A 56,842-nucleotide genomic window follows, 5' to 3' on the forward strand; every position below is an offset into this window, starting at 1 on the left:
AAGAAATGGACCATGCCTATACAACACTGGCGACAGGCATTGAATCGCTTTGATATAGAATTTGGGGAGCGCATCAACGCTCACCAATAGTTCCGGGAGAACTTACACAGATTTTTTTACAGGCTCAATAGGATGTAGCGTTAAAACATTTTATGCGTTTGACGAACTTAAAGTCCCGTCTGCTTTTCAAGGAAAATTTACACCAGTACTCATCGAAATTGCCGTTTCTATCGATTAATTTGAATATCCGTTTTCACTGAGTGCTCACAGCTTTCAATAGCCGATAAATTGAGTAAATGAAGATAAATAATTCAACGTCAGCCATTTATACAATCCTCCTTTGAAGTACACCACGGTATTATCCACAACCCCAAGTGAAGTATTTTTATATGACCCGCCGGAAAAATATAAAGTCACGACGGTATGACTGTCATTTTTTGCAAAAAACCTTAGTCGCCATCTGACATCCTCCTCCCATCGCTTGTCGTACTGCTCTATTGAAGTATTTTTCAATGCGATGACCAGATCACGTGTTAGTTTCTTTCGAGTAGGAAGACTCTCGATTTTTAATTTGAGATCATGGGCCATATCAAGCGACTCGGGAGACAATGGGATCGTCATGACTGTTCTAGGGTCCATCCATAATATTTCCAGGCTTCCGATTTCTCCATTTGCAAGTTGTCTGGACAATTGCTCTAATTTTGTTGCAGCCCCAGAAGTTGCCAAGTCTTTGCTTTCTGCCACTGATACCCATTGAAAGCTTAGTGTCAGAACAAATATTGAATTGAATAGTAATCGCTTGATGTGCATTGCAACTCTCAACAGAAATATGTTCAAGCCCAAATCGGCCTATTGGTAAAGCGCTTTGTATTCCCGCGGCGAGCATTGCATTACACGTTTGAAAGCGGTGCTGAATGCGCTTTCAGATTGATAACCTAGTGATGGTGCGATGACGGAAATTGTGTCGTCCGAATTTAAAAGCCTGTCACCTGCAAGCAGCATACGCCAGCGCGTCAGATAATCCATTGGCGACTCGCCCACCAGGTTTTTGAATTTCATTGCAAAGGTAGATCTGGACATAAAAGAACGGCTGGCCAGACTCTGTATAGTCCATTTATGTGCTGGGTTCTCATGCATGGCACTCATAGCGCCACCTATTTGCTTGTCCGCCAGTGCATAAATCCAGCCTGCGCCAATGTCTGTACTTCCTGTTGCGCTTGAAGCCTCTGCCCTTTCAAGCAGAAAAAGTCTCAACGCCTGAACGAGCATGAGAGACGAAAGGTATTGAGCGATCAAAGCCCCGCCGGGCTGCGGTTCTCGCAGCTCTTGCATGATTTGTTCCATTGAACGGCGCAGTGTGTTTTTGTCTGACTCTTTGCGGATATGCACGATAGTTGGTAAAACGCCGAGCAATATGCTTGCGTGTCTGCCAGAAAACTCAAAGAAACCACCTAATCCGTAACAGGCACCACCACCGTTGTAAGTAACCAGCCCACCTTCTTTTACGTCAGAAAATATGGTCTTCGCGTCAGTAGTTGGCAGCGTCGGGTCGCTACTAAGAGTGACTCCGTGCCCACCGGGGAGCAAAAAACAATCGCCTTCTTTGAAAAGTACTGCCTCAGGAATATCGTCCAAAGTGAGCCAGAATTGACCGGAAAGCAAGGTATAGCAACGTATCCCCTGTCGTGGCTCGAAATGAATAGACCAGTTACCGCCCGCGTCCAGCCCGTGAAACATATAGTTGCGGGGTTTGAGAAGTGCCAGGGTATCGGAAAGTGGATCCATCATCTTCAGACGATTGAAAAGATAAAATGGACTATAAAGCATGGATCGTCCCATTGCAAGCACGTATTATCAGCATATCGACGAACTATCTGGAGAAAAAAATGATTAACCGCCCCGCTTGCCTGGTCAGTTACTTTACAGCCTGGAATTCACATGGCATAGACGAGATCCTCCAACATGTCAGCGATGCATTCGGCACCAATACCCGGTATTTTGATCCACACCGTGTTGCCACGGGCGTTGAAGAATTTTCAGCATGCCTTGCCGAGTTCCGCACTCAACGTCCTGACGCAGAGATAGTCTGGACTTCAGGAGTTGACTCCCACCACCATTTGCATCGTTACACCTGGGAAGTGCGCATAGCAAAGCACGCCATCGTTGCGGGCTATGATGTGGTTGAAGTCGATGTGGCAGGGAAAATCGTCGCAGTATTTAGTTTTTTTGGACCACTTCCTGACATTGGCTGAATATAAAAGTGCATACGAAATAGTAGCGGTCTTAATAGGGCCGGTCTTACATCAGGACAGCCCGATAATAAGGAAATACGTAAATGCAAGACCCTCTTTGCATTTGCTGAGATGCTTTAGGGGCGTTCGTGCAACAGGTTAAAAACGGTCGCAATCCCTTGCGACCGTTTTCTCTATAAAATTACCAATATCACTTCATCGTAAAACTCTGCTGCCCGGTATCGACTGCATAGTTTTTCGCGACGTCCCAATAAGTGAAGCTGTATTTCACCAGATCCCCTGCCTTGAGCCCGCTGGCTGCGTAGCTGTTGTTGCCGTTGGATTGTGTCATGCGGAAGTTTTGCTGACCACCAGAGTTGACCGTGTAATGCACGTCTGCCCACGACGACGTGTTGATACCAAACTGCAATGTGCTTGCGTTGATTTGCGTGGCGCTGGCTGAAACCGGAGTTGGAGTCGGTGTGGGCGTAGGAGTTGGCGTAGGCGTTGGCGTTGGCGTAGGCGTTGGCGTAGGCGTCGGAGTTGGCGTAGGCGTCGGCGTAGGTGTTGGCGTTGGTGTAGGAGTCGGCACACCAGTGTCCCAAATAATATCATCGACCGCCCACTGGAAAGTGCTACCCGGCAGACTGCCATCAACACTGAAAATCTGGAACAGATCAGACATCGATTGCAAGGCGATCAGATTGCCTGCGAGTGCAGAAATGGGGATGGTCGCCGTGCCCCAATTGCCATCACGTACCAGACCATAACTCGCCACGCTTGCAGGAAAAGTGACCGACCCTTGATTGGTGTAAGTATCACCAATGCCGACTTTGAAGGCGACGTTAGCGGGTATTTTGATTCTGAATTTCAGCGTGCCATTTCTGTAGTTGCTCATGTCACGCACCTGGCGCGATTGTATGCTGCTTCCAAACCACTGGTTGGCAGCGGTGTAGTTCCAGGCAATGACATTGCTGCCTTCATACGGTGCGGTAGAACCTGCCGACATCGACGCCTGATTCCAGTTCCACACGTCAGAGCTGACGCCAGCAGTCTGTTTGTTATTGACTGCGGTGAGATCGGTGAACACGCCAAATTTACCCACCTCGGGCACGTTGGGGTTGCCCACTTTCACCGTGCCTTTGCCATCGAGCTCATACACCCGTACGTAATCGACATACATGGTGCCAGGCAAAGGTGTGGTCACTTGCGCTGGAGTTGCCGCGTCGGTGAAATTGCCGCCTACCGCGAGGTTAAACAGCAGGTAATATGGTGCCTGCAGCGAAGTTGAATTGACCGGCAAAGGGTTTTGATACATGTCGCGCTCTACACCGTTATCGGTGACGGTAAAGCGCATTTGGGTATCAGTCCAGTACAAGCGGTAGGTGACGAAACGGTTGATCAAAGGTGTCGAGGCGATATACCAGTTCTTGGTTTGCCACGCGGTCGAAGCCGCGCAACTCGGGTTGCCCGGCACGCAAGCCGCGTCCTGATAGGTAATGACATTTGACCCTACATAATTATTGATCGCCGGGTAACCGGCCAGTGCCCTGCCTGCGTTGCTATGCCCCATTTCCATGATATCAATCTCGCCGTTGCGCGGCCAGGTTTGCGGGCTGGTACCCAACATCCAGGCGGCAGGCCACAGCCCTGTGCCAACTTGTGGTGTGCTGATACGCATCTCCACCATGCCATACTGGACTTGTACTTTGCCAGCAGAAGAGATTTTTCCAGACGTGAAGACGTTGCTGCCTATGACCTGGTTTTTTGCCTGAATTGCCAGTGCGCGCGTGCCAGGTTCAAACGGCACGTTTTGTATCGAGACATTGTTAGGGCTGTAGTACTCCAGTTCCTGATTACCGTAGCCGCACAAATTGATCTGGCAGCCATTGCCATCATAGGCAGTCCACAAGCCAGTGTTGAGGCTGGTGCCATTAAATTCTTCTGACCAGATCAGTTTGCCGATCACAGGATTAGTGACACTGGCATAGGCGTGCGAGCCATAAGCCAGCAAGATACTGGCCGCGATGGCGGTGAGTGTGCTGCTGCGTTTTTGTTTGTTGAGACGATAGTCCTGCCGATTCATCATGCCTCCGTTATTTTCAATTTTAAAAACAGGCTTTAGACGGATTGACATGGAAAAACGCTGTCAACAACGTCTGTCTGAGCTATGTATAAAGACCATTGATATCAATTCCCGAACCTGCTTCCATTTAATTCACATTTTTTGGAAACGTTTCCATTCGAGAATTTAAATAGTGATATTATTTTTATTTCTTGTCAATAAAAATTTTATATCTAGGGGTTTTATTACTCAGAAAGCAACATTGCTATCCAGGCGGGGTGCAAGGCGCTTATTGTGTGGCTGGAAATGGGCTACCAACGGTGAGCGATACCGGCAGATCAAAAACAGAAATGGGGTTGTAACCAAATCCGATAGCCACAGATCTGCCCATCACCTGGACGCAACGCGGTACTGAGATGCTTCTGGAGTAGCTGTGTTAATGGGCGAAATCCAGCTTGATGTTTCGCTAGATACACATGGGTGAAGCTGCGATTCACGCAACCACACGTTGAAGCAAAAGGCACGACGGCATTTTGAAACATGCGTGTGATGGCATGGTAAATATTATCGCGGTGTGTTGCGAGTATGTTGTTCGGCTACTTGACTACCGGGGGCTAATGGGTGACCCCATCTTTCAACTGAACACTGAAAAACCCCCAGTCTTTACTTGTTCCTTAAAATCCATGCAAGACTTATTACTACAAAAATCATTGTCAAGTCTATCCACCATGGAGTAGATAAGAATACTAATTTGTAGACCACGCATACTGCACTCAATATGAACACAAGTACTGCGTTCCAAAAGCTTCCTTTATTCATAATAGATTTTGCAACTTAACCACAATTAAAGGAAATGATCCAAGTCTATCCTATTTTTTTTCCGGGCAATTTGGATAAACGTCTTGTCTAAGACTTTTTGCACCCGCATTAACTATAAGTCCTGAAGGAAGCATTGCATAAAATGGTACCTCATCGATCGGACCAAGAGCAAAATATGCTCCTCGAGCAAATATATTAACGCGGATAGCATTAGTCCTATTTGCGTACTCAATCTGGCCATCAATACTACCACCAATAGGTTGCCTACTAAAAGGAGCTGTCGTTGCTGGTAATATCATTTGAATTAAGCCAGGACCAGGGCGTTCTGTTGGTGGCGATGGCGGCGCAATTGGCGGAACATATTTATCTGGAGGTGATGGTGAAGAAATGTTTTCCTTAAAAAAGTTCATAAATTTTGTAGCGCCACTTGGGATTCCTCCATTCTGACCACCTTTTCCATCACCACAAGTTTCACACAATCCAAAAGGATCAACACGGGGGATGGGGTCAGGTCTTACATTACGACAATTCTAAACTAAGAAATGCATGAGTGGTTTTACCCTGCTTCAAATGCCCGCACTGCCCTGCTGACCGTGACGTAGTGGACAGAGAAAAAAGCGGCAATCTCCGCCATGGAATAAGCGCCAGAGCGATAAGCCTGGGCCATGGCCTCATTGCGATCACTGAAGTTTTCCTGGTAGGTATGCAATGGTAAAGATATCGCACGTCGATGTGCGATGGAGACGTCTCTGAGGTCTTCCGGGCGCAATTGATGTTGGTATTTTTCGACAAACTCATCATCCCCCAGCAGCAGTTGGTGCCGGGTCGCCAGCAGGGGTGAAGCCAAGCCTATTCCGTCCAGTACAAACTTGGCATAGGCCACCCTGGCCTGCTTACGTTTACTGCCGAACTGTCCCAATAACCAGTCAGTGTCCAGCCACGGCGGCGCATGCTGATCACACACGCAGTAGTCATAACTACTCCAGTGCCATTGCTCTGGCATTGACACCATCCTGGCACGCACCGGATTGAGCACAATGTAGCGCGCCAGTTCCAATAAATGCGCTTCTTTTTGTACCAGGATAGCCTTGTACCTACCCTGGAACAAATGCCCCACTTGCTTGTGCCGACGATTGAAACGCTGGGTATATAAACCATTGAGTTGACGCATGCCCCGCGACAAATTGCCGTCGATGGTTTCTACCAGCAGGTGGTAGTGATTACTCATCTCGCAGTAAGCATGCACCACCCAGTTAAAGCGATCACATACCTCAGCCAGCACCGTCAACCACTCTTGCCTGTCCTCATCATCCAAAAAGATATCCTCACGCCTGTCCCCGCGAGAAGTGACGTGATACAAAGCACCCGCAAATTCTAATCTTAGTGGCCTGACCATCCTTTAAGCATAGCATGTTTTTTAGAAAATGTATGAATGTAAGACCTGACCCCGGCTTCCCTTTGACCCCGGCTTCCCTTGGGTGAAGCTACGATTCACGCAAGCACACGTTGAAGCAAAAGGCACGACGGCATTCTGAAACAAGCGTGTGATGGCGCAGTAAATATGATCGCGGTGTATTGCGAGTATGTTGTTTGACTACTTGACTACCAGGGGCTAATGGGTGACCCCAATTTTCCCTTGAGCACTGCTTAAGTAGCTAATAGCACCTTCTCGGCATCACAAAGCAAATCAAATGCATATGACAATCTAAAAGAGCCTTCTATAGGCTCCATAGTGTTTACGGACTCCAAAGAATTGAATACGATTTGAATCTTCTGAAAAACGTCTTCAATATATGGGTTCATCATGTCACGTCCCCAATATCGGCAATCCATGTCCTGACTGTCGTCTCCAATTGAATAATAAATTCGTTTGTTAATAAATTCAGAATTAGCATTGGTTAATTTCCGAGGAACAACAATGTTTGTTGAACTTAAAGGAGCATCTATCATTTCAATAATTTGTTGGGATGAAGAGGGTATATCCTGTAATGAAAAAAACAATACTTTAGATGAAAATCCATTTAAAACCGCCTCAAAAGTTCCAAATCCTTTCTTCCATTCACTCCTCCTTAAACAATATTTAGTATTCTCTGACATGCTGCTAGCGCCATATAACCCGTAAAAAATCGCCGAGTTATCTCCAAAGACTGAAATACCAGCCAATAAACCAAAGGCGATTTCCCCAACTTGTGGAAAGCTTGCACTTATCACTGTTGCATCATGCATAAAGCTTTTGGCAACAAATGTCGCATTTGAGGAGGATATAAATTTCTTTTCTTTCGGAGCAAAAAACATTGCCGAACTACCGTTTGCATCCTTTTCCCAATTTATTAATTTCATAGATATCACTCATTTTTTTGAATCAGACAGGGGTCAGTTCTAACATTCCAACATTTTCCAAACCAGTACGCAAAAACGCCGCATGGCTTTGCTTCGGACCGAAGTCTTCAAACTTCTGGCGGCGACATCCGGGATACCGAATCAATCTCTACTGAAGCTTGAAATTTAGAAAGTAACTCTATAGTTTCCCTCGACAATGAAAATCCGCACGGAAATTCATTGTCATGAAATTCGCAAATGATCGTCACGTGAAAATGTGAAAATGCACGGACTTGATTAAGTGCAGGAAGTATCATTTCATACTCTCGCAAAAGGGGCACTATCGAATCTGTTGGAAACGACGTATACGATGCTCTACGGGGAGTGCGCCAATGCCAGGACTTTGGGTCGCCGGAAGATTTTAATTTACTACCCATCTCATATACAATCGCCTCAGAAAGACTCACCTTCATCGAAAAATTTTTTATTATTTCTTCGGACGCAATTAATCCAATATATAGCTGGCTCCTCACTATTCATTCTTTCATAAAGATACTGGCTAATCTGAGTTACGTAGGCTGGCTTTTTCGACCAATTCGATGGCGTCAGTGTCAACAGCAATTGCATGAACTTCCGTCGCCCCATCTTGCCTTTTCCAAGTCAGACTTACCCAAACCAGACCATCTTCATAGACATCAAATACAGGCAAGACTTGACCAAGCATCGACGAAACATCGGCATGCTCATCTCCAGCTAATCGTTTCAGGATAGAAGGGCGAATACGTAATAAACGAACTAAATCATCATTCTCAACAATATTGCCAAATCGATCTGATCCAAGGTATTTTTTCATTTTTTCCAATTTAAATAGGATGGCGAATTGTTATTGAGCGGAGGCCCTTCATTTTCATTACAAACACAATTGCTGTTTGCTAAAGGCGCCTGCGCGAGCTCAACAATATTAACCAGATCATCCCTGCCAGATTAATCACTCCAAAAAAACCAAAGAAGATTAAATGCCTGAATGTCAGTTGCATAGAAAAATCACTTTCAAACAAACGACGAAGAACAATTGGCAATACAGTGACACAAATCCAGGAAAAATGGCTAAGTGCAAATATAGGAAAGCCAATTCGGGGATATAACATCCATAGCAAGGGAGCGCCAAAACTTACCAGGAGAAACCAGGCCTCCGGCAAAGCTGGGGCAAACAAGCCATAACTGAATAATAAAAACATCGCATACGATGAGATGCAATATCCTGCCAAAAATCGAGGCTTGGAAATTATTGATAACATGACGCTTTCGCTAACTGATATCGCAATAATGATGACGGAGAAAAATCGTGAATCAATCAAGCTCAAGGTACATTTTTTGAACATAACTTCTGTTCAACGCCACGATCAATTCTAATTAAATATCCATTAGGTCTAGATATAATTCCGGTTGTCGCAACAATTTCTGGAATCAACACATCTCTTCCACAAAAACTTACGCTATTCTGCTTAAGATGAGATATCCAGCGATTGGATGTATCTTTTTCAAAAAACTGAATATCTTCAGTTTTCCCAGGTTTAATTTCGTAGCATCTTGTTTTCAATTCTGATCTGCATAAATGAATGGATTCATTCAGCGCATTTTCAATAGTGACCAAGTATTCTATCTTTTGCTCGCGAAGACAAGCAACCAGACAAATGCAAAAAAAGAACGCTATTTTAGGGACTCTTTGAAATAGAGATAAGGTTTTTAATATCGTCATGACACGCCTTAGTTCTTTCATCTTGATCAGCGCGTGGGGTACGCTACAACGCACCGCATGAAGGACAGGAAAATACTTGAAGCAGGATCCCCCGCATAGATACCTTCCTGGCCTGCCTCTGTCGAGCGGTGCGTTGCAACGCCCCTACTGGCTGCTAAGGTCTATGCCTTACTTTTTTTGCTTGAAGATGTCTTCAATTTTTGAGCTGGGCTGTCAAATTTGGCCAGTTCCTTTTCCATTTCTCTGGCCTTGTTTGTTTCATCGAGTTTTCTATAAACAGTAATGAGGGCCTTGGTGCAACGGATGAGAGGGTCTTTTTTGTTTCCCTGCAAGGTGGTATTTTTTTCGTAGGCCAGTTCATAGAATTTTCTGGCATCCGGGAAGTTCGCTTTTGCCAGGTAAATTTCTCCTAGATATTCGTAGTAAGCAGGCAGTTCTTCATATCCATAGATTGATTCATCCTTGAGCCTGTTTATCAGCTTGAGATAGTATCCTTCAGCATAATCTGTCTGACCATTGATTTTATAGACATAGGCAAGATTTGCCATTGCGCTTGTCACAGACGGATGTTCAGGTGCAAAAAATTTCTGTGCAATTTCATAGGCAGTCAGATAATTGTCTTCAGCCAGGCCAAATTCTTTTTTGCTCAAATACAGAGGTGCCAGATTGCTGTGTACCTGGAAAATCAGTTTTTGAGAAAATTGTTGGCTTTTACTTGAAGCCAGAATTTGTACGTACAGCTCACGGGCTTTATCGAACTGGGCTTGTGTATGCGAAATTTCTGCCAGAGTCAGCATGGTTGCAATGCGCCTGTGCTCGGTCTCTCGCTGCTCATTCAAGAGCTTCTTCATTTCAAGCGGGTTTCCATCCAGTGCTTTTATTTTTGTTTGCAACTCTTCCTGCCTGCCATTAAAAAACTCCAGTCTTTTTTCTGCAATGCGGATAGCTTCTTTGAGATTGCCGTTTTTGTAGTTCGCGACGATGTCCTGATCATACAAAGACCCGCCGTTGGAAAATCTGATGTCGTTTCCGTTTAGCTGTTTGATTTTTTCGAAGGTCTTCTCGCCCTTGAGAAACTCATTCGTCAGATACTGGCTGGCTGCGAGCAGATATAAATTTTCTGACAAGTAGCCTTTATCATTGACATTATTTTGCTCCAGGATAGCCACACTTTGCTCAAAAAAGCCGGCTGCATTGACATAGTCTTTAATCGTAAAGTATGACTCGCCCATCAGGGCATTGGCTTCCGCTTTTTGGGCCGGGGGCAAGGGTGAGCCCGGGCTGCCGCTATTCAGCAATGGCTTCAGCCTGGATTGTGTCAGGTCATATCTTTTGCTTTCCAGATACAATCTGGCGAGACTGAGCTGGAATTGCATGTCTCGCTGATAAAAGTTCGCATTTTTCTTTGCTATGGCAGATCCCAGCAATAAATAAGACTCTGCATATTCGCACCAGCCTCTTTTTATCAGTGCTTTTGAAGACGTGTCGATTTCTGCAAGTGCGGCTTCTGCCATGTTCCAGTTCGACAGGGCAGCCTGATGCTTGCGTATCGCTTTTTCTGCGGTGCTGAAATCCTGGATAAATGTTTGAAGCGCCAGGGCATGCAAGCGTCTCAATCCCTCGATGGAATCATCAGGTATGGCTGCCAACTCAGACATGTTTCTGTCGGTTGTGGCTTTACTCGCGGTGCCTGTCCGGCGTATCTGTACTTTACAATCTTTGTCTGTCAGTTTGCCCAGTTCTTGGGCCTGGACTGTGCCACATGTCATCGCTGCGGCGAGTAAGAAATACTTTATTTTTTTCATTCTAATCTCCAGACATACTGGAGCAAGTGTTTTTCTTGAAAAGGCTTACCACCTTTGGAATGCGGGCGATAGATGCATTTCATGGTGGCCTGGAGGGTTGCATAATCCAGGTTGCGGAATCCACTGGTCTGTCTGATTTTTCCGTCGATGACGCTACCGTCCTTACCAATGAGCATTTCCAGCCTGACGACGCCTGTTTCTTCATTACGCAAAGAGGCTCTGGGATATTCTGGCTTGCAGATTTCGGCGGTCAGTAATTCACCGCCGACTTCTTCATCCATGAATCCGGGTTGAAAGCCGCTGTTTGCCGGTGTATCGGCATAGCTGGTGCCTGCACAGCACAGCAGAATGCCAATGGCAGGCAAGGTAGATACAAATTTCATGTGTTATCCAATAAAAGTCAGAGAACGATTTTACAATGTGGGGCTTGCGTCAGGACAAAGGAGGCGGAACAATTCTATCCTGACACGGCATGCTGGCGACTGATTGTCAGGTATCAAGGAGCATCCCGCGCAGGCATGGTCTCAAACACCGTCTGATAACGCGGGTCTTCCTTGCCCTTGGCTTTCCAGTAATCATAATATTCTGGATAAGGAATGGGGTGCAGGCGTTGCAGGGTCTGCATGCTGCGGGCGGCTTTTTTAGGCTGGCCATTGAGTGTATAGACTTCGGCCTCGATATTGAGGATGTGAACAAAGCCAAAGCGCGGTGCCCAGGTTTCTATGTAAGTTATCTCTTCTGCCGACATGCCTTCACGTGGTTTGATGCGGGTCAGTTTGAAGTATTCAAAGAATTGTGGAAACAGGGTGAATGCTGGTTTTTGCAGGAATTTTTCTTTCGATTCAAAACCTGAGCTCACGTCGCGTATGGACTTGAAGCCGGTGACCACGCGTTGATAATCAAGAGTGACAGCCGCCAACAATATGCAGCCGATGGCAAACCCGGCCAGCACGATGCCGGGCCTGACCACGGTACCGGCAGCAGGCCAGCGCAATTGATGCACCATGCCCATGAGCACGCCTACAGGTATCAGCACAAAGGCATACCAGAGTGGGAACTCGACCATACTGTGTACGCCGACGGCAAACAGGCTGAGAGTGCAAAACTGCAATGCGGTGCTTTTAGCATGGTTTTCTGCAGCGCTTTTGACTGCGGCTTTGTCAGTGGCTTTGCCATATCTGATGCAGGTCTGGTAAAACCACCAGCACAAGCCGCCCATGATGAGGATGGTGGCTGGCCAGCCCAGTTCGGCGGCCAGGTTCAGTGGCAGGTTATGGGCATGCTCGGCATAGGTGCTGGAGGTAAAGTCTGCCCCAACACTGACCTGGCCTGGGCCAAAGCCAAACCAGCCCACACCCAGCCATGGGTGTTGTGCTGCGAGTTGCCAGGCGGTTTGCCACAGGCCGGTACGTTCAGAGCGGCCACCGACATGGTCGGCCACGGAGCCACCAGAAAACCCTATGGCCTGGCTGATTTGCGGCAGGCAAAAGGTCAGCACGGCATACAGGATGACCAGGGCCAGCATGGCGATGATGACGGGTGTGCCCTTGCGTTTGCTAGCGCCCAGCTTGCCCGCTGTGTAGGCAAAAAACAGTGGCACCAGTATCCAGCCTATGCGCGATTGCGTCAGTACCGCGCCCCATAGCAAGAGCGCAGCGATGGCAATCGAACTAAAACCAGAAAATGTACGTGTGCGGTAAAAATGCCAGAGCCCTGCCAGCGCAAAAAAATACAACAAAGCCAGCTGATTGGGTTGCGCCACATTGGCATAGGGGCGCATGGGAATATGGGGGTCTTTGGCGATGTACATGACGACCGGCGTTGCATCCAGCCCCAGGATCTGGATATGCTGGAACACCAGCGACAGGGATGCTGCCAGCAGGCTGGCGAGGGCAATCGCGGTCACCGCCATGTCCAGCCTGGACTGTTCAAGCGCGAGGCTGCTGCCAAACACCATGGCCAGCGCAAACAGTAGCAGATAAAGGATGGGGAGAGCAACAAAACTGGCTGGCGTTATCATGCCTAGCGCCACCTGCAGAAGGATCAGCAGGATGATCCCGCCAGGCAAGGCAAGCAATGCCGGAAAGCGCAGGCGCACTGCTGTTCTGGATGCAGGTGCAAAGCCGGATGTAGATTCAAATTCAGATTCAGATACTGAAGATGGGCGAATGACAAAAAACGCCATTGCGCTTAACAGACCAAGACAGATGATCAGGTCGTGATAAAAAGTTCTGTACGGATGGATATGATAAGGATGTGCGTAGCTGAAAAAAATCGCTACCGCAAAAATGATCAATGCCAGCTTGCCTTCCTTTGCGGATGCCATTCGGGATACATTTCAAGAATTGGCCTGGCATGGCTCATTGAGTATCAACGAGTCATGCCGGGCCGGGTAAGTACTACATTTTAACTACATTTTGAGAGCAAGTGGCATGATGCCTTTGTAGGCGGCTGTTTTTGCATCAAGCACGGCAGGGAAAACCGATGCCCTTATTTTGATGGGTTGGTATTTGCAGGTTTTTTCATCGCAGTCATTCGATTTTAGCCATGACTGTATGTCTGCCTTTTTGTCTTCATTGTTCTTTTCCAGTATGGTGAAGTCCTCGGCGTTTTTAAGGATTTCATCTTTCATGTCGGCATAAGGAATATGCAATTGCGTCAAATGGCCTTTATTACCGCCAAAAGACAGCATGGCATTGACATTGCTGATATCGGCAGGATCGGTTGGTTCTTTGGTGCCAACCAGTTTAGGGCCCCATATCGGTAAAGTCGTCTTGCCTTTTGCCAGAGAGCCGTCGGTAATTTCGGACGCCTGCACTACCTGGAATTCTTTACCCAGCGCAGCGATGTAGGCCGGGCGTGCTTCCAGCAAGGTGCTGACACCGTACAAAAAGGCAGAAACCTGCACTATGGCGATGACTGCCAAGTCAAACACCAGCCCTTTCTTGCCAGGCTTGAACACCACCAGCGTCAGTGCTGGCCCCAATACTACGTCAATACCAACGATGAGGAAGAAGATTTCATAACCGCCGATTGCCCTCAGCATGGGCGTGGGGTACCACATATACCAGCACATCATGAGCAGGCCAAGACCAACCATGCAGCTCAGGAAAAAATGCGTGCCACTGGCACGATAGCGAGATATAGATGTTTTCATAGTAGTTGACATGAATCGTAAGAAAATCCCGGAGACCGGGTCAGGTTCTGTCACATCAGGGCATCTTGGTCTCTGATTGAGTACCAAAGCATTTCCATGGAGTTGACATCACCGACCGGGTATCGGTCAAAATCAAAGAAAAGCATGCCTATTCTAATAAGTTTTTTCGGCATGATCAAGGCTGGCGCGGCTTACGCGACATGCAAAATCAGGATACGGCGACGCAGTTCAGGATAAATATTTGCATCAAAGTCAATATTATTGCACACTAAGGCGCGCTATCCCGGTCATAACTCTTACCCTGTGGTATGTCGCAAGCATCCATCTTACTTATCATGAATGAAATAGAACCGGTACCTGCCTCCCCTCTGAACAAGCTCCTGTGGATGTTTTATTTCAATGCTTTATGGCTGTTCTTGTTGCTGCCAGCCTGCTTTGTCGCGGCCTATCTTTCCTACGGCCTGGGCATCAAGAATATGCAGAATATGCCTTATCTGGTGGGGCAACTGTTTGCACAAGCCGCTTTAGGCGCAGGTATATTTTACTACCTGCTCTTGCGCAAGCGCGGCAAGACTTACCTGCTCTTCATCTTCCTGTTATTTTTTGCAGTCATGTATGTGGCTGGCGATATAGGTATGGACAAGCAACGGCAGCAAGCCAAAATCGCCATACAGTCGGCCAGGGAAGAAATGCAAAAGCTGACGACCGCCGTTCAGCAGGACAATAACAGCAAAGGTGGCAATCAGTTGTCCAGTGTCATAGAAGCGGGCTCTGCCACACCACCCAGGGCAAGCGGGCAGTATGGAGAAATCGAACGCTTACTGAAAGACATCATGATGGGCGCGGCCACTTTCAGGAATGATTATGTTCGCGAGCTCAAGGCAACTGGCTGGGAAAATATTACCGACATCAAGCGCATCAGGCAGGATAAAGACATGCTTGAAAGTAAACGTATACTTAACGCGGCCAGAGCCGTCGTCAATAAATATGAGGGCAATACTGAGAATCTGTTTGAGACCTACAGGGCCAAGATTAACGCACTCTCACTGGACGACGAGGCCAAGCGAGGCATGCTGAAGGGCTTTAACCGTAGCGCACAAAATTCAAAAAAACAGTTTGCCCAAAATTGGGCGCTAGAAAAGAAAACCATGCAGGAAGTCGAAGGAATGCTCACGGTACTGGCTGACAAAAAGAAATGGAACCTTCAGGGTGAGCAAATAATTTTCTACGATCAGGTCGTTATGGCTCAATTCGATCAACATCAACAGCGCTTGCAAAGCATCAGTAAAGAACAGGATGACATGCAGGAACGCCACATGAAGAAGAGCAGCGACGCTCTCGATAAACTGGACAATACTTTCCAAAAATAAGAAGCTGAAAATACATGAAAGTTTATCTCGACGACGAAAGAATAACCCCGGATGGATGGACGCGCACCTACTGGCCGGAAGATGCTATCGCCTTGCTAAAAACAGGTGAAGTCACTCACCTGAGCCTCGATCATGATCTGGGTGATGACGAACACGGCACAGGCTACGACGTAGTGTTATGGATAGAAGAAGCGGTCATGACGACGGGCTTTATACCGCCGCAGGAGATGTGCGTGCATTCGGCCAATTCTTCTGCCCGGCAAAAAATGGAAGCGGGCATACAGAGTATTTTGAGGCATCTGCAAAAGACCTAGTTGGTAGCAAGCAGCTTGACGGGCAGGACAAAAATCACTTTGGTCCCGAGCATTTTGACCTGCAATTTCCAGATGATCTTGATCTCTGTGCGGCCCAGGTTGCCACTGGCTGGCAGGTCTGCAGGCAGACGGAGCGTGAAATCCAGTACACCTGTGCCGTCGGCGATGTGGCTGTCCTTGAACTTTTTCGACCACAAGATTTTTGTGCTTGCGTTCTCACCGCTACGATCTTCATGGGTACAGACGACCTCCAGTGCCAAAGGGTAAGTCTCAGCAGAGCGGCGCATGCCATGCCCCAGGCCTGCAATGAAATACAAGGTGACTGGCACATCGCTGCAACCCGGATACAAGGGCTGAGTCAATTGCAATAACAAGTCACCCAGGCGCTTACGCAAGTAAACCTGCCCGCATCCATAAACCAGCAGCATGATACCCAGTGCCGGGGAAAGTATCACCAGATACTCTCCTGTGCCGCAGCTACTGGCACACGCTCTGCCTGTTAGCATGGCAAAAGCAGCACTGACAATCAGCAAGACAATGGAGGCAACGACAATCTTATGATCTGCGCTTTCAGCGTGTACATACTCACCGGTTTGGCCCTGCCTACTATGGTTGGCGACCGCTGAAAATGTGCTCACGGGCACCCCAGCGCCGCCGCTGCCTGTGCCTGTTTGAAATAGCGTGCATAGCCGCAGGCATCTTCACCGTACAAGTCTTTCTTGCTGCGGTCTGCACCAGCCAGTAGCAGGAAACTGATCACGTCCAGTCGATTGTATTGGGCAGCAATCATCAGGGGTGTAGAACCACGACCGCCATCGAAAGTCTGGTCCATGGCGACTCCGCGTTCATGCAGGAAGCGCAGGCTTTTCAGGGCGCCTTTGTAGGCGGCGTAATGGGCGGGCGTCCATACCTTGTTACCTGGACGACTCAGGTCAGCACCGGCGTCGGCCAGCATTTGCACGATCTCGATACCGTCATTGTGAATGGCGGCAAACAGGGCGCTGCGTCCTCCATTACCGTCGGCGTCCACTGGAGTCATTAAATCGACTAGCGCGCCTTTTTGCAGCAGATAACGCACTTTGGCAATGTCATTGTCATCCGCCGCCTGCATGAGCAGGCTACGCCCGCTTGCATCCCTGGCGTTGATATCGCCGCCGGCATCGAGCCTGGCTTTCAACTGCGCCAGGGTTTCGGTGGCGACATTGTCGGCTCCGGCGCTGCCCGCTCCTGCCAAGTTCCGCAGGTCATTCAGGTCGAAGATAAAAAATACCGATGCTACGACAGGAATAAAAAAGATCGCAGAAAACCAAGCCCAGCGCCTGGTCTGATTACTGTTGTCAGTTGGTGCTTTAGGCAGGCCATAAATGCGCTGCTCATGACTGCGATATTGCTTGGCGATGAGGTCGCGGGCATTGGCCTTCTCCCCCAGCCCTTGCTGTACGGGCAGCTTGAAAATCAGGTCGGTCCCAAAGATATTAAGCTGCAAGTTCCAGATCACTTCAATGTCTTTATGCTCTTGCTTGCCACTGGCGGGCATGTCTGCAGGCAGGCTGATCGCAAAATCCACGCTTTGCGCACCATGCATGACAACTTGCTCGCCAAGCGTTTGCTCCCATAGTCTCTTGGTAGTAGTGTCTTCACCGCGCCGGTCCTCGTGCTCGCAATGGATTTCTGCCTTTACCATGTAGTGACTGGCACCAGTGGCCATGCGTTGCCCGAGATGTGGATCAAAATGCAGGCGCAAGGGTAAATTCTCTATGCCGGTATGAGGCTGTTTAGCCAGAGTCAGTCGCAGTTTGCCCACACGCCAGCGGGAATAAGCCAGCCAGACCGTACCCACGATCATCAGCACACCTAGCGCGGGGAACAGCAAGACCAGATATTGCCAGTAACCATGGCCCGCCCTGTCCATCATGAAAAGGCCAGCAATTGGAAAACTGATCAAATTCCAGAACAGGGCAAACAAGCCCAGACCACCAGCGCCGGATGGTGCGGGATGTAATTCTTGCCAGTCAGACTTTCCTGTGGCACTGGCGAAGCCTGGCAGCCCTGGCGTGGTCTCCTCATCGTCATCACGCCTGAACCATATCGCCCAGATCGCCCACATGGCACCCAGGCTGACAGCCGGGAACAAGGTGGCGAAAGGGATGAGAAAAATCAGACGTTTGATGTGCAATTGCCTGTCATACGCGGCAAAGGCAGGGTCTTGCGGGTCTATCCAGAGGGTGACGCTTTGATCATTGCTGCGGGCTTGCAGCAGGCTGGCATGGGTACTGCGATTGTAGCCGTTGTAACCATCGCTGCTATCGCCGCCGACACTGATACGTTTGCTGCGATAAGTCTTGCCGTCAAACTGGTATACAAACTCGGCATCAACTGAGTAGCTGGGGCCATCTTCAGAGCGATGCTCATGCAGCTCCAGCTTGTCGATTCTGGCCTGCACCGCCACCATGTTACCGGCACGCCACCAGCCCTGCAACTGCTGGGCCATGGGTAAAACCCCACCGTACCAGCCGCCCAGACCAAACCCAACTACAAAGATCAAGGCAAATAAACTGCCACCTAATTGACTGACTATTTTTTTTGTTTTTATCATGGCTGCAATGTAGCAAACCGTTTTGCGCACTGCAATATCTGCGATGCAACACTGATGGTTACTTGCAACAGCTGGTTTTGCGTTGATAATGTCATATTGCCGTCATATTCAAGAAGTAAAAATCACCCGCTCAAATTAAAAACCAGCAGTAAAGCTGGTTTTTAATGACAAACAAGGCAAGCAATAATTATCCCAGCCAGCCTGCATACTCTATGCCGTTCTGAATCACCCCGATGACCAGTGCCTGATTTTCTGTACTTTCGCAAAAACTGGCAAGCGCCCCGGCTGGTGTAATTGCAACGCTGTTAAGCGCATTGGCCCAATAATCAAAACCTGCCTTGTCAGGTGTACGGTGCAAGACATTGTTATAGAAATTGGTGATCAGGGTCGTGGTGCTGGGGTTGCTACCATACAGTTTCTGAAACTCGGCAGAAGAGAAGAAACCTGCTGCCACCGTTGTCAGGCTGGATCCATGTTCCATATCATTGATCCAGTAACCGAGGCCAGCAAAATCAGGCTTGCGGTCAAATGCTGCCTGGTACAAACGGTAAGCCTGGCCCGCGATGCCCTTGACATCAAAAGTCACATAGTGACGATCATCAAACTTGAGTTGCTCGACATTCAACAGCGTATCGGTACCCAACTGACCGCTAGTATCCTTGACGGTGACCGTGTTGCCGGACTTGGTAATCGCATAGCGCGATGCAGTACCGCTATACAGCGCCAGGTCATTACCAGCACCACCGTCTATCGTATCATTGCCACCCGAGCCCGAGATCAGGTCATTGCCGGCGCCGCCTAACAGACTAACGCCAATGTTGCCATAAGCATGCAGGTATTCGACATTCGCATAATTGACTATCGATGCATTGAAATTGACCCAGACAGTATCAAAACCCTCGCTGGCAACTTCGATGACCTTGTCGAGGCTATTGTCGAGTACATAGTCATCGTCGCCCCTGCCGCCCATCATCAGGTCATTGCCGTCTCGGTTGTCTGCCAGCCAGTCAAAACGGTCATCACCATCACCACCTATCAGCGTGTCGTTACCGCCACCACCTTCAAGACTGTCGTTGCCTGCATCGCCATAGATAACATCATTGCCACCCATGCCACCGAGCAAATCGCTGCCGCCACCGCCCCGGATATTATTAGCCAGATCATTGCCCGCGATAATGTCAGCAGCGGCTGATCCTATGGCATTTTCATACTCGCCATAAAGCCAGCGCAAACTGACGGGGTCACCGCCATTGACGATGGTATTTGACGCATCGTAATAACTCATCGCCACCCCGACCAGGTGCGAGGCACTGACGATCTTCACGCCCATCTCAAAATAAGCGCCCTGGGTGTACATCGATAAATCAACCGTATCAACACCACCCTTGTCAAAATACGTGCGATAACCGTCGGTGCCAGCGACTATCGTATCGTCACCGCTGCCACTGGTACCCTTGCCTTCGCCATAGGCCTGCTGCAAAGCAATCACATCAAGTATCATGGGTGTAAACGCATGCAGGAATGATGAATGGTTCTGGTCATCATAAGACATGATGGAAAAATATTCCTTGTACATGTCCTTCGCACTTTTGATATTAAAACCCAGCGTATCAAAACCCAGATACTGGGTCGCGGCATAATCACTGGTGATCACAGGCACGCCGTTACTGTAAGAGCTATGCGGGTGCGACAGGCCCAAAGAATGCCCCAGTTCATGCATCAGGGTCTGGGTTGCCACCGTGGTCAGGTCCAGAGAATAATCACCACCAAAATTGGACGAAGCCTGATTCAGTTTGATGTCACCAGCCCCACACACATAGCCAAAAATCCTGTCGTCATTGGCACCTGATTTGGCGCTGTAGCTCACATTTTTCAGGTTCTGCCAGTTGATATTGATGTCCGACAAATTCGCCTGCCCTACCACTGCAGGTGTCACCAATGAATAGCCGCCATAAGTGTCATAATCCACCACGCTGGAAAACGACAGATTGGCAAACTGCGAATAGATATCCAGTATCGCACTGATGTTATTGATCTGCTTTTGCGTCCAAGGATAATCACTGCCGCCCTGCATCACATCATTGGTAAAACTGTCCGACACCGAGACACGGATATATCCAGACAAGATGTAATTAACCAGGCCGGGCGCAACCCCGTCAAAATTGAACATGGCCCGGGTAATCGGGGTCTGAGGGAAATAGGGTATGTAAGTCGCCATGGTATTTTTCTATCAGTTCGCAGTTTGAATTTGCCAGATATAAAGGGTGCACATCAACAGTGAATTCCGCTTTGACATTGTAATCTCAGCGGCTGTTTCAACGGCGGAGATACATCACCCCGCCCACACCGTATACACTATCCCATTCTGTATCTGCCCTATGACTTGCGCCTGGTTTTCTGTGCTCTCGCAAAAACTGGCGAGTGCAGCTGCGGGGGTGATCAGGCCCTTGCTGAACTGGTTGGACCAGTAATCAAAACCTGCCTGGTCTGGTGCGCGGTGCAGGACGTTTTGATAGAAGTTGGTGATCAGGGTATTGGTGCTGGGGTTGCTGCCATACAGTTGCTGGAATTCTGCTGACTGGAAAAAACCAGCGGCCACCGTGGTCAGGCTGGAGCCCTTGTCCATGTCTTTGATCCAGTAACCCAAACCGGCCAGATCAGGCTTGCGGCCAAATGCGGCCTGGTAGATGCGGTAGGCCCGGCCAGCGACGCCGTCAGTATCAAAAGCTACGACCGCATCGCTGAATTGCAGGCGCTCTACCTGGTTGATGCTGAGGGTGCCGTCGTTGCCGACATTGTCTTTCAATACCAGGTTGTTGAGCGTGCCTGTGCTGGTGTAGTTGGCGAGCTTACCGGCCAAGACCAGGGTATCAAGCCCGCTGCCGCCAGAGATGCTGTCATTGCCGCCGCCCCCGATGATGGTGTCATTACCGGCACCGCCTGAGATAGTGTCGCTGGCGCTGGTACCGGTCAGGTAATCTGGGCCTGCCGTGCCATTGATGTTGAGGCCGGGGGCAACAAAATTACCGATAGTAGAAAACTGGTAGCTGCTGGTGCCCGCATAATTATAGCCAGCCAGATCCTTGATGCTGCCATCGGGGATGCTGAGACTGTAGGTGGTGTCATAGGACAATGGGCTGTTCGTGTGTATCGTCAGCTTATTGCCAGCCAGCGTCAGGTTGGTGCTGAAGGCCGCATCAAAATCGGCAACAGTTTTGCCTGTGCCGTCCTTGAGCAGGATGTGACCAGAACCACGCGCAATCTCTTCACTGAAGGTGACCACGATATCGCTATTGATGGGTACGGACTTACCAGATTGCGTGGGCGCAAACGAGACGGCAGTTGGGGCCGTAGTATCACTCTGGCCAACTACACGGATGGAGGTATTGATGCCCATTTTCTGTAACTGCGCGGCATTATAGACGTTGACATTGCCTGCCATGTCAGCCACTTCTATGCGTGTGACATTGTAATAGCCATTCGGATTATTGCCCGCGATGGTAAATGTCTGATTGGTCGTGCCATCGACCCAGGGGTCTTTGAAACCACCGAGTACTAGACCGGCATACAGGCTGCCATCGGTTTTTACATCATGGGTCAGTGGCGGATCAGTAATGATGGAAACATAGCGCACGCCCGATTCATAATCCGTGGCAATCGCTTTCATATCTATGATCACATCACCCTTGACCAGGTTGACGACGGATGGAATATTGATGGAATTGAGTACAGGCGGCTTCACGTCGTCCTTGACCACGGCATTGCTAAGACCAATCACATAGTCAGCATTGGTAGTGCCAAGATTGCTGACCTTGACAAAAAAGCCGCCGTGATTATAGCCACCTGAATAGATGAACTTGATACCATCATCGTTATAGGTCTGGGCAATGGCGGGCGTCAGGTTATACAGTATATTGCCTGCACTGTCGGTGATCTCTATCTTGACACCGGCATAGGTAGAATCCCAGGTATTGCCACGGTAATTGTTCAGGGCATCATTCGACACGACGATGGAATAAATACCCGGCCCATCCAGGTCCAGCTCATACCAGTCTGTTGTGTCGGTGGCAGACAATTTACCAAATGAGCGTTTACCATTACCCAGCTTCTAAACAGTGCTGCGGTTAAATGAATCGATGGTGATGGTTCTTTCATCCGCATTCGAATTCAGACCGTAAACATAAGACATAAAACTGACCTTTAAAGATAAAAAATGGTGGCGGCTTCATTCAAGCCATCAAAAAAACAAAGGATGCTATTCAAGCCGGCCACACTATATAAGCGATGCCTTTTTGAATTTGCCCTATGACTTGCGCCTGGTTTTCTGTACTCTCACAAAAACTGGCGAGTGCACCGGCGGGCGTAATCAAGCCCTTGCTCAACTGGTTATTCCAGTAATCGAATCCTGCCTGATCCGGGGCGCGGTGCAACACGTTTTGATAAAAATTGGTAATCAGGGTAGTGGTGCTGGGGTTGCTGCCATACAGTTGCTTGAATTCTGCCGACTGGAAAAAACCTGCAGCCACCGTGGTCAGGCTGGAACCCTTGTCCATGTCCTTGATCCAGTAACCTAGCCCTGCCAGATCAGGCTGACGGCCAAATGCAGCCTGATAGATGCGATATGCCTGCCCGGCGACACCATCAATGTCAAAGGCAAGCGCGACATCGGCAAATTGCAAGCGTTCAACTTGCGTCACATTATCAGTGCCATCATTGCCGACATTGTCTTTAACTATAAAATTGCCCACCGTGCCAGTCAGCGTATAGTTCGCGCCTTTCCCTGAAAGTACCAGGGTATCGAGACCACTACCGCCAGCAATATTGTCATTGCCAGCGCCACCCAAGATGGTATCGTTACCTGCACCGGCTGAAATATTGTCGTTGCCGCTGGTCCCGGTTAAATAATCATTGCCAGCAGTACCATTGATATTGGCGCCAACTGAGACAGGATTGACTATCGTTGAAAAAGAATAGCCGGTGGTGCCTGCATAGCTGTTGCCAGAAAGGTCCTTGATACTGCCACCACTAATGCTGACGCTGTAAGTCGTGCCATAGGCCAGTGCGGTACTCGGGTGTATTATCAGAGTGCTGCCTGAGATACTCAGATTGGAGCTGGACGAAGCATCATAATTCGCGACGATATTGCCCGCCGCATCCTTGAGTACAATACTGCCGATGCCACGTTGTATGGCTTCGCTAAAGCCGAGGATGATGTCACTGTTGATTGGTACAGCCGTGCCGGATTGTGTGGGCATGAACGACAATACCGTTGGTGGCGTGACATCCAGCAAGGTGGTACGTGTACTTAAATTCAGCACATAATCCGCATTGCTAAAACCCAGGTTGCTCACCTTGACATAAAAATCGCCATGGCTGTATGAGCCGGTGTAGCTGAAGTTGATGTTGCCATCCAAACTGGATCTGGCGATGGCAGACTGGGTGCCAGACAACACATTGCCATTGCGGTCAGTGATTTCTATCTTCACACCGATACTGGAGCTGGTCCAGGTATTGAAAAAGTAGTTATTGCTACTATCGGTCGATACAATCAGATTAAAACTGCCAGGTCCATCCAGATCAAGTTCATACCAATCCGTTGTATCAAAAGAAGACAGCTTACCGAAAGAGTTTCTCCCCAACTGCACCCTGAATATCTGGTTCACACCACTTGAATCATAACCATAGGTTTTTTCATCTGTAAAGGAATCAACACCAACGAGATAGGCCATGCCACTGTCTTTCAGAGCTAATAATTGGAAAAGGCATATTTAGCCCAGGTTTTATTGCTTTTGCTTTGCGCAGGAACAGATGTAAGTGAATGTAATATTCTATTTCAAATTTTACATTCAAGGTGAACTGTAGGTGAACTGAAATAGTTTTCACTCATCAATTTGAAAGTACGTTGAAAGTAAGTTGAAATTAATTTGAAAGCGAGCGGAAATTTTTGTGATGCCTGCAACGGAGGGCGGCAGTATCAGTGATGAAGAGGGGGATAAGGAAAGGAAATGCTTGTATGCAGGATGCAAAGTACGGACTGCCAGCGCAGTGGCTGAACAAAAGTCCGGCAATTTTTCTTACAGCTTTGTATTGGTGAAGTCAGTCAGATAAAACGAGGGACAAGTATTCCACAAGTATTCCGTCAGCAAAAGTTGAAATGAGGGCGACGCAATTCAGGCCGCCCCACATTTCAACTGATTTCATCTAATTTCATCTACTGTCATCATATCAACCCACCCACATCGTATATACAATGCCCTGCTGTATCTGGCCCAAAACCTGAGCCTGGTTTTCTGCGCTTTCACAAAAGCTCGCGAGTGCAGCGGCAGGTGTAACCAGACCCTGGTTAATCTGGCTGGACCAGTATTCAAAACCTGCCTGGTCTGGTGCGCGGTGCAGGACGTTTTGATAGAAGTTGTTGATCAGGGTCGTGGTGCTGGGGTTGGCACCATACAGTTGCTGGAATTCTGCTGACTGCACAAAGGCAGCCGCGACAGCATTGAGGCTGGCGCCTTTATCCATGGCCTGTATCCAGTATCCCAGGCCTGCCTGATCAGGTTTGTGGCCAAATGCGGCCTGGTACAGGCGATAAGCCTGGCCAGCTACACCGTTGAGATCAAAGGCCAGTGTCACGTCGGTGAATTGCAGGCGCTCTACCAGGCCGACTGAATCAGTGCCATCATTACCCACATTATCTTTGAGGATGAAGTAGGCAGGCGTGCCAGATACCGTGTAGTTGGCCATTTTGCCGGACAAGACCAGGGTATCTAGTCCGCTGTCGCCAACAATGCTGTCACTGCCGGGGCTGGCGATGATGCGGTCATTTCCCGCACCTGCCGAGATATTGTCGTTGAGATTGCTGCCCGTCAGTACATCATTACCATCAGTGCCGTTGATGGTCAGCCCGACCTGGGCCGGATTGGATGCAGTCCAGAAGGCATACGCACTGGAGGCACTGGAACCCACATAGCTATTGCCAGCCATATCCTTGATACTGCCAGCGGGCAGGCTGATGGTGTAGTTGGTGTCAAATGCCAGCGCCGTACCGGGATGTATGCTCAGGGTATTGCCTGCAATGCTGATGCCGGGGCCAGCAGCATCAATGCTGACAGCAATATTGCCTGCACCATCCTTGAGAACAATCTTGCCCGTGCCCGCCTGTATCGCTTCGCTGAAGGTAAATATCAGGTCACCATTGACCTGCACTACATTGCCTGTGGCTGCCGGGGTAAATGAGAGCACGGTCGGTGGCGCCGTGTCTGCTGTCGCCAGCACGCTGATGGTGGTGTTAACCCCCATGGCCTTGAGTTGTGCCGCTTCATAGGTGGTGCTATTGCCCGCATTGTCTATCACCTGCACGCGCAGTACATGATAATCGCCGGGTTTGTTATTGCTGGCGATGGTATAGGTCTGGCTGGATAGGCCGTCTGACCAGCTGTCATCCTGCCCATCAATCACAAAGGCACTCAGGGTGCCGCCATGTATCTTGACATCATAGGCGATGAAATTATCGAGCTCTATCATGACGCTGGCAACACCCGAACCGACGTCGGTCGCACCAGCCCTTATAAATAACGGCGCATTGCCATTCGCCAGGTTGATGCTGGCCGGGATGATCAGGGAATTCAGAACGGGCGGCGTGGTATCGATAGCTGCCTGGATGATATTCAAACCGGATTTGAGACCGGATGCATGACGTACGCCGAGGGTATCAAAATTATCTACATTAGCCATTTTGCTGACCTTCATTAAAGGCTTCAATTAAAGGGTGGATTCATTTAGAAGTGCAAACGCATCTTGAAATCAGTAACCTGCCTGCGCTCGCCGTGTTTCATGTCTGTTGCAAGCATCACTATTGCATTTAAGTTACGTTTAAATTGTAGTTAAGTTGTAACTGAGTTGTAGCTGAGTTGTACCAAGTTGCGCCGGAGAAAAACTGGCCCATGCAAAAATTGTGGGAGCGAAAAATGACACCCTGTACTCGCGTTTCATGAATCGGCCAATATGGATTTTTATGTACGCAGCATTCTAATACGATATTGCATTATCTTTAATCATTTGTGATTATAGCAATATCTTATTAAGTTCCAGAAACTGTGTTACTCAACACTTTTTGCCCTGGCAAGCAGATGCTGGATGCAAAAATTCATGTTTCAGATACGGCGACCCAGCGCACAAGACGCACAAAAGCATAAAGCCAGTGCTGATCTCACAGCACTGGCTTCATGTTTGATACTCACTTCTTCAACAACAAGATGTCTTACATGCTTGTTACCCGGCTCATCCCAGCCATTCGGTATAGACCACACCGTTCTGTATCTGCCCTATGACCTGTGCCTGGTTTTCTGCACTTTCACAAAAACTGGCGAGCGCGCCTGCGGGTGAAATCATTTCCTTGTTGAGCTGGTTGGACCAGTAATCAAAACCGGCCTGGTCAGGTGCGCGGTGCAGCACATTCTGGTAAAAATTATTGATTAAAGTGCTTATGCTGGGATTACTGCCATACAGTTGCTTAAATTCTGCTGACTGGAAAAACCCTGCAGCTACCGTAGTCAGGCTGGAACCCTTGTCCATATCCTTGATCCAGTATCCCAAGCCAGCCAGATCAGGTTTGCGGCCAAATGCAGCTTGATAAATGCGGTATGCCTGGCCTGCGACCCCGTTCACATCGAAGGCAACTGTCACATCTGCAAACTGTAGTCGTTCTACTTGCCCTGCTGTGTCGGTACCATCTTTTCCGAAATTATCTTTCACGACAAGAGATGTGGCGTTTCCAGAAATCGTATAGTTTGCCATTTTTCCAGTATAGACCAGTGTATCAAGGCCATTACCCCCTGTAATAATGTCGTCTCCACCACCGGCAATGATGATGTCATTACCCGAACCTGCAAGAAAAACATCATTTAAACTACTACCTGTCAGATAGTCATTTCCCTCAGTGCCATTGACGTTCTTGCCTACGGCAGACGGATTCGGTATTGTCCAAAAAGTGAAGTCGCTCGATCCGGCATAGAAATTAGCATTCAGATCCCAAATCGCCCCCTTGGGGATGCTAAGTGTATATTTAGCATCATATGCAAGCGTGACCATGTAAGGAATGACGAGCTTGTTCTGATCCATTATGCTCATATTACGATTGTTGATTGCGTCGAAACTGGCGACAACTTTTCCTGTTTCATCTTTTATCGTGATGATGCCGTAGCCTAAAACGACAGCTTCATTAAAGGTAACAACAAGTTCATCCCTGATGGGCATGGGCTTACCCAGCTGCGTTGGAGAGAACGAGACAACAGTGGGTGGGACATCATCAATTGCGCCATACACTTTGATTTTCGTGTTCACCCGAAATAGTGCTTGAAGAAGCAAAGAGTTATAACTCGTTACGTTCCCGTCATAGTCCGTAATATCGACACGTACTACATTGTAGGTACCATTTTTACTGGTGCGGTCTATCGAAAAAGTTTGCGTCGAAGCTCCATCCTTCCACGAATCGTTTGCACCGGTTAAAGTCAGGGTATTACTGGTGCCACCATTGTTTTTTAAATCGTAGGTGATGGGGGCATCAAGGACAATGGCAAAGCTACGGATTCCTGATATGTCATCTTTGGCATAGGTAGTAATTTTTAGCTGACCATCATTTTTTGACAAATCCAGCGTATCTGGAATCTCTATCGATTGCAGAGTTGGTCCCATGATGTCGGTTGTCTTACCAAACTTGTTCAGAAACAGCATGTAGTCAGCTTCTGGATTACCTTGATTTGTGACCTTGACAAAGTAGTCTGTGTAGTTGGCCTGACCGGTATAGTGAAAATTGATGGTGGTTTCAAAAATCTCGGTATTAACAGCAGACGAAGCACCGGAGACAGGATTACCGTTACGGTCCGTGATTTCTATTTTTACTCCGCTATTGGACTTAGCCCAGGGGCGTCCCAAACTGTTAACGCTATCGGTAGACAAGTTCAGTATATAGTCAGCTGGGCCATCGAGCTCCAGGGCATACCAATCAACCAAGTCCGATGAAGACAATTTACCAAATGACTTCTTGCTTAGTTTTACTTTAAAAGTTGTATTGGGTTCGCTAGAATCATAGCCATAAGTTTTTTCATCAGTATGAGATTCGTTCCCAATAATGTATGCCATGAAACACGCTTTCAAATAGAGTAAAAATTTTGCTGATGGCCTGGATCAGATGCTAAATTCCATATCGGCACCAGTCTCCATCCTGATAGTGGATTGAAGTTTTCCTGATACCTGCGAACATAGGCAAAAAAGGACGAGAATTGTAACAATTTTTCAATTGTCCCAGTAATTTTTCTAGTGCCTCGCCTATCCTCACAAGCAAGAGGGACAAATATCACACTAACAAGGCTTGCGTCCTGGACAGGTTGACCTCGCCAAAGCTTTGCGTCAGGGCAAAAAAAAGGGCGGCATAGCAGCCGCCCCATTTCATTGTTCACTACACATGGCCTCCGCTTGATCCATCGAGCGGAGACTCCAGGCTAATCAATCAACTAACCCAGCCATTCGGTATAGACCACACCGTTCTGTATCTGCCCTATGACCTGTGCCTGGTTTTCTGCGCTTTCACAAAAACTGGCGAGCGCGCCTGCGGGTGAAATCATGCCCTTGTTGAGCTGGTTGGACCAGTAATCAAAACCGGCCTGGTCGGGCGCGCGGTGCAGCACATTCTGGTAAAAATTATTGATCAGTGTCGTCGTGCTGGGGAAGCTGCCATACAGCTTCTGGAACTCTGCCGACTGAAAAAATCCTGCGGCGACTTGCGTCAGGCTGACGCCGTGATCCATCCTGTCTATCCAGTAACCAAGACCAGCAAGGTCAGGCTTGCGGCCAAATGCTGCCTGGTAGAGACGATACGCTTGCCCGGCTGCGCCGTTGATATCAAAGGCCAGTGCAGAATCAGTAAAGATCAGGCGCTCTACTTGTGCGACCGAATCCGTGCCATCCTTGCCTACCGTATCTTTGACGGTAAAGCTGGTGGTCGTGCCATTGATCGCATAGTCACCGAGCTTGCCCGCCAACACCAAAAAGTCGAGGCCGGCGCCACCGTCTATCACATCATTGCCGGCACTGCTGATGATGGTGTCATTGCCAGCGCCTGCGGTAATATTATCGTCACCCACCGTGCCTTGCAAATAATCATTGCCGCTGGTGCCATAGATATTCTTGCCGGGCACAGAAAGGTTCAGGCCCAGTATATAGTCGGTAGCTGCATACGACAGATTGCTGACGCGCACAAAAAAGTCACCGTGTGAATATCCACCCGTGTAATTGAAGACGATGCTGCCATCTGTCGTCAGGCTGGCATAGCTGGTGTCAAGACCAGCCAGCGGGTTACCTGCGCTGTCGGTAATCTTGACTTCAATACCGCTATAGGTTTCGCGCCATTCATTGGTCGCACTATAGTTATTGACGACATCGGTAGAGACCACCAGCGTATAAGTACCGGGGCCATCGAGGTTGAGCTGATACCAGTCTGTGAGGTCAGTGGCCGACAATTTGCCGAACGACACTTTGCCCAGGTTGACCTGGAAATTGGCGCTCAGAGAACTGGAATCATAACCTTTGGTTCTCTCATCATATAGACCATCATCGCCATAAATATAGGCCATATTTCACTCCTTACTCTTTCATGACATACGCAAAAACGCGCTTGAGTCTTGCAGCTTTAACGCAATAGCGGCATCATTGGATGACAAGAATGTCAAAAAAGTTTAAGCATGAAAAAATCAAGTATGGAAACCTGCTCATGAAGAACCCTACAGAAATCACCGTCGCCACTTTCAATAAACTGGCGCAGCGCTACCAGGACAAGTATATGAACCTGGAAGATTATGACGATACCTATGCGCTGTTTTGCAAGAATTTGGTTTCCAGCAATGCGCGTGTACTGGAACTGGCTTGCGGGCCAGGCAATGTGACGCGTGCCCTGCTGGCGCGCCTGCCTGATTTGCAAATCTTAGCCACCGATCTGGCACCACAAATGGTAGAACTGGCGCGTATCAATAATCCTACGGCGCAATTCGCCGTCATGGATTGCCGTAATGTAGCTGGACAGGGTAAAAATTTTGATGCGCTGGTCTGCGCCTTTGGCCTGCCCTATTTGTCACGGGCTGAAGCTGCCAGTCTTATCGCTGATGCCGTCAGCATACTCAATCCTGGTGGCTTGCTCTATCTCAGCGCCATGGAGGCAGAAGAGTCACGCTCAGGCTGGCAGACTTCCAGCACAGGTGACCAGGTCTATATCCACTATCATGATGAGCAACATTTGCACACGGCATTGGGCCTGCATGGCTTTGACATCATCGATATCAAACGCAAACCCGGGCCTGCACAAAGCAACATGGCGAGCACGGATTTATTTATCCTGGCCCGCCTGAAAACTGCCTGATCATTGTATTGTGTTAGCCCGCCAATTGGCGGGCTAACACAACTGCAACTTATTTCAAGAACGCTTTGACCTCTGCCTGAAACTGCTCAGGCTGGTCCCACATGATGAAGTGCGCACTGGCAGTGATGCGCTTGAGCTGCACGTCTTTGATGCTGGCATAAGCCATCTTGTAAAAACCATCCATCTGCTCTGGCGTCACCGGCGCACCACTTGGTACGACGTACAAGACCGAGGTCGGCACGGCAATGTTTTTCAGCTCAGGTGTCAGGTCAGTCGTGATCAACTCATGATAAGCGCGGGCAGAAACATCCTGGTCGCTCTTGAGTGCATCATCCAGCCCTGCAGGACGCATGGCCGTGTTACTGATCATGCTGTTGATGGTTGCCGTGGTTCTTTGCGCACGCGCTTCTGGTGCAGCTCCACGCATCTTGGCCAGCATATCGTCTGCCATGGGTTTGATGCTTTGCGGTGTCGTTCCCGGTGGGCCAAACATTACGCCCAGAAACGGGAACATATCAACGATCATCAGCTTGCTGATGGATTGCGGATGCCGCGCCGCCAACATCATGCCTATCGTGCCACCCATGGAATGCCCGATCAACACAGGCTTTTGCAAACCATGCGGCACTAGCTGGGCAATGTAGCGGGCGATTTCTTCCGCCACTGGTGCCGCCACTGCGCCCTCGGTATTGCCACCCGCAGGCACACCGGCAAAGCCCGATACCTGCACCAGATGATACCGGTAGCCAGGCACTGCCTTGACCATCTCCGCCCACACCTTGGGGGAAGAACTCAGGCCAGGCACGAGGATCACATCGCTACCCTCGCCTTCTACTCTGACACTGATACGGTCTGAGCTAAAAGCTGCAGCCCAGGCAGCGACAGGGCTCAATGCAGCACAACTGAGTGCCAGGATGGTTTTAAGCAAGTGACGACGGAGTTTCATATAAAATCCTTCTGTTAATATTCTGCTAGCATACTACACTCTGATGTAACTTCCGCAAGAGTTCAACCATGCAAGAAAATACCCTGCAAGATGCCATCACCACTCAGCTCAATCTCTGGCTGGCGAAGACCAACAACGCTGACTGGGAAGAGCTCGTCGCCACCCATGCACCGCAACTACCTCACTTGCTGGCAGCGCGCTTTGACTATGACGTGCGCCAGGGCGGCTTTGCGCAGTTTCTCTACAATATGAACGGGCACTTACTGGCGCAGATTGAAGACATGCTGATTGCCGCCAATGCCCACGTCGCCCATGATTTTTACGTACAGGCCATCAGCCTGTGTCTGAAAAACAAAGCGGAATACCAGCGCTTTTTAGCCAGCAACTATACCGATGCCAATGCGCTCAAAGACGAGCTGCATCTGCTCAGCATCGCTTATCTTGGCAAGAAAGTGGATTTCCAGACCGAGGCGCATGCTTTTCTGGTGAGTGGTTTGCCCGCTTAAGTTCTGATAATGATTGCCCCTAACCCGCATACCCAGTGATAAAACAAGCATAAAAATGCTTGAGCAAAGGCTGATCCTGGCACTTCATCATGCCGCCAATTTTATCCAGCCGCGCCTGTTCTGGCACATGCGCAGGGTCTGCTATATACAGGATGCCGTGATGCTCGGAAAACGGCACATGCAAGGCATAGGGAAAATACACATACACCGGCTTGCCATCGTCGGCGTAACAGTCATCTGTTTTCTTGCAATTCCCTGGCAAATTACTACTGAGTTCAGCAACTTCCTTTTCATAATGCCCTTGAAAAATCCAGGCATCAACATGCTCTGCCAAAGAAGTTGTGGGCACATAAAACCAGGCAGCCCAGCATACTGTGAGCAGCGTAATCAATGCCCATGACCAACCGGCCAGCGGGCCATCGAAAGAATGCCGGAAAAACTTCAAGGCGCGGTAACTGGCATACAGCCCCAGACCAAACATCAGCATCAATACCAGAAGAAAAATAGCCAGATGCATTTGTACGTACAGTGCCGAGAAACCCAATACGGCAGCGGCAAAAATGAACGGGGATTTTGGTAAAGGTCTTTTTTCAGTAAGCAGTGTCATCAAGGGTAATCCTTGTAGATACGATATCGACGGGCAATTAACCCTGCACCATCATCTTCGCAAACCTGGCACGCAACTCGTCATAAGAAACATCTTCTTTGCGACTTGCCAGCAACCAGACATGGCCAAATGGATCGATCAGGGTACCGCGCCTGTCGCCGTCAAACTGATCAGCAACAGGCATCGCAGCCTTCGCCCCCAGCTCCACGGCGCGGCCGAATACAGCATCTACATCATCAACATACAAGTGTATGGATACCGACGACCCACCCAGCGACTGCGGGCCGCGATAGCCCATATCCGGGAACTCGTCTGCCAGCATCAACAGCGCATCTCCTATGCTGATTTCTGCATGCATGATCTTGCCATTGCCATCGTCCAGGCGTACCAGTTCATTGGCTGCAAATGCCGCCGCATAAAATTCAAGCGCAGCAGCAGCGCCCTTTATGATGAGATAAGGTGTGGCGCCACGATAAGCAGGCGGTATAGCAATATTTGACATGAGGATGTACCCATCTAAGGTGTAAGGTAAGAGAAGACTGCCTTCAACAACAAATCAGTTCATCATGATATGCCGTGAACAGCAGGCATGCAGAGACTATTGCCGCCTCAGAAGCCGAAATGTCAGCATCTTGGGTATTTTCATTTTATCAATCATTTGCATAACTGGGTAAATTAAGGGGTAGATTAAGGGCTAAACTCACTGTACGCATGACGATCAGTTGCCCCGCACCTGAAACCTGCATGAGGATGCCGGTACGCCACTTGATCACCACGACATGACGGGGTTAATATTGTGAGGCTTGACACTGACTATCAGCGCTCACCAAACGGAAATCAATATGCGATGGTTTTCAAAGACCGATCTCGGCATTACCTTCGCCAAGGATTGCCATGTACTCCTGTATGGCGTGTTCTTCGATTTCAACAAGGCCACGCTCAAGTCTGAGTCCGACAGTCTGCTGGGCAAAGTCGCAGCCATGCTCAAGACCGATACCAGCATCAAGGCCGATGTAGAAGGTCATACCGACAGTGTCGGTGGCGACGACTACAACCTCAAACTCTCCGACGCCCGCGCCGCGAGTGTGCGTAACTGGCTGGTGCAGCATGGTATCGATGCTGCGCATTTGACTTCCAAAGGCTATGGCAAGTCACGTCCTTTTGCAGACAACAACACAGACTCAGGCCGTGCACGTAAGCTGGCGAAATTGAGCTGCAAACCTTGACAAGTCACGATCAATATTTTCACAAAAAAATTTACACATGACCAAGCTGCTGAGTGAAACCAGAAATCTCAACATCCGATGCGACTTGCCTGCAGAAATTTGGGACAGGGTTCCAGATGTTTATGCACTCATGGAAGGATGGCTGGGCTTTGGAGATGGCATCAATGGAGAGAATGGTATACCGTACTGGTTTGGATTTGATGAAGAAGAAGCGCACATTTCAGCTTTAGTAGAGCCTGGCGGTTTGCAGTTTTTTGTCACGAATATGGATGAAGAAAAATGGAATTGGTGGCTTTCCAATTTAAAGTTGCAAGCAACAAAAATACTTGGATTCAGGGTTGGCGAAATCGAATTGGGTGAAGTCAATTCTGAGATTGAATGGATAGTCGCGTAGGTACGATTAGCGCAGCGTAATCGTACGCATGTCAATCCTGACAACTACAGAAATGCACCTGATTGCAAAGCCTTCATCTACTGGGAAACGATGCGTTTAAAATATGTTTTTGCGAGAAAAAACAAACCCAAAAAACCTGAATCCGTGGCTGACATGCGTACGATTACGCTTTCGCTAATCGTACCTACGAGCTAACGGGCAATTTTGTTTGCTTTAAAAATGAATGACACTTTCCTGAGTCAGAAAACAATGACAATTGACCTTCCCGACGATGCAGTTTGTGAAGATTGTGGCGGTACTGTCGAAGTGCGGCGTGAAGGAAGCATACAGGGTGTATTTTGCACGCGCTGTGACTGGGCAGTTGTGACTACGTATCTGCCAGAAATTCTTCGTGATGAAACTTTGTATGAAATCAGTGTTACTTCGGGCGATTACACTAACAAAGAACACATCAGGGCAATTGCAAAATTGAATGGTGTAAATTTTCTTGATGCCCGACAATTATTGCAGACACAATCCAATTTCAAATTATACAAAGGAGCTGCATCCCGTGTTGAAGAAATCAGGGTCGCATTTGAGCTGGTTGGCATTCAATATGAAATCAGGCCGCCATTTCCTTGGTAGTGATTTATTTTTCTCTCAGACTGTTTGCAAAGAGAGCTTATTGGATATGGTGTAGGAGCGGATTCAGCCCAGGTAGGTACGACTAGCGCAGCGTAATCGTACGCATGCCAATCCTGACAACAACAGAAATACACCTGATTGCAAAGCCTTCATCTACTGGGAAACGATGCGTTTAAAATATGTTTTTGCGAGAAAAAACAAACCCAAAAAACCTGAATCCGTAGCTGACATGCGTACGATTACGCTTTGCTAATCGTACCTACACACCCTTCTCTGCTTGCAGACATTAGCATCGCGCAGCCCTTTTGCGTCAATGTCACCAGCCCGTTCACACCACCGTCGCAACTGATCAATCCTTCTGCACAGGCATCTTCCCATATACATAATCTTGGACAAGTACTGTGCCAGGCCTCAATGACTTCAGTATAACTGCGAGGCCGCTGCTGTATCCATTCCAGCATTTGGAGAGTAAGGCTGGTGTGAGCGTCGGGCATGATATTTCCCCCCCTGAGTTCAGATCAGATCAAATGCAACATCCCTGCACCTGCCCCGGCAGCGATCAGGATGACCGGGTTCAGTTTGCTGCGCAGGACGATGATGGCTGTCAGTGCGGTAATCAAGTCGGTGCGCCAGCTTGCGGTGTCGAGTTGTGTGAACAGGCAGGCGGTGGCCAGCAGGAAACCGATCGAGATAGGGGCAAAGGTGTCGCGTACGGCGGCGGTCAGGCGCTGGTTGTAGTTGGAGGTATCCAGGCTGATGACGGATAAGGTCAATATTGTCGAAGGGATGATCACCGCCAGCGTAGTCAGTATCGCGCCTGTCCAGCCAGCGATGAGCCAGCCTACCAGAGAGATAAACAAGAGATTGGGGCCGGGCGCTGCCTGGGCAATGGCATAGGCAGAGGCGAACTGGGCGCTGGTGACCCAGTGTTTTTCAGTGACAACAAAATGGCTGATGTCGGGTGCCATCATCACTAGCCCGCCGCCAACTGCCATCATCGACAGGATGGACAGATGCAGGCACAGGTCTAGCATGGGGGATTCGTCATTCATTTTTGTCTTTCAGAAAATAAGCTGCCACGCTGCCTGGCAAGGCCAGCAATACGAAAACAATAATCAGGCGAAACTTGAGCAGAGCCAGCCCGGCAAAGGCCAGCACCATCAATACCACCTGCAAACTGATCCTGCTGTTGAACAGCCTGTTTTTGTCTGGCCCTGCACTCTGAGCATTTTTTCCAAACAAGGACATTGCCATCTTGATCGCTGTTGACAACACCAGACCCGCCGCCACGGCTGTCATACCTGTCAATGCATCCTGCACCACGGCCAGTTTGCCAAAGCGCTGGTAGGCAACGCCGAGCGCGATCACCAGCAAAAAAGGGGCGATGATCAGGCCAGCCATGGCGGCCAGCGCACCTGGGATACCGGCATAGCGCTTGCCTATCATCAAGGCGACATTGCATATCGTGGGGCCGGGCAAGACCTGGCTCAAGGCCAGGTAGCGGGCGAATTCTTCTGCGGTGAGCCAGCGGTATTGCTCGACCAATGCCCGGTAGGCAAAGGGCATGACGCCGCCAAAACCTGTCATCGCTATTTTTGAAAACACCAGGAACAGGCGCCAGGAAGTGATGCTGGCAGTGTCATTAACGGCCAGGCCTGGCAATGGCAGATTTAACATGGGGCACTCATCAGAAACGGTAAGAAATATTTACTGCAAGAACATCTTCTTACCTGGGCAATTAAAAGTACAATGAATTTATTTAGACGATTGATTCATTTTTCTTATGAAAATCGATATTCTCGGTGTACAGGCTTTTGTGGCCATTGCTGACCATGGCAGTTTTAACAAGGCGGCTGATGTGCTGTTTGTCACGCAGACGGCGGTAACGCAGCGGCTGCGCAATCTGGAGATTTTTTTGGGCGTGACCTTGCTCGAAAGAACCACCCGCTCCATCGCCCTGACCAGGACCGGGCAAGACTTTTTGCCGCAAGCAAGAAGGTTATTGCAAGAACTGTCCGCCGCCCTGACCGAGATACGCGAAACCGGCAAGGCCCTGCGCGGTGATGTGTCGATTGCCTGCATACCAACAGCGGGGGTGCGCTACCTGCCGCAAGTCATCCGTGAATATTCAGCGCTTTTCCCTGACAACCGTATCAAGATACTCGACCATGCATCAGTCGGTGTGGCAGAGGCCGTGTTGCGGCGCGAGGCTGAATTTGGTATCAACCTGGCTGGACCTAACCATCCTGAACTGAGCACCACGCCTTTGCTGGAAGACCGCTTCGTGCTGGTCTGCCGTGATGATCATGCACTGGCCAGACGCAAAAGCCTGTCGTGGGCACAATTGCAGCCCTACCCGCTGATTTTTGCCGGACAGGCCAGCGGCAACCGCGCCCTGCTTGATGGTTACCTGGGCGCAGAGAATATGCATGGTGGCCGGAGTGCGCAAGATGGGCAGGCCGGTTTAAGCCTGCAGATACATTATGAGGTACAGCGCAACTCCACCGCACTGGGCCTGGTCGATGCGGGTATTGCTGCCGCCATCGTGCCCAATCTCGCCATGCAAAAAGCCAACTACCCGCGCCTGCGCGTGATCAGGCTGCAAGACCCTGTGATTTCGCGAACCCTGGTGCTGGTGGCCCGCAAGGCCGCCCGCTTGTCACCGGCGGCGCAGTTGTTATATGACATGATCAGGGATAGTCGGATGGTTAAATAAGGGAGCGAGGGAGCGTGGCATGGTCACAGGCATGCTGGGTGCATCGTCAGGTTGATTTTTTCAAGACAGCTTCAGTTTCATCCCGGTATCCCATCATGCATAGTCCCGCCAGAAAAAATGGCAGCAACCACCAGACTGAAGCGTGGGCCAGATCTGCCCAGCGACTACCATATGACCACCATGTCTCGTCAGCGATATACACAGAATTAACCTTGCTTGACCAGGATGGATAATAGACAGGGGAACCGCCACGAAAAAACTCAAAAACATAAGCATCTACAGGTGGCTTGCCAAATTCGCTGATCAATTCTTCGGAAAACGGCGCTGTCTTATATGAAAAACCTATGCCTTGCAGGTCTGGCCTGACACGTGCCCAGTCATCAAAGTCTTGAGCAGTCGGCATGCGCGCATGCTGCTCCCGAAAGCGCTGTACGTACTCTTTGGCAACGGCAATTTCAGTTTCATAACGTCCATTCAAGGCCTTGTGTTGTTCACTAGGCACCAGGGCAAGATACAAGCTGAAAAACAATCCTGGCAACCCCGCCAGCACAAATACCACTGCCATCAAAAAATTAAGCGCACGCATGAATCAATTACTCGCAATCATACAATTTTACTGTAAAAACCAGACTGTATCATGCAGACAGTATTTATTCCGGCTGCACTTTCCTGATATCAGTAATAAGCAAAAACACAAAGCCCGTCTCAAACGGCACGCGGTAAATACCCTTGGTCTTGAGCAGGTAATTGGCCACGGTCGCCATTTCCCATCCATCTGACAATTGCGCAACCCAGCTGCGTTGCATCAGCTTGCTGAACTGGTGTTTTGCACCCAGGCTCCTGAGCACATCCATGCGTTTGTACAAGGCCGGGGTAATCGTCGAATTACCCCAGCTCCATAGCCAGGTTTTGCTGCGATCAGAATAAGAGCCGACAAACTCGATTCTGGCACTGAGCTTCTGCACACCCCCATCTGAGAATGTCAGTTCACCTGTTACCTGATCAAGGTCCCAATGTTCATAGCTGGAAATTTGATAATCGTCATCAAGCGCTTTTTGGGTGGCTACTGAATAGTCTGCACTGGCGCTCAGAACTTGCTCCCAGCCTTGCTGGCGGGCCTGGGCGTTGCCAGTCAACAGCATTAACACAATACTGATCAGCGATATCAGAGAGAGGGCGGGCATGCTCCATGCATTTGCAGATGTTTTGCAGCCACGCCCCATCTTTCGCCCTCACAGTCAACAGAAATTAACTCAGTATCACGCCGCCAATAACCAATAAGCCCAGGCCCAGAATATAAAATTTGAGAAAATGGCTAAACAGGCCATGCCGCTTCGCCAGTAAAAAAACATAACCCGGAATAAACAAGGCCACAAAAGCCTTGCCTGCATTAAACTTGAACAGCATCAAGCTAAGATAAAGCTGGGCAAGAAAAGCGATGGCCATTCCAGATAACAGCGTGCAAACGCCAAGATTATGCATGACTATCCTGATGTTATTTTAATACTTCAATGTATCACGGAAACCATCAAAAACAAATGGCATTCAACATTACGCTGTGATATTCACCCGTGCTATGTGCTTGCGCAAATATGCAGCCTGCTGCTCATTGAATTGAATACCATCAAGCCAGATATTCTTCAATGAGACCAGCGCCTCCAGTTTGGGTATCAGTTCAGCTGCGTCAAAACCTGGCGCATCATCAAAATTGCCCATTGACAGGTACTCCAGGTGTGGCAGTTGTGCGAGTAGATCAAGATCATCAAGCTCGATTTTCGTTGCCCATAAATCCAGCGACCTGAGCTGTGTCATGCGACACAGGTGCACGAGCCCCTTGCCTGTGATTTTTGTATTGCCGAGGTCCAGCGTGTGAATCTGCTTGCTGGCACTCAGACTCGCGGCCATGGCATCATTAAATGCTGTTCTTTCCATATCCAGCGCAAGCAGATGCGGGTGGGCCAGCATCGCAGCAATCAGGCGTGGCGACAGATCTGCACCTTGCATGCCCAGCTCTTTGAGTGCCGGAGCCTGCAGGATGCTTGCTACATCGTTCTCAGACATGCCAAGATTCGCCCGCACAATCTCCAGATCAGGGGCTGTGGCAAAGCTGTCCATCCTGTCCGGCCCCTTGATATTGAGTATGTCCAGCACACGCAAACCCGGGGTGTTGATGACATGGCGCATGGCCTTGCGTGTGACATCGCACCACAACCAGAGCTTTTCTACTGATTCCAATGTTGGCAAAGCCTGCGCCAGTTTGTCGGTCAGCGTGGGCATTTTGGAGAGCTGGAGTTCATGTATCGCCCCTTTGGCACGCAGGTTTTTGATGTCAGCGGGGGTGATCTTGCCGCTTAGCACAGCATCATTTTTTTGATCTTCATTTTTTGTCATTGATGTATTTCATTCTCTTTATTTTCTCTTTATTTATGTCACCATCTTCATGACGATTCCATCCCCAGCAACCTCGCCCCCGCCCCCTCTTCTGACAAGGTATCCAGCGGGTTACGCAACTTGCAGGCCTTGATAGACAGGCAGCCGCAGCCTATGCAATCGCCCAGTTGTTCACGCAATTCCATGAGCTGATGGATGCGTTCATCGAGCTCTGCCTTCCAGCGTTTTGACAACCTGGCCCAGTCGGCCACGGTGGGTGTGCGGCCTTCAGGTAATTCTGCCAGGGCGGCTTGTATGGATGCGAGCGAAATGCCCAGGCGCTGCGCGACCTTGATGACGGCGATGCGGCGCAACACATCGCGTGCGTAACGACGCTGGTTGCCTGTATTGCGCTGGCTGTGTATGAGCCCCCTGGCTTCATAGAAGTGAATGGCTGACACAGCGACACCACTGCGTGCCGCCACCTCACCGACAGCCAGCGGTTTGCCTATATCTTGCGGATTGATTTTTGCCATGCAAATTCTCCTTGACCTCAAGCTAAGTTGAGGTTTTACACTAGTCTTCGCCTGGTTTCAAGCTAACATTTGGAGAAATAAAGATGCCGCCAGAAAATCAAGTTGAACAGAACCACAACGGACAATATCACACCGAACACAATCTTCAACTCGTGCGCCGCCTGTATGAAGACTGCTTCAATACCGGCAATCTTGATCGTGTGCCACAGATGATCGCCACTGATTTTGTCAGCAACCGTGGTGAGCATGGTCAAGTGGAATTTGCCGCCAATATCGCGGGCTTGCGCAAGGCTTTTCCTGATGTGTGCTTTGTCGTTGATGATATCTTTGGCGCAGCAGACCGGGTGGCAGTCAGGTGGAGCTTCAGCGCCACTCACAGTGGGCCTTTTGCAGGATTCCCCGCTACAGGCAAGGCAGTAAGGCAGCAGGGCAATGTGATTTACAGGATCAGGGATGGCAAGATCGCCCAGGCCTGGGTGCAGATAGACAGGCTGGGTTTGATACAGCAATTGGAACTTAATGCATAGCGCCAGAAAGCAAGATAGTTTTACCTTGCGCCTGTGGCATCTGGCTCAGCAAAGCTTTGGCAACCGCAGTTGCCGCAATGGGCCGGTAATTGGCAGGGACCAGAAAACCGATTGCCTTGCTGATCGCCAGGCCCAGCTTTTCTCCGCGCCGCTCTGGCTGCCCCAGCACTGCCCTGTCGCCAACCAGTAGCGAAGGTCGGGCAAAGACCATGCCTTCAAACGCCATTTTTTCCAGCGCGTTTTCGAGCTCACCTTTGACGCGGTTATAGAAGACGCTGGAATTCGCGTCAGCCCCCATCGCACTGACCAGCCCGAGCTTCTTGAAGCCCGCAGCCTGCGCCGCCCTGGCGACAGCCAGATTGGCATCGTAGTCTATGGCACGAAAAGCCTGCTGGCTGCCGGCGACCTTGATGGTCGTACCCAGCGCCAGATACACTTCGTCGGCCTGCGGTAAAACTGGCAGACTGGCGAAATTGACGATATGTGCCCGCAGCTTGGGATGCTGCACCGTCGGTGGCCTGCGGCCAAGGCTGTGTACTTCAGCCACGGTATCATCAGCCAGAAGGCCAGCAAGAATTTCTTTACCCACCATGCCGGTGGCCCCGGCGATGATGACGGTTCGCTTTGCCATGTCTGATACTCCTTGATGAAATGCTCAGTGAATTAATTTCATGTCCAGCTTTTGTCAGCGCTTCGTGGATGCTGCTATCCTGATCATAGCCGAACTTAGCTTGCGCGAGGCATATCAGAACTTAAAACTGCCGGATTTGCATAAGCATGCTACCTCGCATACTGCTTCCCTTGATAGCTGCCTGGTATCGGCATCAATAACCTTACAACGTCCGGCAATGCCCCAATCATCAGAGAAAGGTGTCCAATGGCTGCAAATATCCATCCCACCGCCCATCCCTATTACGAATCGCACCGCGCCGCAATGGAGTCGGCAATGCGCCAGCGCCTTGATCTTGCCGGAACAATGTTGCGTGAACAAGCGCAACTGTCGGACATCGATGCGGTCAGGCAAGAGGTGATGAGCGAGTTCGACATCGTGCTCACCCAGATGCCGTATGTCGGTGGCGCAGCAAGCCGCATGAGCGATTTCTTCATGCGCCTGCTGGGTTTTATGGCCATCAGCCGGGTGTTGCGGCGACATGGCGTGGCGCTGTCTGTTATTGGCGACATCGAGCGCGAAACCTATCAGGCACAATTACTGAGCTTGCCAGAAGCAGAACGCCTCGCGTCAGGCGATCAGTTCATGTCGGCAGAAAACCAGACTTTGCTGCGCGAGCAGGCGGCACAACGCGCAACAGCAAGCCATCAGCAAGAATTCCCACAGGATTTTGTGTATGAGTTTGTCGAGCCAGGCCCGGGCGACAAGTTTGAATTTGGCATCAACTACAAGGCCTGTGGCTTTTGCAAATTCGCCGCCAGCCATGGCGATAAAGAAGTTTTACCAAACATTTGCGGGCTCGATTTCGTCGCCTATGCAGCACGGGGCATACAGCTGGAAAGAACGCAAACCCTGGCGGGTGGGGCTAGTCACTGTGATTTTCGCTTCTCAAAACTGTCGGCTGACTGAGACAGTTACAGCTCACTGGTAGGGTGCGTCTTGACGCACCAACCCGGCAACTTTAGAAAGAGATGTGGTGCGTCAAGACGCACCCTACCTCAGACAGCCACCACAGGTATCAAAGTCCTCAGCCGCAGCGTAATCGCCAACCCCACACTGAGTATGCCACCCAGGAGCATGACCACGCCCGCCCAGCCGTGGCTGGCCCAGACCACGCCTGTGAAAGAGCCGATCAGGCTGGAACCGAGGTAATAAAAACACAGGTAGATCGCAGAGGCGACTGCCTTGTAAGCCTGCGCACGGCGCGCGACCCAGCTGCTGGCGACTGAATGTGAGGCAAAGAAACCAAAGGTGAACAGGGCCACGCCAGGGACCATGATGTACAGAGAATTAGACAAGCTCAGCAGCAAACCCGCCATCATCACCAGCAAGACTATCCACAGCACACCACGGCGGCCTATGCGATCTACCAGCCGCCCTACCCAGACCGAGCTGCCCATGCCCAGCACATACAGCAATGCAATCGTGCCTGCGGTACTCTGGCTAAAGCCAAACGGTGTGCCTTGCAGACGGTAACCTATGTAGTTATACACACTGACAAAACAGCCTGTCAGCATGAAGGCCAGGCAAAACAACATGCACAGGCCACCATCTGACAGGTGCAGGCGCAAGCCCTGGTGCAGGCTGCCCCAGACCCTTGCCGCCGGTTTGAAGTTGCGTGCCAGCGGCAGGCTGCGCCAGAATTCCCACGCGGCATAGATACCGGCCACGCCTATCACTGCCATCGCCGTGCGCCAGCCAAAATGATCACTCAACAGGGCAGACAGCAAGCGCCCTATCATGCCACCCATGGCACTGCCTGCGATATACAGGCCCACCGCCGTGCCCATGGCTGCGGCCTCGATCTCTTCGCCCATATAGGCCACTGCCACTGCGGGCATGCCACCGAGGGCAAAGCCCAGCAAGCCGCGCAAGAGCAACAACTGGCTGAAGTCTTGCGTCAGCGCGCACAATACCGTGGCAATCGCTGCCAGTGCCAGCGCCGCCACCATCATGGGCTTGCGGCCTATACGTTCACTGATGGCACTACTGATGAGCAAAGAGAAGGCCAGCGATAAAGTAGATATCGACAAGACCCAGCTGCTTTGCGCCGGACTCAGCGCAAATTGCAAGGCCAGCGAAGGCATCAGCGGTTGCATGCTATACAACAGTGAAAAGGTAGAAAAACCACCAAAGATCATGGCGCGGGTGATATGCCGGAATGCTGGCGTGCCTGCGACAATGCGGGCTGGCTGATTTATTTGCTGCGGCGGGGTAATGCTGGCGATGGTCATGATGGTGTGGCTGGACGATCAGGGAGTAGCCATCTTATATTTGCGCTTTTATAGCGTCCAATATATATTTAAGGCGTTAGTAATACATTTTTTAGATGATTGCATGACGAATCGTGATAGCTCCTCGTAGGTTGGGCCAGGTGCGTAGGTTGGGCTACGCTTCACCAGCCCAACACTCGGCGCTTGAATAGCGTGTACGTGTGTTGAGGCCCAGTGTTGGGCTGATAACCCGTAGCCCAACCTACGCCCTAAAACGTACACGAATTTGCAAACCCTACGCCTCCCTACAAGAAATCTCTTTCCCCACACCCCCATGGAACTCCGCCACCTCAAATACTTCATCGCCGTCGCCGAAGAACTGCACTTCACCCGTGCGGCAGAGCGTCTGCACATAGGCCAGCCACCTTTAAGCCATGCGATACAAATGCTGGAAGCCGACATTGGTGCGCAGTTGTTTGAGCGCAGCAAGCGCTGGGTGCGTCTGACGGAAGCAGGCAAGCTGTTCTTGCAGGATGCGCGGCATATCCTGGCGCTGGCTGAGCAGGCCAGCGAAAACGCCCGCCGTGCGCAGCGTGGCGAGACGGGTGAGCTGCGCATAGGTTTTACTTTCTCGACACCGTTCACGCCCCTGTTTGCCGCCGTCATCAATAGCTACCGCGAACAATACCCGGATGTGACACTGACATTGCGCGAGATGGCGACCAACAAGCAACTCGAAGCACTCAGCCAGCATCATCTTGACGTGGGTTTCATACGTCCGCCAGAAGGCGGCGAACTGGCGCGCGGAGTATCGTCACCGTTACGCTTTCGCAAGCTGCGCGAAGACCCGCTGGTGGCCGTGCTGCCAAGCACCCATGTGCTGGCGAAAAAGAAAAAAGTACCGATGAAAGACCTGGCACAAGAAGCCTTCATCATGTACCCACCCAGCGCAGGCACCGGCATTTACCCGCACATTTTGCGGCTCTGCCATACCGCAGGCTTTGCCCCGAGAATCGCGCAAGAAGCGAATGACGCCTCCACCATCATCGGCCTGGTGGCGGCTGGCTGCGGCATCTCCATCTTGCCGGGTTCGTTTTACACTATCCATTTTGATGGCATCTGCTACCGGCCTATTGCTGATGCGGGGGCAACCACCTCGCTACTGCTAGCGCAGCGCAAAGGCGAGGTATCGCCATTGGTCGAAGCTTTTGTGAAGCTGGCTGGCGGCTTGGTGTGAGTAGCAAACTGTCGCGTTGAAAATCGTAGCGCCAGCCTATTGCTCAGCAACCGCGCGAGTCGGATGCATCCAGCAAAACACCAGCGTCGCCACCGCCGCACCCAGCAATTGCGCAATGATAAAACCCGGCGCATCGACAGGGCGTATGCCAGCAAAGCTATTACTGGCCGCGCGAGCCAGCGTCACTGCGGGGTTGGCAAATGAGGTTGAAGAAGTGAACCAGTATGCCGCCGTGATATAGGCCGCCACCGCAAATGGTGTCGCCGCCGGGCGGCTGCGGCTGGTGCTGATGATGACCGCGATCAGGCCAAAGCTGGCGACAAACTCACTCCACCACTGTGCCATGCCGGTACGCGCATGTTCAGATGCAAAGAACAGCGGCAGGTCAAACATGCCATGCGCCGCCGCTACTCCGGCAAAGGCACCCAGCACTTGCAGCAGGATATACGGCAGCACATGCCTGGATGGCAGGTTTTTCTGATAAGCCTCAGACAATGTCACGACAGGGTTGAAGTGCGCACCCGAGACGGGGCCAAACATCAATATCAATGCGATCAAACCCGCGCCCGTGGCAATGGCATTGGCCAGCAGCGCAATCGCAACATTGCCGCCCGCCAGCCGCTCTGCCATGATGCCCGATCCCACCACGACAGCCAGCAACAAGGCGGTGCCCAAACCTTCAGCCACCAGACGTCTTGCCATGCTCATGGGGTGATCTCGCCTATCTGGTCCAGCGCGGCCTTGAACTTTTGCCTGTCCTGCGCCAGGGTTTCCAGAGGCAGCGCAAGCATGGCCTCGATGCGGGCACGCAGGATGCGGTAGGCCGTCATGAAGGCAGCGTCGATTTCTTCATCTGTCCCGCTGACATGGGCAGGGTCTGCCACCCCCCAGTGGGTACGCAGGACTGGCCCCAGATAGGCCGGGCAGGTTTCACCCGCAGCACTGGCGCAGACGGTGATGACGATGTCCGGTGTGGCTGGCAGATTGTCCCATGATTTGCTGGCATAGCCCGTGGTCGAAATGCCTTCCCGCGCCAGCAATGCCAGCGAACGCGGGTGTACTTCCCCCGTTGGCTTGCTACCCGCACTCATGGCATGCCAGCCTGCAGGGGCCAGATGATTGAAAGTGGCCTCAGCCAGGATGGAACGGCAGGAATTGCCCGTACACAGAAACAAGACGTTCATAAGTCACCAAAAATTGAAAACAGAAATGAAGAAAAAGCAGAAATCACCTGCACTGCTATCGCTTATTCAGCGGCACATTGCTGCACCTGTACCGGCGTGCATGGATTGCCGCCGCAGCAGTTTTCAGTCAAAAAGCCCAGCATCTGGTTCATCGTCGTGATATTCGCCGAGTAAATGACAAAGCGCCCCGCCTGGCGTGACTGCACCAGCCCGGCATGCGACAACTCTTTGAGATGAAACGACAAGGAAGAGGCAGGTATGCCCAGCTCTTCACCTATTTTGGTGGCGGCCCTGCCTTGCGGACCAGCCTGCACCAGCAGGCGGAACACCGCCAGGCGTGACTCTTGCGCCAGCGCGGCCAGTGCCATTAAGGCTGCTTTGGTTTCCATCATATCCATGTCCTTGCGATTAGGAATAAATTCTACATTTCTATAATAATGGAAATATAGAATTACTGTAAAGCCGATTTTTAAAAGAACTTGCATGCGGGGATTTTTGTGTTATTCTTTATTCGTCAATTAACGAATAAGCCGTATGTCCACCACTTGCTGCACGAATGAACCTACCGTACTGGAGATGGATTTCCAGCCAGAAGAGATTGCCGCGCTATGCAAGGCGCTGGGGCATCCTGCTCGGGTCAAGCTGCTCAAGCACTTGTCCAATTATGGCGAATGTTTTTTTGGCAGCCTGACCGACATCCTGCCACTGGCAGCATCGACGATATCGCAGCATGTGAGCATACTCAAAGAAGCGGGCCTGATACTGGGCTCGGCTGACGAGCAACGTGTTTGCTATTGTGTCAATGAAGTACGTCTGGCGCAGTTCAAGAAGCTGGTAGCGGGTCTTTGAGCTGGTTTTTTTTGCCTTTATATTCGTATTTTGACGAATAACGAATTGATGTAGAAACACACTGATATAGTCCTCATTGGAAATGATTGGAGATCATGATGAAACCACAGACCAGCGCATTACCCATTGCCATCATTGGTGCCGGGCCCGTCGGGCTGGCGGCAGCCGCGCACCTGCTCTTGCGCGGACAGCAGCCACTGATACTGGAAAGCGCAGCAAGCATTGCCGCCAACCTCGCCAGTTATCGCCAGGTGCGCCTGTTTTCACCATGGCGCTACAATCTGGACAAGGCTGCAGTCAGCTTGCTGACAGCCTCAGGCTGGCAGCAGCCTGATCCTGAAGGCTTGCCAACTGCCGGGGAGATGATAGACCACTACCTGCAGCCACTTGCCCAGCTACCCGCCATCGCAGCAAGTCTGCACCTGCAACACCGTGTCATTGCCGTCAGCAGGCAATCTTACGACAAGGTCAAGACCAAAGGGCGGGAAGACGCCGCCTTTGTCTTGCGGGTAGCAACACCAGAGGGCGAACGGGATTACCTCGCCAGCGCCATTATCGATGCCAGCGGCACCTGGTCGCAACCCAACCCGCTGGGAGCGAATGGCATACCCGCCATCGGTGAAGAGCAATATGCAGCCCACATCAGCTACGGCATGCCCGACATACTTGGCACACAGCGCCAGCGTTTTGCTGGCAAACGGGTGCTGGTCGTGGGCACCGGGCATTCAGCCGCAGGCAACCTGCTGGCGCTGGCACAACTGGCAGAACAAGTGCCGGGCACCACCCTGCTGTGGGCAATCCGGGGCAATCATGTTGCCAAGGTATTTGGCGGCGGCAGTGCCGATGGCCTGCCAGCACGGGGGCAGCTTGGTGCCCGCCTCAAGGCCTTGAAGGATACTGGCCAGCTCAGCCTGTACCGCAATTTCAGGATACGGCAATTGCAGTCTGGCGAAGATGGCATCACCGTGACAGGTGACATGCATCAGGGTGAAACACCTGTGCTCTCCGGCATAGATGAAATCATCGCCGCCACCGGGGCCAGGCCCGACCTTAGCCTCAGCCGTGAATTGCGCCTGCGCCATGACCCCTGGCTGGAAAGCACGGAAGCACTCGCGCCGCTGATCGACCCCAATGAACATAGCTGCGGCACGGTGCGCCCGCATGGCCACCGCGAGCTGGCCCACCCTGAGCCGGGCTATTATGCAGTGGGAGCCAAGAGCTATGGCCGCGCCCCCAACTTCCTGATGGCGACAGGGTATGAACAGGTGCGCTCTGTAGTTGCCGCATTGACGGGCGACCTGGCTGCCGCCGACGAGGTACAGTTAAGCCTGCCGCAAACCGGTATCTGCAGCACACAGCCAGTCTATGAATTGCCAGAGAAAGAAGAGCCAGCCGCATGCTGTGGCGGCGCTGCACCGGCAGGTGCAAACGCCTGTTGCGCACTCGATGCCACTGAAAAAGCCAAAGGAAATGCGGGTTGTGGATGCAGTACACAAAGCGAGACGCCAGCAATGCCAACGCTAAGCAAACCAGAGGCAAGCAAGCCAAAATGCTGCTCTTGAGATTTCCGGGTACCTATCGATGAACCAGCAGCTACTGACCGGAAAAACCATCGCCATCCTGGGTTTTACCCAAATCGCCTCCTGGGGGTCGCTGTACTATGCCATCGCCATCCTAGCACCGTCCATCCAGCAAGAAATGGGCTGGTCATCTGGCACCGTGTTTGGTGCATTCTCCTGGAGCCTGCTGGTGGCCGGGCTGGCATCCGCACCGGTGGGCATGCTGCTCGACCGTCATGGCGGGCGGCTGGTGATGGCCAGTGGCTCTTTGCTGTGCGCTGCAGGCATGGTCTTGCTGAGCATGGCACAGGCCAAGGCTGTGTATTTCATGGCCTGGACACTGTTGGGACTGGGAATGGCGCTGAGCCTGTATGAAGCCGCCTTTGCGACCATCAACCGCATGCTACTTGCGAACAGCCGCCAGGCCATCTCTACCCTGACACTGTTCGGTGGCTTTGCCAGCACCGTATTCTGGCCCCTGACCTTGAAACTCAACAGCCTGCTGGGCTGGCGTGACACCTACCTGCTGTATGGCATGCTGCAATTGTGCCTGTGCCTGCCGCTGCACCTGATGCTGGGTACCGCCAAAGCCAGCGATACACGAGCCAGCAACGCACCAGCCAGCGCACACGGCCAAACCTCACCGGCAAGACCTGGCCATACCCTGGCCGAAGCCTTGCGCCATCCGGCATTCTGGAAACTGGCGCTGGCCTTTTGTGCGAACAGCTTTGTGTTTTCTACGCTCTCGGTCCACCTCATCCCCTTGCTGGCCCAGTTTGGTCATGCCAGCGCCTGGGTGGTCATGATGGCCGCCTTCATCGGCCCCATGCAAGTCGCTGGCCGCCTCGGTGAAATGACGTTTGCCAGACATGCCTTGCCACAGACCGTCGGCAAATGGGTGTTCACCGCCCTGCCGGTGGCCTTGCTGGTGCTGATGTCATTTGGTACGCAAGCATGGGCAGTCGCCCTGTTCTGCCTGCTGTACGGTCTCAGCAACGGCATCCTGACGATAGTGCGCGGGACGATACCGCAAGCCCTGTTCGGGCGGGATAATTATGGTGCGATTTCCGGCGCGCTGGCTGGCCCCTCGATGCTATCCAAAGCTGCAGGCCCACTTGCGATGGCTGTCGTGGCGCAAGATTCCACAACACCTTACCCGTTTCTGCTGATACTCTTGCTGTTTACCCTCGCCTCACTGGCATTTTACCTGGCCGCCATCAGGCAGCAAGCAGTGAGCCTGGAAGCCAGCTAAACCCACTCAAGTCCAGCACCATGATACGAACAGCCACCGCCGCCGACGCCGCCGCCATCATCAACATCTACAACCACTACATCGCCACGACCACCATCAGCTTTGAAGAAAACCCGGTCACAGAACAGGAGATGGCCCAGCGCATCAAGGATGTCAGCGCCAGCCTGCCCTGGTATGTAGAAGAACAGGATGGCGTAGTCATCGGCTATGCCTATGCCACCCCATGGCGGGCACGCAGCGCCTACCGGTTTTCAGTAGAAAGCACGGTGTATGTCGCCGCCAGCCATGCAGGCCAGGGCATAGGCAAGCGCCTGTATCAAACCCTGATAGCCGACCTGCGCCAGCGCGGCATCCACGTCATCATAGGCGGCATCGCCCAACCCAACGCCGCCAGCGTCGCCCTGCATGAAAGCCTGGGCTTCGAGAAAGTTGCCCACTTCAAGGACGTGGGTCGCAAGTTTGAACAATGGGTGGATGTGGGATATTGGGAGCTGGGGCTGGATTGAGCACATGAATACAGACTGGACCATACGCCCGGCGACACCATCAGATGTCGCCATCATCACCCGCCACCGCTTCCACCGCGAAGATGAACGGCGAGAAGACCTGGATGCCTATGCAAACTGGCTGACAGGTACACTGGCTACGGGCAATTACCTGGGCTTGCTAGCCCAGGCCGCAGACACAGTGGTCGCGGGTGCAGGCCTCTCCATACTGGATTGGGGACCAATACGCGGCGATACACAAGCCCGTCGCGGCAGGATAGTCAATGTCTATACCGCACCAGACTGGCGCAGGCTGGGCATTGCCCGGGCACTAGTAAAAGGCGTGCTGCAACTGGGCAAAGAGCAAGGCCTGAACACCTTCAATCTGAGCGCCTCAGAAGAAGGCCAGCCACTGTACCGGGACTTGGGCTTTGTTTCTTATCCGACGGAGATGATATACAGGTCAGTAAAGCAAGAGGGCTAGCAAGCTGTCATATTCATTCTGGAGGTCCCTGAAGTTCATATGCTGGTCTCAATTAAACAAATTCATATTAATAGTTACCATCATCTAAAATTACAAAGAAATGCCCAATTAGTATGAATGTACTTATTTTAGCTCTTCGAAGTAATCTTCATATGGCCAGAAAGATTCAAAATTGGGGTATTCCACATTAACAGCACAACGATACCGCAACAAACTTATCCGCTCTTCTACGCTCATATCTGAATCTACAAAGTCCGCTTCAAATGGATTTGTCAGATCCGTTATTTCAAATTTTGAACCACCATCAACGTTATAGGCATAACGATCGCCAAGATCAAAATCGCGTCGAAACGCTATGCTGTCACTATCAGACTCATGACAGCTTGAGGTTCTCAAATCGCGAGCATAGCACCAATACAGGCAGTGTCTATCTGCAATTCCCTTGGTCAGTAAATGTCTCGGCGCACGGACGCGGACTCCAGCACGAGAGAACATCATATTGCCCAGCATGATTTCTGGCCAAAGAGTCTCAACAATTTCGACATCATTGCCTTCTGTCTGCTCTACTTCAATCACTTCGCAATGAAATGGATGAAATTGTGCAGGCCAATGAATATCAAAACCAACATGCTCAAACAGCGAGATGTATCTATCTAGAGTGAAATTAGTTCGTTGAAAGCGTGGATTCGCAGGATGTAGCAAGGATATGAGAGATTCGTTCGCACGTGCAGCATGAAAAAATGCATCCAGCTCGAACCATGTGGTGGGAGGCCATGGTTTATATACACATTTCCTATTTTTCAGTTCAGAGTAATATTGACCGGCATCTTTAAATTTTTCCCATTTTTTGAGTATTACATCTTCCCAAATTGACTCGCCGTCGTAGCGATCTATATCGTGAAACATACACCAAAAGACGTCTGCGTGCTCCGATTCGATCTCATACTCTGCCGGGGTGGAAAGCAGCTCTAGCTCATGCATGGCTTCCACATGCCCTACCTGAACGGCACACTCAAAATTACCTCTGGCTGTTTGAAGGTTTTCCATCGTGCCCAATCCCTTTTTATGCATGAGGCCGAGCCGAAAATATGATTCTGGAAGATAACACCTATCATAGTAAACAACAGCCTCTTTAAACTGCTGCGCGACACCGATTCCATGTTCATACATGTAAGCAACTTTGAATTTCGCCTGAGCTATATGATGAACATCGGCAGCAATCTTATAAAGCGAAAACGCCTTTTTCGGATTGCTCTCAATGATTTTTCCAGTCTCAAATAGCTCAGCAATTTTGAAAACGGCCTGAGCGTACTCCAAATCAGCCGATTCCTGAAAAAACGCCACGGCCTTTACCATATCCTCAAGAACACCAGTACCGTTTTCCAGGCAAAGTCCAGCACTGTATAAAGCTGCCGGATGCTTTTGCTTTGCCGCAAGCTCAAAGAAAGTGAATGCAAGCACAAGATTTTTCTCAAAATGCTCGCCCTGGTTATATTGAATACCCAAGGCATACTGTGCATTGCTATTCCCAAATTCTGCCGCATGCTGCCAAAGCTGTAATGCATAGCCAATGTTTTTTTCTACGTCCTTTCCATCAGCGTATCTTTGCGCCAGTTTGCAAACCGCATCGCCGTCATTGAGCATATCGGTCACCCTAACCTGTTCACCACTGGGCAATTGCATGATGTCATTGAAATGCACAAGACAGTCATTCTCATAAGCGATTGCTGCCGATCTTCTGTGGAAAGTATCTAATTCTTCGAGTAAAAAATCTAACTTGGACATTTTTTTTTTACAGTGATTTTGTATGTGCATGCAAGCAAACGCTAGCTTGGTCTCAATCAAACAAATCCAGATTAGTTGGCACAATAATCTGCGGCTTTTTCGGCTTGATGACTTTCGCTACCTTCTCCACTACAGGTTTAGGGGCAAAGTCAGCAAACATGCGATCAGCCGGGTAAGGCCGCAAAAAGGCGCGGGCGAATTCCGGGTCGCGGCAGGATAGCCAGTCGTCAAAATCTTCTGGCGGCACGATGACGAGCGAGCGTTTTTCTTCGCCGGGTTTGTGGAAGCGGCTCATCAGCGGGTGCTCGTCGGCGTTGATGGTGATCTGGGTGAAGGAATAACTGACGCTGCCGTCTTCCTGCGGCCATTCCTTGTACAGGCCCGCCACAGCAAAGTCAGGTTCTTCGATGAGGCCTATGCGCCAGCGTTCGGCTGCGCCGCTTTCATAATTGGGTTCAAAGAAGTGCTGCATGGGCACCAGGCAGAGTTTGCCGCTGTGCCAGGATGGCGCATAGCTGCGCAGCGATCCCAGCGTCTCTGCCCTGGCATTCATGGTTGAAAATCGTTTGACGCCGGGCTGCATCTTTGACTTGGGTATCATGCTGTAAGCACCTAACAGGGCTTGCCGCCTGCCCTGCTCATCATGCCTGATGATGGGCGCATCGTAGTCTTGCCAGACTTCAACATTCCAGTCGTGCATGCTCCTGCCGTGGACTTTGAAATACTCCATCAGCTCTGGGCGCGTGGGGGTGTAGTTGATGCACATGGATAATAGCTAGTTACACTCGTTGGATTTCGTCGTTGCTCTCATTTTCTCACATCTGCCATAGTAAAAATGCCGGCCGATTACCGTTGCTTAAAACTTGCGCAGGCAGCCCTTGTCTGGTTATAGTCCTGCTTTCATGTTATTCAAATAACAAAATCGGGAGACCAGGATATGCCCGCAACCATCAAAGCTGCGCCTGCATCGGCAAGATCAGTAAGTGGCAACCTGTTCAAGCTGGCCTTGCTTTCAACTCTGCTTGCCTTGCCTTATATCAGCGCGCATGCCCAGGCACAATTCAGCATGACAGCCAGCAACCCGGCCTTGGCGGGTGAACCTATGGGCATCACACTCAAGGGCTTGCAGCCCGGGCAAACCGTGCAGCTCTTTGCCGAGCGCCGTTTTGCGCCAAATGCCCCGATCTTCATGTCCAGTGCAGAAATGCAGGCCGATGCGCAGGGCAATATCGCCCTGGCCACGACCGAGTCCAAGGCTGGCAGCTACACTGGCGTGGATGCGGCGGGCCTGTTCTGGTCCATGCAAACCAGCAACAAGGTCGATACAGCATGGCAAGCCGCAGAAACCCGGCTGACCGCATTGGCGGGCCAGCAGCAACTCGCGCAAATGACATTCGCCCTGCGCAGCACGATCACGCCAGTCAAGACCGAGGCCATTGCCGGGCACACGGGTGCCAAGATTTACCTGCCTGCCACCAGCGTCAATGCCAATGGCAAGCAACCTGTCGCCATCATCCTCGGCGGCTCTGAGGGTGGTGACTCTGCCGGGCGGCGCTTTGGACTCAAGCTGGCGGCGCGCGGCTTTGCCGCTGTGAGCTACCCTTACTATTCACCAAATACCCCGCGCGGGCAAGAAGTGCCCGGCTTGCCCAAAGACTTTATCGACATCCCCATCGATGGCCTGGATGCCCTGTACAAAACCCTGGCAGCACGCAATGACATAGACAGCACGCATGTCGCCTTGATGGGCGGCTCTAAAGGCGCAGAAATGGCCTTGCTGTCTGCCAGCCTGCTGCCCTGGGTGAAAGCCGTGGTCGCCATCGGCCCGAGCGACCTGGTATGGGAAGGCTTTGCCATGGACAGAATGCTCGAAGCTGGCCGTTACGGCAGCTTCAGCTACCAGGGCAAGACCCTGCCCTACACGCCCAATGCCGGTCTCGACAAAGCCTTTGCCACCACCCAACCGGTGCTGGCCCACATCTACATCGAAGGCCGCAAAGCCTACCCCGAGCGCGCCAAAGCTGCCCGCATCGCGGTAGAAAATTTCAAAGGCAAACTCTTGCTGATCGCAGGCGGTGATGACCAGATGTGGCCATCGCTGGACATGGCCAACAACATCGTCAACAGCCGCAAGGCAGCCGGGCTGGAAACAGAATTGCTCTCCTTCCCCAAGGCCGGGCACTTGGTCGGCGGTGATGGCTACAGCCCGAATGATTACTACACCCCATTCGCCATGGGTGGCAATGCCAAAGAAGATGGCCATGCACAGACTGTCGCCTGGCCTGCGACCATGGGGTTTTTGAAGAAGGCTTTGGTTAGTGGGAAGTAGTGGCAGGCAGCTTGTAGATTACGTTGTAACGTAACGCAATCTCGCTGCCACATTGATCGCATTGAAAATCATCTGCTTATGTGGGAGCATGGCGATGATGACTTAAACCATAAAAAAGGAAACTGATGTCTGTCAACTTGCACCTCTCACTAAAGGTGAGCAATTACCAACCTGACCGTATAGAATCAATCAAGCAGGCCATTCATGCTGTATTCTCGAATCAGGATATCAACAGCTATATGTCACCCATCAGAGTATCTGAAGAAGGTGAAAACTATACCCTTTCTTCTCAAACTGATCCGGAAATGCCGGTCATTATTAGTAGTGCGTACAGATGGTTGCCTGAGATCAGCCAGCAATTACAGAATGCCGTTGAAGAAGCAAATGGCCGCCCCTGCATCGTTGAATTTGATGGTGTTGATGCCGACGAGGATGAAGATGAAGAAGAAGTCGATGATGACGAATAATTTTTAATCTACGTAAGCGTGGATCACCATGAGTATCCGCGCAGCACGCGTAAGGTATGTCGTAACCCACCGATTTTTACCTTGCCACCATGCGGTTTTACAGCCACAACCAGTGCGTTGTAACACAACCTGCTCTCCGCTTTACCAAAACAAGTCTGAATCTCGTTTTTTTTCTGAAAGAAAAGATGTCCTCACCTCAAGAATTAATACTTCATATAGCGGCAGATGTAAAAATCTCTGACATTGAAGACATCTTGCACATCAAGTCTGAGCCCGTAGGTTACTTTTCGGATGAATTTGCAAATGCGGCTGTTGGGCAAATCATGCTGAGATTTGGTGAGTCACACTGGGAATCAAGCAATATGAGCAATACCCAGCCATTTAAACTAAAAATCGCATTTGATTGCGAAAAATTCTGGGTACGCTCTCGTGAAATACTCGTGATGCAATTGTGCAAAGACCTTTATCTAAAATTTGGAGGGCATTATGTCGCATCCCGTGATGATGCTCCTATAGTATTCTGGACAGATGATAAAGGCTTCATCATCAATGAGGCCGAGCGGGCATACCATGATATGTTTCCCCATAATTTCGCGAACAGCAATTTTATCAATGCCCTGACTTGCGTTGGTAAAAATGACTAATACAATTCTTGAATTGCATACAACTGCGATACTTCCCTCACATCGCATCTGGTCTCTTTTCGGTGATGTTGATTGGCACGACAAATCTGACACAGAAGATATTTCTTGTGACGCTGCTTTTGGCCCCATAGAAGTCAAGATCAGGCAATCTTGGTGGAAATCAGAAAAGCCTGATGATCATGGGAGATGGAATACAGCAATCTCTTTTCATTGCGAAAAGTCATGGAATGATGTTCGCATGATCTATGCCTTGGAACAATGTTCCAATTTATACGACGATATCGGTGGGTATTATCTGGCCAAAGAAGATCAAGGAGATTTAGGCTTCATTGTAGAGGAAGGTAAACTTATCTTGCCAGAGCAGCATAGAGATTATTTTTCTACATTCCCT

The 56,842-nt window shown here is 50.5% G+C and carries 58 protein-coding genes (1 of these 58 cut by a window edge); 21 read left to right on the forward strand and 37 right to left on the reverse strand.

The annotated features are described in order from the left end of the window. Nucleotides 1–273: 273 nt before the first annotated feature. Together ACO0LN_RS25560 and ACO0LN_RS25565 are read right to left on the reverse strand one after the other, a co-directional pair. On the reverse strand, nt 274–810 hold the full coding sequence (locus ACO0LN_RS25560) for a hypothetical protein (RefSeq protein WP_422978773.1): 537 nt from the start codon (nt 808–810) through the stop codon (nt 274–276). Nucleotides 811–849: 39 nt separating this feature from the next. Next, nucleotides 850–1,827 carry an AraC family transcriptional regulator gene (locus tag ACO0LN_RS25565; protein ID WP_422978775.1) on the reverse strand — a complete coding sequence of 326 codons (978 nt, stop codon included), beginning with the start codon at nt 1,825–1,827 and terminating at the stop codon, nt 850–852. Nucleotides 1,828–1,886: 59 nt separating this feature from the next. Here ACO0LN_RS25565 and ACO0LN_RS25570 point away from each other — a divergent pair, with 59 nt between their 5' ends. Beyond that, complete coding sequence (locus tag ACO0LN_RS25570; RefSeq protein ID WP_422978777.1) at nt 1,887–2,252, forward strand: hypothetical protein; 366 nt, start codon at nt 1,887–1,889, stop codon at nt 2,250–2,252. 190 nt (nt 2,253–2,442) lie between these two features. Here ACO0LN_RS25570 and ACO0LN_RS25575 read toward each other — a convergent pair whose 3' ends face one another. The 10 genes from ACO0LN_RS25575 to ACO0LN_RS25620 form a co-directional block, all read right to left on the reverse strand. Further along, entirely contained in the window at nt 2,443–4,317 is a 1,875-nt protein-coding gene (locus tag ACO0LN_RS25575; RefSeq protein WP_422978779.1) for a glycoside hydrolase family 16 protein, read from the reverse strand. A gap of 848 nt (nt 4,318–5,165) precedes the next feature. Further along, nucleotides 5,166–5,525 (reverse strand): hypothetical protein, encoded by a 360-nt coding sequence (locus tag ACO0LN_RS25580; RefSeq protein WP_422978781.1) that lies wholly within the window; start codon nt 5,523–5,525, stop codon nt 5,166–5,168. Between the two features lie 146 nt (nt 5,526–5,671). Then, nucleotides 5,672–6,511, reverse strand: coding sequence for a transposase (locus ACO0LN_RS25585; RefSeq protein ID WP_422978783.1), 840 nt, complete (start codon nt 6,509–6,511; stop codon nt 5,672–5,674). A gap of 251 nt (nt 6,512–6,762) precedes the next feature. Further along, nucleotides 6,763–7,455 (reverse strand): hypothetical protein, encoded by a 693-nt coding sequence (locus ACO0LN_RS25590; RefSeq protein WP_422978785.1) that lies wholly within the window; start codon nt 7,453–7,455, stop codon nt 6,763–6,765. Nucleotides 7,456–7,993: 538 nt separating this feature from the next. Next, entirely contained in the window at nt 7,994–8,287 is a 294-nt protein-coding gene (locus ACO0LN_RS25595) for a hypothetical protein (RefSeq protein ID WP_422978787.1), read from the reverse strand. A gap of 507 nt (nt 8,288–8,794) precedes the next feature. Continuing rightward, nucleotides 8,795–9,193: a hypothetical protein gene (locus ACO0LN_RS25600; RefSeq protein ID WP_422978789.1), complete on the reverse strand. Its 399-nt coding sequence runs from the start codon at nt 9,191–9,193 to the stop codon at nt 8,795–8,797. A gap of 161 nt (nt 9,194–9,354) precedes the next feature. Further along, nucleotides 9,355–10,998 carry a tetratricopeptide repeat protein gene (locus ACO0LN_RS25605; RefSeq protein ID WP_422978791.1) on the reverse strand — a complete coding sequence of 548 codons (1,644 nt, stop codon included), beginning with the start codon at nt 10,996–10,998 and terminating at the stop codon, nt 9,355–9,357. Continuing rightward, nucleotides 10,995–11,381 (reverse strand): energy transducer TonB, encoded by a 387-nt coding sequence (locus ACO0LN_RS25610; protein WP_422978793.1) that lies wholly within the window; start codon nt 11,379–11,381, stop codon nt 10,995–10,997. The genes ACO0LN_RS25605 and ACO0LN_RS25610 overlap by 4 nt, the downstream gene beginning before the upstream one ends. Nucleotides 11,382–11,494: 113 nt before the next feature. Then, nucleotides 11,495–13,324 (reverse strand): Wzy polymerase domain-containing protein, encoded by a 1,830-nt coding sequence (locus ACO0LN_RS25615; protein WP_422978795.1) that lies wholly within the window; start codon nt 13,322–13,324, stop codon nt 11,495–11,497. A gap of 84 nt (nt 13,325–13,408) precedes the next feature. Then, nucleotides 13,409–14,155, reverse strand: coding sequence for a hypothetical protein (locus ACO0LN_RS25620; RefSeq protein ID WP_422978797.1), 747 nt, complete (start codon nt 14,153–14,155; stop codon nt 13,409–13,411). Between the two features lie 335 nt (nt 14,156–14,490). Here ACO0LN_RS25620 and ACO0LN_RS25625 point away from each other — a divergent pair, with 335 nt between their 5' ends. Together ACO0LN_RS25625 and ACO0LN_RS25630 are read left to right on the forward strand one after the other, a co-directional pair. Then, nucleotides 14,491–15,525, forward strand: a complete 1,035-nt coding sequence (locus ACO0LN_RS25625) for a hypothetical protein (protein WP_422978799.1) — start codon at nt 14,491–14,493, stop codon at nt 15,523–15,525. 14 nt (nt 15,526–15,539) lie between these two features. Beyond that, a complete protein-coding gene (locus ACO0LN_RS25630) occupies nt 15,540–15,839 on the forward strand; it encodes a cyclic-phosphate processing receiver domain-containing protein (protein WP_422978801.1) in 300 nt (99 codons plus the stop codon). Here ACO0LN_RS25630 and ACO0LN_RS25635 read toward each other — a convergent pair. The 8 genes from ACO0LN_RS25635 to ACO0LN_RS25670 form a co-directional block, all read right to left on the reverse strand. Beyond that, entirely contained in the window at nt 15,836–16,477 is a 642-nt protein-coding gene (locus tag ACO0LN_RS25635; protein ID WP_422978803.1) for a hypothetical protein, read from the reverse strand. The two genes, ACO0LN_RS25630 and ACO0LN_RS25635, sit on opposite strands and share 4 nt — an antisense overlap. Further along, a complete protein-coding gene (locus ACO0LN_RS25640) occupies nt 16,474–18,435 on the reverse strand; it encodes an ankyrin repeat domain-containing protein (protein ID WP_422978805.1) in 1,962 nt (653 codons plus the stop codon). Before ACO0LN_RS25640 ends, ACO0LN_RS25635 begins: the two co-directional genes overlap by 4 nt. Nucleotides 18,436–18,622: 187 nt before the next feature. Continuing rightward, nucleotides 18,623–20,653, reverse strand: coding sequence for a DUF4214 domain-containing protein (locus ACO0LN_RS25645; RefSeq protein ID WP_422978807.1), 2,031 nt, complete (start codon nt 20,651–20,653; stop codon nt 18,623–18,625). Nucleotides 20,654–20,767: 114 nt separating this feature from the next. Further along, entirely contained in the window at nt 20,768–22,510 is a 1,743-nt protein-coding gene (locus ACO0LN_RS25650) for a DUF4214 domain-containing protein (protein ID WP_422978809.1), read from the reverse strand. Nucleotides 22,511–22,694: 184 nt separating this feature from the next. Next, nucleotides 22,695–24,164, reverse strand: coding sequence for a DUF4214 domain-containing protein (locus ACO0LN_RS25655; RefSeq protein WP_422978811.1), 1,470 nt, complete (start codon nt 24,162–24,164; stop codon nt 22,695–22,697). Nucleotides 24,165–24,660: 496 nt separating this feature from the next. Then, nucleotides 24,661–26,166: a DUF4214 domain-containing protein gene (locus ACO0LN_RS25660; protein WP_422978813.1), complete on the reverse strand. Its 1,506-nt coding sequence runs from the start codon at nt 26,164–26,166 to the stop codon at nt 24,661–24,663. A gap of 546 nt (nt 26,167–26,712) precedes the next feature. Beyond that, nucleotides 26,713–28,572, reverse strand: coding sequence for a DUF4214 domain-containing protein (locus ACO0LN_RS25665; RefSeq protein WP_422978815.1), 1,860 nt, complete (start codon nt 28,570–28,572; stop codon nt 26,713–26,715). Nucleotides 28,573–28,943: 371 nt separating this feature from the next. Next, entirely contained in the window at nt 28,944–30,062 is a 1,119-nt protein-coding gene (locus tag ACO0LN_RS25670) for a DUF4214 domain-containing protein (RefSeq protein ID WP_422978817.1), read from the reverse strand. Between the two features lie 137 nt (nt 30,063–30,199). Here ACO0LN_RS25670 and ACO0LN_RS25675 point away from each other — a divergent pair, with 137 nt between their 5' ends. Continuing rightward, nucleotides 30,200–30,841 (forward strand): class I SAM-dependent methyltransferase, encoded by a 642-nt coding sequence (locus tag ACO0LN_RS25675; RefSeq protein WP_422978819.1) that lies wholly within the window; start codon nt 30,200–30,202, stop codon nt 30,839–30,841. A 49-nt stretch (nt 30,842–30,890) separates the two neighbouring features. On the opposite strand, the gene ACO0LN_RS25680 is transcribed toward ACO0LN_RS25675, so the two are convergent. Next, a complete protein-coding gene (locus ACO0LN_RS25680) occupies nt 30,891–31,787 on the reverse strand; it encodes an alpha/beta fold hydrolase (RefSeq protein ID WP_422978821.1) in 897 nt (298 codons plus the stop codon). 68 nt (nt 31,788–31,855) lie between these two features. Here ACO0LN_RS25680 and ACO0LN_RS25685 point away from each other — a divergent pair, with 68 nt between their 5' ends. Next, nucleotides 31,856–32,293 carry a DMP19 family protein gene (locus ACO0LN_RS25685; protein ID WP_422978823.1) on the forward strand — a complete coding sequence of 146 codons (438 nt, stop codon included), beginning with the start codon at nt 31,856–31,858 and terminating at the stop codon, nt 32,291–32,293. A 19-nt stretch (nt 32,294–32,312) separates the two neighbouring features. Here the strand turns inward: ACO0LN_RS25685 and ACO0LN_RS25690 are convergent, their stop codons facing one another. Further along, on the reverse strand, nt 32,313–32,900 hold the full coding sequence (locus ACO0LN_RS25690; protein ID WP_422978825.1) for a hypothetical protein: 588 nt from the start codon (nt 32,898–32,900) through the stop codon (nt 32,313–32,315). Nucleotides 32,901–32,937: 37 nt separating this feature from the next. Next, entirely contained in the window at nt 32,938–33,402 is a 465-nt protein-coding gene (locus ACO0LN_RS25695; protein ID WP_422978827.1) for a VOC family protein, read from the reverse strand. Between the two features lie 340 nt (nt 33,403–33,742). On the opposite strand from ACO0LN_RS25695, the gene ACO0LN_RS25700 reads away from it, so the two are divergent. From ACO0LN_RS25700 to ACO0LN_RS25710, 3 genes are all read left to right on the forward strand, one after another. After that, nucleotides 33,743–34,126 carry an OmpA family protein gene (locus ACO0LN_RS25700; RefSeq protein ID WP_422978829.1) on the forward strand — a complete coding sequence of 128 codons (384 nt, stop codon included), beginning with the start codon at nt 33,743–33,745 and terminating at the stop codon, nt 34,124–34,126. Nucleotides 34,127–34,163: 37 nt separating this feature from the next. Further along, the gene (locus ACO0LN_RS25705; protein WP_422978831.1) at nt 34,164–34,520 is read left to right on the forward strand and encodes a hypothetical protein; all 357 of its coding nucleotides are present in this window, start codon (nt 34,164–34,166) and stop codon (nt 34,518–34,520) included. Nucleotides 34,521–34,724: 204 nt separating this feature from the next. Continuing rightward, entirely contained in the window at nt 34,725–35,144 is a 420-nt protein-coding gene (locus ACO0LN_RS25710; protein WP_422978832.1) for a hypothetical protein, read from the forward strand. Nucleotides 35,145–35,662: 518 nt separating this feature from the next. Here ACO0LN_RS25710 and ACO0LN_RS25715 read toward each other — a convergent pair. Together ACO0LN_RS25715 and ACO0LN_RS25720 are read right to left on the reverse strand one after the other, a co-directional pair. Beyond that, a complete protein-coding gene (locus tag ACO0LN_RS25715) occupies nt 35,663–36,196 on the reverse strand; it encodes a chromate transporter (RefSeq protein WP_422978834.1) in 534 nt (177 codons plus the stop codon). Next, on the reverse strand, nt 36,189–36,821 hold the full coding sequence (locus ACO0LN_RS25720) for a chromate transporter (RefSeq protein ID WP_422978836.1): 633 nt from the start codon (nt 36,819–36,821) through the stop codon (nt 36,189–36,191). Before ACO0LN_RS25720 ends, ACO0LN_RS25715 begins: the two co-directional genes overlap by 8 nt. 106 nt (nt 36,822–36,927) lie before the next feature. Between ACO0LN_RS25720 and ACO0LN_RS25725 the strand changes: the two genes are divergently transcribed. Continuing rightward, nucleotides 36,928–37,860 carry a LysR substrate-binding domain-containing protein gene (locus tag ACO0LN_RS25725; RefSeq protein ID WP_422978838.1) on the forward strand — a complete coding sequence of 311 codons (933 nt, stop codon included), beginning with the start codon at nt 36,928–36,930 and terminating at the stop codon, nt 37,858–37,860. A gap of 46 nt (nt 37,861–37,906) precedes the next feature. Here the strand turns inward: ACO0LN_RS25725 and ACO0LN_RS25730 are convergent, their stop codons facing one another. From ACO0LN_RS25730 to soxR, 5 genes are all read right to left on the reverse strand, one after another. Further along, entirely contained in the window at nt 37,907–38,446 is a 540-nt protein-coding gene (locus ACO0LN_RS25730; protein WP_422978840.1) for a hypothetical protein, read from the reverse strand. Between the two features lie 64 nt (nt 38,447–38,510). After that, complete coding sequence (locus ACO0LN_RS25735; RefSeq protein WP_422978841.1) at nt 38,511–39,044, reverse strand: DUF6882 domain-containing protein; 534 nt, start codon at nt 39,042–39,044, stop codon at nt 38,511–38,513. Nucleotides 39,045–39,108: 64 nt separating this feature from the next. Next, nucleotides 39,109–39,342, reverse strand: a complete 234-nt coding sequence (locus ACO0LN_RS25740; protein WP_422978843.1) for a hypothetical protein — start codon at nt 39,340–39,342, stop codon at nt 39,109–39,111. 69 nt (nt 39,343–39,411) lie between these two features. Beyond that, nucleotides 39,412–40,251: a hypothetical protein gene (locus tag ACO0LN_RS25745; RefSeq protein WP_422978845.1), complete on the reverse strand. Its 840-nt coding sequence runs from the start codon at nt 40,249–40,251 to the stop codon at nt 39,412–39,414. A gap of 47 nt (nt 40,252–40,298) precedes the next feature. After that, nucleotides 40,299–40,766: a redox-sensitive transcriptional activator SoxR gene (gene soxR / locus ACO0LN_RS25750; RefSeq protein ID WP_422978847.1), complete on the reverse strand. Its 468-nt coding sequence runs from the start codon at nt 40,764–40,766 to the stop codon at nt 40,299–40,301. Nucleotides 40,767–40,849: 83 nt separating this feature from the next. On the opposite strand from soxR, the gene ACO0LN_RS25755 reads away from it, so the two are divergent. Next, complete coding sequence (locus ACO0LN_RS25755; protein ID WP_422978849.1) at nt 40,850–41,293, forward strand: ester cyclase; 444 nt, start codon at nt 40,850–40,852, stop codon at nt 41,291–41,293. On the opposite strand, the gene ACO0LN_RS25760 is transcribed toward ACO0LN_RS25755, so the two are convergent. Continuing rightward, nucleotides 41,283–41,924 (reverse strand): NAD(P)H-binding protein, encoded by a 642-nt coding sequence (locus ACO0LN_RS25760; RefSeq protein WP_422978851.1) that lies wholly within the window; start codon nt 41,922–41,924, stop codon nt 41,283–41,285. The two genes, ACO0LN_RS25755 and ACO0LN_RS25760, sit on opposite strands and share 11 nt — an antisense overlap. A gap of 246 nt (nt 41,925–42,170) precedes the next feature. Between ACO0LN_RS25760 and ACO0LN_RS25765 the strand changes: the two genes are divergently transcribed. After that, nucleotides 42,171–42,872 (forward strand): L-2-amino-thiazoline-4-carboxylic acid hydrolase, encoded by a 702-nt coding sequence (locus ACO0LN_RS25765; protein ID WP_422978853.1) that lies wholly within the window; start codon nt 42,171–42,173, stop codon nt 42,870–42,872. Between the two features lie 89 nt (nt 42,873–42,961). On the opposite strand, the gene ACO0LN_RS25770 is transcribed toward ACO0LN_RS25765, so the two are convergent. After that, on the reverse strand, nt 42,962–44,197 hold the full coding sequence (locus tag ACO0LN_RS25770) for an MFS transporter (RefSeq protein WP_422978855.1): 1,236 nt from the start codon (nt 44,195–44,197) through the stop codon (nt 42,962–42,964). Nucleotides 44,198–44,510: 313 nt separating this feature from the next. Between ACO0LN_RS25770 and ACO0LN_RS25775 the strand changes: the two genes are divergently transcribed. Next, complete coding sequence (locus tag ACO0LN_RS25775; RefSeq protein ID WP_422978857.1) at nt 44,511–45,413, forward strand: LysR substrate-binding domain-containing protein; 903 nt, start codon at nt 44,511–44,513, stop codon at nt 45,411–45,413. Nucleotides 45,414–45,449: 36 nt separating this feature from the next. Here ACO0LN_RS25775 and ACO0LN_RS25780 read toward each other — a convergent pair whose 3' ends face one another. From ACO0LN_RS25780 to ACO0LN_RS25790, 3 genes are all read right to left on the reverse strand, one after another. Then, on the reverse strand, nt 45,450–46,121 hold the full coding sequence (locus tag ACO0LN_RS25780; RefSeq protein ID WP_422978859.1) for an aquaporin: 672 nt from the start codon (nt 46,119–46,121) through the stop codon (nt 45,450–45,452). Further along, on the reverse strand, nt 46,118–46,597 hold the full coding sequence (locus ACO0LN_RS25785; protein ID WP_422978861.1) for an arsenate reductase ArsC: 480 nt from the start codon (nt 46,595–46,597) through the stop codon (nt 46,118–46,120). The genes ACO0LN_RS25780 and ACO0LN_RS25785 overlap by 4 nt, the downstream gene beginning before the upstream one ends. Before the next feature lie 62 nt (nt 46,598–46,659). Then, complete coding sequence (locus tag ACO0LN_RS25790; RefSeq protein ID WP_422978934.1) at nt 46,660–46,986, reverse strand: ArsR/SmtB family transcription factor; 327 nt, start codon at nt 46,984–46,986, stop codon at nt 46,660–46,662. Between the two features lie 145 nt (nt 46,987–47,131). Between ACO0LN_RS25790 and ACO0LN_RS25795 the strand changes: the two genes are divergently transcribed. The 5 genes from ACO0LN_RS25795 to ACO0LN_RS25815 all read left to right on the forward strand — a co-directional run bounded on the left by ACO0LN_RS25795 (nt 47,132) and on the right by ACO0LN_RS25815 (nt 51,226). Beyond that, nucleotides 47,132–47,446: an ArsR/SmtB family transcription factor gene (locus ACO0LN_RS25795; protein ID WP_422978864.1), complete on the forward strand. Its 315-nt coding sequence runs from the start codon at nt 47,132–47,134 to the stop codon at nt 47,444–47,446. 98 nt (nt 47,447–47,544) lie between these two features. Continuing rightward, nucleotides 47,545–49,008, forward strand: a complete 1,464-nt coding sequence (locus ACO0LN_RS25800) for an FAD-dependent oxidoreductase (protein ID WP_422978866.1) — start codon at nt 47,545–47,547, stop codon at nt 49,006–49,008. A 19-nt stretch (nt 49,009–49,027) separates the two neighbouring features. Further along, on the forward strand, nt 49,028–50,257 hold the full coding sequence (locus tag ACO0LN_RS25805) for an MFS transporter (protein WP_422978868.1): 1,230 nt from the start codon (nt 49,028–49,030) through the stop codon (nt 50,255–50,257). Nucleotides 50,258–50,277: 20 nt separating this feature from the next. Next, a complete protein-coding gene (locus ACO0LN_RS25810; protein WP_422978870.1) occupies nt 50,278–50,763 on the forward strand; it encodes an arsinothricin resistance N-acetyltransferase ArsN1 family B in 486 nt (161 codons plus the stop codon). A gap of 4 nt (nt 50,764–50,767) precedes the next feature. Next, nucleotides 50,768–51,226 carry a GNAT family N-acetyltransferase gene (locus tag ACO0LN_RS25815; protein WP_422978872.1) on the forward strand — a complete coding sequence of 153 codons (459 nt, stop codon included), beginning with the start codon at nt 50,768–50,770 and terminating at the stop codon, nt 51,224–51,226. Nucleotides 51,227–51,349: 123 nt separating this feature from the next. Here ACO0LN_RS25815 and ACO0LN_RS25820 read toward each other — a convergent pair whose 3' ends face one another. Both ACO0LN_RS25820 and ACO0LN_RS25825 read right to left on the reverse strand, forming a co-directional pair. After that, the gene (locus ACO0LN_RS25820; protein ID WP_422978874.1) at nt 51,350–53,011 is read right to left on the reverse strand and encodes a tetratricopeptide repeat protein; all 1,662 of its coding nucleotides are present in this window, start codon (nt 53,009–53,011) and stop codon (nt 51,350–51,352) included. A gap of 52 nt (nt 53,012–53,063) precedes the next feature. Beyond that, entirely contained in the window at nt 53,064–53,777 is a 714-nt protein-coding gene (locus ACO0LN_RS25825; RefSeq protein WP_422978876.1) for an SOS response-associated peptidase, read from the reverse strand. 171 nt (nt 53,778–53,948) lie between these two features. Between ACO0LN_RS25825 and ACO0LN_RS25830 the strand changes: the two genes are divergently transcribed. From ACO0LN_RS25830 to ACO0LN_RS25845, 4 genes are all read left to right on the forward strand, one after another. Continuing rightward, nucleotides 53,949–55,340, forward strand: coding sequence for an acyl-CoA thioester hydrolase/BAAT C-terminal domain-containing protein (locus ACO0LN_RS25830; protein WP_422978878.1), 1,392 nt, complete (start codon nt 53,949–53,951; stop codon nt 55,338–55,340). A gap of 125 nt (nt 55,341–55,465) precedes the next feature. Then, nucleotides 55,466–55,807, forward strand: a complete 342-nt coding sequence (locus ACO0LN_RS25835; protein ID WP_422978880.1) for a hypothetical protein — start codon at nt 55,466–55,468, stop codon at nt 55,805–55,807. A gap of 185 nt (nt 55,808–55,992) precedes the next feature. Further along, entirely contained in the window at nt 55,993–56,451 is a 459-nt protein-coding gene (locus ACO0LN_RS25840; RefSeq protein WP_422978882.1) for a hypothetical protein, read from the forward strand. Then, nucleotides 56,444–56,842, forward strand: the 5' portion of a protein-coding gene (locus ACO0LN_RS25845; protein ID WP_422978884.1) for a hypothetical protein. The gene runs 51 nt beyond the window's last position; the window shows 399 of its 450 coding nt (coding positions 1–399); its start codon is at nt 56,444–56,446; its stop codon lies beyond the right edge, outside the window. Before ACO0LN_RS25840 ends, ACO0LN_RS25845 begins: the two co-directional genes overlap by 8 nt.

This window comes from Undibacterium sp. TC9W, from assembly GCF_049339865.1.
GTDB lineage: Bacteria > Pseudomonadota > Gammaproteobacteria > Burkholderiales > Burkholderiaceae_D > Undibacterium.

Coding starts and splice junctions, on each gene's coding strand:
- ACO0LN_RS25610 (WP_422978793.1), bottom strand. CDS start 11,381: ATGAAATTTGTATCTACCTTGCCTGCCATTGGCATTCTGCTGTGCTGT.
- ACO0LN_RS25730 (WP_422978840.1), bottom strand. CDS start 38,446: ATGCGTGCGCTTAATTTTTTGATGGCAGTGGTATTTGTGCTGGCGGGG.
- ACO0LN_RS25740 (WP_422978843.1), bottom strand. CDS start 39,342: ATGCATAATCTTGGCGTTTGCACGCTGTTATCTGGAATGGCCATCGCT.
- ACO0LN_RS25700 (WP_422978829.1), top strand. CDS start 33,743: ATGCGATGGTTTTCAAAGACCGATCTCGGCATTACCTTCGCCAAGGAT.
- ACO0LN_RS25625 (WP_422978799.1), top strand. CDS start 14,491: ATGAATGAAATAGAACCGGTACCTGCCTCCCCTCTGAACAAGCTCCTG.
- ACO0LN_RS25720 (WP_422978836.1), bottom strand. CDS start 36,821: ATGTTAAATCTGCCATTGCCAGGCCTGGCCGTTAATGACACTGCCAGC.
- ACO0LN_RS25735 (WP_422978841.1), bottom strand. CDS start 39,044: ATGCCCGCCCTCTCTCTGATATCGCTGATCAGTATTGTGTTAATGCTG.
- ACO0LN_RS25660 (WP_422978813.1), bottom strand. CDS start 26,166: ATGGCTAATGTAGATAATTTTGATACCCTCGGCGTACGTCATGCATCC.
- ACO0LN_RS25785 (WP_422978861.1), bottom strand. CDS start 46,597: ATGAACGTCTTGTTTCTGTGTACGGGCAATTCCTGCCGTTCCATCCTG.
- ACO0LN_RS25715 (WP_422978834.1), bottom strand. CDS start 36,196: ATGAATGACGAATCCCCCATGCTAGACCTGTGCCTGCATCTGTCCATC.
- ACO0LN_RS25680 (WP_422978821.1), bottom strand. CDS start 31,787: ATGAAACTCCGTCGTCACTTGCTTAAAACCATCCTGGCACTCAGTTGT.
- ACO0LN_RS25810 (WP_422978870.1), top strand. CDS start 50,278: ATGATACGAACAGCCACCGCCGCCGACGCCGCCGCCATCATCAACATC.
- ACO0LN_RS25640 (WP_422978805.1), bottom strand. CDS start 18,435: ATGATAAAAACAAAAAAAATAGTCAGTCAATTAGGTGGCAGTTTATTT.
- ACO0LN_RS25790 (WP_422978934.1), bottom strand. CDS start 46,986: ATGGAAACCAAAGCAGCCTTAATGGCACTGGCCGCGCTGGCGCAAGAG.
- ACO0LN_RS25805 (WP_422978868.1), top strand. CDS start 49,028: ATGAACCAGCAGCTACTGACCGGAAAAACCATCGCCATCCTGGGTTTT.
- ACO0LN_RS25695 (WP_422978827.1), bottom strand. CDS start 33,402: ATGTCAAATATTGCTATACCGCCTGCTTATCGTGGCGCCACACCTTAT.
- ACO0LN_RS25765 (WP_422978853.1), top strand. CDS start 42,171: ATGGCTGCAAATATCCATCCCACCGCCCATCCCTATTACGAATCGCAC.
- ACO0LN_RS25800 (WP_422978866.1), top strand. CDS start 47,545: ATGAAACCACAGACCAGCGCATTACCCATTGCCATCATTGGTGCCGGG.
- soxR (WP_422978847.1), bottom strand. CDS start 40,766: ATGGCAAAAATCAATCCGCAAGATATAGGCAAACCGCTGGCTGTCGGT.
- ACO0LN_RS25645 (WP_422978807.1), bottom strand. CDS start 20,653: ATGGCGACTTACATACCCTATTTCCCTCAGACCCCGATTACCCGGGCC.
- ACO0LN_RS25815 (WP_422978872.1), top strand. CDS start 50,768: ATGAATACAGACTGGACCATACGCCCGGCGACACCATCAGATGTCGCC.
- ACO0LN_RS25580 (WP_422978781.1), bottom strand. CDS start 5,525: ATGAACTTTTTTAAGGAAAACATTTCTTCACCATCACCTCCAGATAAA.
- ACO0LN_RS25560 (WP_422978773.1), bottom strand. CDS start 810: ATGCACATCAAGCGATTACTATTCAATTCAATATTTGTTCTGACACTA.
- ACO0LN_RS25840 (WP_422978882.1), top strand. CDS start 55,993: ATGTCCTCACCTCAAGAATTAATACTTCATATAGCGGCAGATGTAAAA.
- ACO0LN_RS25760 (WP_422978851.1), bottom strand. CDS start 41,924: ATGGCAAAGCGAACCGTCATCATCGCCGGGGCCACCGGCATGGTGGGT.
- ACO0LN_RS25595 (WP_422978787.1), bottom strand. CDS start 8,287: ATGAAAAAATACCTTGGATCAGATCGATTTGGCAATATTGTTGAGAAT.
- ACO0LN_RS25590 (WP_422978785.1), bottom strand. CDS start 7,455: ATGAAATTAATAAATTGGGAAAAGGATGCAAACGGTAGTTCGGCAATG.
- ACO0LN_RS25620 (WP_422978797.1), bottom strand. CDS start 14,155: ATGAAAACATCTATATCTCGCTATCGTGCCAGTGGCACGCATTTTTTC.
- ACO0LN_RS25585 (WP_422978783.1), bottom strand. CDS start 6,511: ATGGTCAGGCCACTAAGATTAGAATTTGCGGGTGCTTTGTATCACGTC.
- ACO0LN_RS25830 (WP_422978878.1), top strand. CDS start 53,949: ATGCCCGCAACCATCAAAGCTGCGCCTGCATCGGCAAGATCAGTAAGT.
- ACO0LN_RS25820 (WP_422978874.1), bottom strand. CDS start 53,011: ATGTCCAAGTTAGATTTTTTACTCGAAGAATTAGATACTTTCCACAGA.
- ACO0LN_RS25575 (WP_422978779.1), bottom strand. CDS start 4,317: ATGAATCGGCAGGACTATCGTCTCAACAAACAAAAACGCAGCAGCACA.
- ACO0LN_RS25770 (WP_422978855.1), bottom strand. CDS start 44,197: ATGACCATCGCCAGCATTACCCCGCCGCAGCAAATAAATCAGCCAGCC.
- ACO0LN_RS25755 (WP_422978849.1), top strand. CDS start 40,850: ATGCCGCCAGAAAATCAAGTTGAACAGAACCACAACGGACAATATCAC.
- ACO0LN_RS25795 (WP_422978864.1), top strand. CDS start 47,132: ATGTCCACCACTTGCTGCACGAATGAACCTACCGTACTGGAGATGGAT.
- ACO0LN_RS25705 (WP_422978831.1), top strand. CDS start 34,164: ATGACCAAGCTGCTGAGTGAAACCAGAAATCTCAACATCCGATGCGAC.
- ACO0LN_RS25665 (WP_422978815.1), bottom strand. CDS start 28,572: ATGGCATACATTATTGGGAACGAATCTCATACTGATGAAAAAACTTAT.
- ACO0LN_RS25600 (WP_422978789.1), bottom strand. CDS start 9,193: ATGACGATATTAAAAACCTTATCTCTATTTCAAAGAGTCCCTAAAATA.
- ACO0LN_RS25835 (WP_422978880.1), top strand. CDS start 55,466: ATGTCTGTCAACTTGCACCTCTCACTAAAGGTGAGCAATTACCAACCT.
- ACO0LN_RS25655 (WP_422978811.1), bottom strand. CDS start 24,164: ATGGCCTATCTCGTTGGTGTTGATTCCTTTACAGATGAAAAAACCTAT.
- ACO0LN_RS25745 (WP_422978845.1), bottom strand. CDS start 40,251: ATGACAAAAAATGAAGATCAAAAAAATGATGCTGTGCTAAGCGGCAAG.
- ACO0LN_RS25780 (WP_422978859.1), bottom strand. CDS start 46,121: ATGAGCATGGCAAGACGTCTGGTGGCTGAAGGTTTGGGCACCGCCTTG.
- ACO0LN_RS25630 (WP_422978801.1), top strand. CDS start 15,540: ATGAAAGTTTATCTCGACGACGAAAGAATAACCCCGGATGGATGGACG.
- ACO0LN_RS25565 (WP_422978775.1), bottom strand. CDS start 1,827: ATGCTTTATAGTCCATTTTATCTTTTCAATCGTCTGAAGATGATGGAT.
- ACO0LN_RS25570 (WP_422978777.1), top strand. CDS start 1,887: ATGATTAACCGCCCCGCTTGCCTGGTCAGTTACTTTACAGCCTGGAAT.
- ACO0LN_RS25775 (WP_422978857.1), top strand. CDS start 44,511: ATGGAACTCCGCCACCTCAAATACTTCATCGCCGTCGCCGAAGAACTG.
- ACO0LN_RS25605 (WP_422978791.1), bottom strand. CDS start 10,998: ATGAAAAAAATAAAGTATTTCTTACTCGCCGCAGCGATGACATGTGGC.
- ACO0LN_RS25725 (WP_422978838.1), top strand. CDS start 36,928: ATGAAAATCGATATTCTCGGTGTACAGGCTTTTGTGGCCATTGCTGAC.
- ACO0LN_RS25675 (WP_422978819.1), top strand. CDS start 30,200: ATGAAGAACCCTACAGAAATCACCGTCGCCACTTTCAATAAACTGGCG.
- ACO0LN_RS25825 (WP_422978876.1), bottom strand. CDS start 53,777: ATGTGCATCAACTACACCCCCACGCGCCCAGAGCTGATGGAGTATTTC.
- ACO0LN_RS25690 (WP_422978825.1), bottom strand. CDS start 32,900: ATGACACTGCTTACTGAAAAAAGACCTTTACCAAAATCCCCGTTCATT.
- ACO0LN_RS25685 (WP_422978823.1), top strand. CDS start 31,856: ATGCAAGAAAATACCCTGCAAGATGCCATCACCACTCAGCTCAATCTC.
- ACO0LN_RS25670 (WP_422978817.1), bottom strand. CDS start 30,062: ATGGCCTATATTTATGGCGATGATGGTCTATATGATGAGAGAACCAAA.
- ACO0LN_RS25615 (WP_422978795.1), bottom strand. CDS start 13,324: ATGGCATCCGCAAAGGAAGGCAAGCTGGCATTGATCATTTTTGCGGTA.